General features: G+C 63.5%; 53 protein-coding genes and 2 tRNA genes (2 of these 55 cut by a window edge). 27 read left to right on the forward strand and 28 right to left on the reverse strand.

Annotated elements, in window-relative coordinates; translation table 11 throughout:
* The 5 genes from kynA to NA29_RS05785 all read right to left on the reverse strand — a co-directional run.
* A protein-coding gene (kynA, locus tag NA29_RS05765) for a tryptophan 2,3-dioxygenase (protein ID WP_039396685.1) crosses the window boundary here: on the reverse strand, positions 1-112 show its start. The gene continues 839 nt to the left of window position 1, outside the view; 112 of the gene's 951 nt are visible here — the first part of the coding sequence; the start codon lies at positions 110-112; the stop codon falls past the left edge of the window.
* A gap of 16 nt (positions 113-128) precedes the next feature.
* On the reverse strand, positions 129-1382 hold the full coding sequence (gene kynU, locus NA29_RS05770; protein WP_039396688.1) for a kynureninase: 1254 nt from the start codon (positions 1380-1382) through the stop codon (positions 129-131).
* A gap of 62 nt (positions 1383-1444) precedes the next feature.
* Positions 1445-2122, reverse strand: coding sequence for an arylformamidase (gene kynB / locus NA29_RS05775; protein ID WP_052252556.1), 678 nt, complete (start codon positions 2120-2122; stop codon positions 1445-1447).
* A gap of 301 nt (positions 2123-2423) precedes the next feature.
* The gene (locus tag NA29_RS05780) at positions 2424-2894 is read right to left on the reverse strand and encodes a MarR family winged helix-turn-helix transcriptional regulator (protein ID WP_039396691.1); all 471 of its coding nucleotides are present in this window, start codon (positions 2892-2894) and stop codon (positions 2424-2426) included.
* An 8-nt stretch (positions 2895-2902) separates the two neighbouring features.
* The gene (locus NA29_RS05785) at positions 2903-3421 is read right to left on the reverse strand and encodes a flavin reductase family protein (protein WP_039396694.1); all 519 of its coding nucleotides are present in this window, start codon (positions 3419-3421) and stop codon (positions 2903-2905) included.
* A gap of 145 nt (positions 3422-3566) precedes the next feature.
* Here NA29_RS05785 and NA29_RS05790 point away from each other — a divergent pair, with 145 nt between their 5' ends.
* From NA29_RS05790 to msrA, 10 genes are all read left to right on the forward strand, one after another.
* Positions 3567-4616 carry a 2,5-dihydroxypyridine 5,6-dioxygenase NicX family protein gene (locus NA29_RS05790; protein WP_039396697.1) on the forward strand — a complete coding sequence of 350 codons (1050 nt, stop codon included), beginning with the start codon at positions 3567-3569 and terminating at the stop codon, positions 4614-4616.
* A complete protein-coding gene (locus NA29_RS05795) occupies positions 4613-5449 on the forward strand; it encodes an alpha/beta fold hydrolase (RefSeq protein WP_052252557.1) in 837 nt (278 codons plus the stop codon). The genes NA29_RS05790 and NA29_RS05795 overlap by 4 nt, the downstream gene beginning before the upstream one ends.
* Before the next feature lie 21 nt (positions 5450-5470).
* Positions 5471-6715, forward strand: a complete 1245-nt coding sequence (locus NA29_RS05800) for an acyl-CoA dehydrogenase family protein (RefSeq protein ID WP_052252558.1) — start codon at positions 5471-5473, stop codon at positions 6713-6715.
* A gap of 113 nt (positions 6716-6828) precedes the next feature.
* The gene (locus NA29_RS05805) at positions 6829-8379 is read left to right on the forward strand and encodes a class I adenylate-forming enzyme family protein (RefSeq protein ID WP_039402496.1); all 1551 of its coding nucleotides are present in this window, start codon (positions 6829-6831) and stop codon (positions 8377-8379) included.
* 245 nt (positions 8380-8624) lie between these two features.
* Entirely contained in the window at positions 8625-9371 is a 747-nt protein-coding gene (locus tag NA29_RS05810) for an IclR family transcriptional regulator (RefSeq protein ID WP_039396700.1), read from the forward strand.
* A gap of 39 nt (positions 9372-9410) precedes the next feature.
* Positions 9411-10148, forward strand: a complete 738-nt coding sequence (locus tag NA29_RS05815; RefSeq protein ID WP_052252559.1) for a transporter substrate-binding domain-containing protein — start codon at positions 9411-9413, stop codon at positions 10146-10148.
* Between the two features lie 126 nt (positions 10149-10274).
* The gene (locus NA29_RS05820) at positions 10275-10943 is read left to right on the forward strand and encodes an amino acid ABC transporter permease (RefSeq protein WP_039396703.1); all 669 of its coding nucleotides are present in this window, start codon (positions 10275-10277) and stop codon (positions 10941-10943) included.
* Positions 10940-11722 carry an amino acid ABC transporter ATP-binding protein gene (locus tag NA29_RS05825; RefSeq protein WP_039396706.1) on the forward strand — a complete coding sequence of 261 codons (783 nt, stop codon included), beginning with the start codon at positions 10940-10942 and terminating at the stop codon, positions 11720-11722. Before NA29_RS05820 ends, NA29_RS05825 begins: the two co-directional genes overlap by 4 nt.
* A gap of 81 nt (positions 11723-11803) precedes the next feature.
* Entirely contained in the window at positions 11804-12760 is a 957-nt protein-coding gene (gene hutG, locus NA29_RS05830; protein WP_039396709.1) for a formimidoylglutamase, read from the forward strand.
* A 258-nt stretch (positions 12761-13018) separates the two neighbouring features.
* A complete protein-coding gene (msrA, locus tag NA29_RS05835; protein ID WP_052253202.1) occupies positions 13019-13591 on the forward strand; it encodes a peptide-methionine (S)-S-oxide reductase MsrA in 573 nt (190 codons plus the stop codon).
* Positions 13592-13614: 23 nt separating this feature from the next.
* Here the strand turns inward: msrA and NA29_RS05840 are convergent, their stop codons facing one another.
* Together NA29_RS05840 and NA29_RS05845 are read right to left on the reverse strand one after the other, a co-directional pair.
* Positions 13615-14667 carry a hypothetical protein gene (locus NA29_RS05840; RefSeq protein WP_039396712.1) on the reverse strand — a complete coding sequence of 351 codons (1053 nt, stop codon included), beginning with the start codon at positions 14665-14667 and terminating at the stop codon, positions 13615-13617.
* 108 nt (positions 14668-14775) lie between these two features.
* Entirely contained in the window at positions 14776-15126 is a 351-nt protein-coding gene (locus NA29_RS05845) for a hypothetical protein (protein WP_039396714.1), read from the reverse strand.
* A gap of 482 nt (positions 15127-15608) precedes the next feature.
* Here NA29_RS05845 and NA29_RS05850 point away from each other — a divergent pair, with 482 nt between their 5' ends.
* Entirely contained in the window at positions 15609-17147 is a 1539-nt protein-coding gene (locus NA29_RS05850; RefSeq protein WP_052253203.1) for an MFS transporter, read from the forward strand.
* Positions 17148-17347: 200 nt separating this feature from the next.
* Positions 17348-18541 carry an enoyl-ACP reductase FabV gene (fabV, locus tag NA29_RS05855; RefSeq protein WP_039396717.1) on the forward strand — a complete coding sequence of 398 codons (1194 nt, stop codon included), beginning with the start codon at positions 17348-17350 and terminating at the stop codon, positions 18539-18541.
* Positions 18542-18590: 49 nt separating this feature from the next.
* On the opposite strand, the gene NA29_RS05860 is transcribed toward fabV, so the two are convergent.
* From NA29_RS05860 to NA29_RS05875, 4 genes are all read right to left on the reverse strand, one after another.
* Positions 18591-19760: a DUF72 domain-containing protein gene (locus tag NA29_RS05860; RefSeq protein ID WP_039396720.1), complete on the reverse strand. Its 1170-nt coding sequence runs from the start codon at positions 19758-19760 to the stop codon at positions 18591-18593.
* Positions 19757-20977 carry a class I SAM-dependent methyltransferase gene (locus NA29_RS05865; RefSeq protein ID WP_039396723.1) on the reverse strand — a complete coding sequence of 407 codons (1221 nt, stop codon included), beginning with the start codon at positions 20975-20977 and terminating at the stop codon, positions 19757-19759. Before NA29_RS05865 ends, NA29_RS05860 begins: the two co-directional genes overlap by 4 nt.
* A 115-nt stretch (positions 20978-21092) precedes the next feature.
* Positions 21093-21740 carry a pyridoxamine 5'-phosphate oxidase gene (pdxH, locus tag NA29_RS05870; RefSeq protein WP_039396726.1) on the reverse strand — a complete coding sequence of 216 codons (648 nt, stop codon included), beginning with the start codon at positions 21738-21740 and terminating at the stop codon, positions 21093-21095.
* Between the two features lie 299 nt (positions 21741-22039).
* Positions 22040-24151 (reverse strand): AsmA family protein, encoded by a 2112-nt coding sequence (locus NA29_RS05875; protein ID WP_224786864.1) that lies wholly within the window; start codon positions 24149-24151, stop codon positions 22040-22042.
* On the opposite strand from NA29_RS05875, the gene tcdA reads away from it, so the two are divergent.
* A complete protein-coding gene (tcdA, locus tag NA29_RS05880; RefSeq protein WP_039396728.1) occupies positions 24150-24986 on the forward strand; it encodes a tRNA cyclic N6-threonylcarbamoyladenosine(37) synthase TcdA in 837 nt (278 codons plus the stop codon). The two genes, NA29_RS05875 and tcdA, sit on opposite strands and share 2 nt — an antisense overlap.
* 253 nt (positions 24987-25239) lie before the next feature.
* Here tcdA and NA29_RS05885 read toward each other — a convergent pair whose 3' ends face one another.
* Entirely contained in the window at positions 25240-26892 is a 1653-nt protein-coding gene (locus NA29_RS05885) for an AMP-binding protein (protein WP_039396731.1), read from the reverse strand.
* A 409-nt stretch (positions 26893-27301) separates the two neighbouring features.
* On the opposite strand from NA29_RS05885, the gene NA29_RS05890 reads away from it, so the two are divergent.
* Both NA29_RS05890 and NA29_RS05895 read left to right on the forward strand, forming a co-directional pair.
* Positions 27302-27378 (forward strand) — tRNA-Arg (locus NA29_RS05890).
* A 148-nt stretch (positions 27379-27526) separates the two neighbouring features.
* Positions 27527-27603: transfer RNA gene (locus NA29_RS05895), tRNA-Arg, on the forward strand.
* A 115-nt stretch (positions 27604-27718) separates the two neighbouring features.
* On the opposite strand, the gene NA29_RS05900 is transcribed toward NA29_RS05895, so the two are convergent.
* The 3 genes from NA29_RS05900 to NA29_RS05910 are packed head-to-tail and all read right to left on the reverse strand — an operon-like array spanning position 27719 to position 31988.
* Positions 27719-29167 carry an efflux transporter outer membrane subunit gene (locus tag NA29_RS05900; RefSeq protein ID WP_039396734.1) on the reverse strand — a complete coding sequence of 483 codons (1449 nt, stop codon included), beginning with the start codon at positions 29165-29167 and terminating at the stop codon, positions 27719-27721.
* 6 nt (positions 29168-29173) lie between these two features.
* Positions 29174-30760, reverse strand: a complete 1587-nt coding sequence (locus NA29_RS05905) for an MDR family MFS transporter (protein ID WP_039396737.1) — start codon at positions 30758-30760, stop codon at positions 29174-29176.
* Positions 30753-31988: an HlyD family secretion protein gene (locus NA29_RS05910; RefSeq protein ID WP_084104173.1), complete on the reverse strand. Its 1236-nt coding sequence runs from the start codon at positions 31986-31988 to the stop codon at positions 30753-30755. The genes NA29_RS05905 and NA29_RS05910 overlap by 8 nt, the downstream gene beginning before the upstream one ends.
* 147 nt (positions 31989-32135) lie before the next feature.
* Between NA29_RS05910 and NA29_RS05915 the strand changes: the two genes are divergently transcribed.
* Positions 32136-32897, forward strand: coding sequence for a CerR family C-terminal domain-containing protein (locus NA29_RS05915; RefSeq protein ID WP_224786865.1), 762 nt, complete (start codon positions 32136-32138; stop codon positions 32895-32897).
* A gap of 139 nt (positions 32898-33036) precedes the next feature.
* On the opposite strand, the gene NA29_RS05920 is transcribed toward NA29_RS05915, so the two are convergent.
* Both NA29_RS05920 and NA29_RS05925 read right to left on the reverse strand, forming a co-directional pair.
* On the reverse strand, positions 33037-34509 hold the full coding sequence (locus tag NA29_RS05920; RefSeq protein WP_052252560.1) for an amino acid permease: 1473 nt from the start codon (positions 34507-34509) through the stop codon (positions 33037-33039).
* A gap of 95 nt (positions 34510-34604) precedes the next feature.
* A complete protein-coding gene (locus tag NA29_RS05925) occupies positions 34605-35699 on the reverse strand; it encodes a porin (protein WP_039396745.1) in 1095 nt (364 codons plus the stop codon).
* Between the two features lie 269 nt (positions 35700-35968).
* On the opposite strand from NA29_RS05925, the gene NA29_RS05930 reads away from it, so the two are divergent.
* From NA29_RS05930 to NA29_RS05945, 4 genes are all read left to right on the forward strand, one after another.
* A complete protein-coding gene (locus NA29_RS05930; RefSeq protein ID WP_039396747.1) occupies positions 35969-36442 on the forward strand; it encodes an Lrp/AsnC family transcriptional regulator in 474 nt (157 codons plus the stop codon).
* Positions 36443-36508: 66 nt separating this feature from the next.
* The gene (locus tag NA29_RS05935) at positions 36509-37696 is read left to right on the forward strand and encodes an alpha-hydroxy acid oxidase (RefSeq protein ID WP_039396749.1); all 1188 of its coding nucleotides are present in this window, start codon (positions 36509-36511) and stop codon (positions 37694-37696) included.
* Between the two features lie 245 nt (positions 37697-37941).
* On the forward strand, positions 37942-38127 hold the full coding sequence (locus tag NA29_RS05940; RefSeq protein ID WP_039396751.1) for a type II toxin-antitoxin system HicA family toxin: 186 nt from the start codon (positions 37942-37944) through the stop codon (positions 38125-38127).
* A gap of 45 nt (positions 38128-38172) precedes the next feature.
* Positions 38173-38592, forward strand: a complete 420-nt coding sequence (locus NA29_RS05945) for a type II toxin-antitoxin system HicB family antitoxin (RefSeq protein WP_039396753.1) — start codon at positions 38173-38175, stop codon at positions 38590-38592.
* Positions 38593-38617: 25 nt separating this feature from the next.
* Here the strand turns inward: NA29_RS05945 and NA29_RS05950 are convergent, their stop codons facing one another.
* Positions 38618-39046 (reverse strand): hypothetical protein, encoded by a 429-nt coding sequence (locus NA29_RS05950; RefSeq protein ID WP_039396756.1) that lies wholly within the window; start codon positions 39044-39046, stop codon positions 38618-38620.
* A gap of 119 nt (positions 39047-39165) precedes the next feature.
* Positions 39166-40137, reverse strand: a complete 972-nt coding sequence (locus NA29_RS05955) for a LysR family transcriptional regulator (protein WP_039396759.1) — start codon at positions 40135-40137, stop codon at positions 39166-39168.
* Positions 40138-40451: 314 nt separating this feature from the next.
* Here NA29_RS05955 and NA29_RS05960 point away from each other — a divergent pair, with 314 nt between their 5' ends.
* The 3 genes from NA29_RS05960 to NA29_RS05970 all read left to right on the forward strand — a co-directional run bounded on the left by NA29_RS05960 (position 40452) and on the right by NA29_RS05970 (position 44348).
* Entirely contained in the window at positions 40452-41765 is a 1314-nt protein-coding gene (locus NA29_RS05960) for an MFS transporter (protein ID WP_039396762.1), read from the forward strand.
* Positions 41766-41843: 78 nt separating this feature from the next.
* Entirely contained in the window at positions 41844-42638 is a 795-nt protein-coding gene (locus NA29_RS05965; protein WP_039396765.1) for a substrate-binding domain-containing protein, read from the forward strand.
* A 249-nt stretch (positions 42639-42887) separates the two neighbouring features.
* Entirely contained in the window at positions 42888-44348 is a 1461-nt protein-coding gene (locus NA29_RS05970; RefSeq protein ID WP_039402508.1) for an amidase, read from the forward strand.
* 45 nt (positions 44349-44393) lie between these two features.
* Here NA29_RS05970 and NA29_RS05975 read toward each other — a convergent pair whose 3' ends face one another.
* The 9 genes from NA29_RS05975 to NA29_RS06015 form a co-directional block, all read right to left on the reverse strand.
* Positions 44394-44636 carry a DUF3820 family protein gene (locus NA29_RS05975; RefSeq protein WP_039396769.1) on the reverse strand — a complete coding sequence of 81 codons (243 nt, stop codon included), beginning with the start codon at positions 44634-44636 and terminating at the stop codon, positions 44394-44396.
* Positions 44629-45294, reverse strand: coding sequence for a LysE family translocator (locus tag NA29_RS05980; protein WP_039396772.1), 666 nt, complete (start codon positions 45292-45294; stop codon positions 44629-44631). The genes NA29_RS05975 and NA29_RS05980 overlap by 8 nt, the downstream gene beginning before the upstream one ends.
* 196 nt (positions 45295-45490) lie before the next feature.
* A complete protein-coding gene (locus tag NA29_RS05985) occupies positions 45491-46459 on the reverse strand; it encodes an ABC transporter substrate-binding protein (protein ID WP_039396776.1) in 969 nt (322 codons plus the stop codon).
* A gap of 57 nt (positions 46460-46516) precedes the next feature.
* On the reverse strand, positions 46517-47773 hold the full coding sequence (locus NA29_RS05990) for a c-type cytochrome (RefSeq protein WP_039402510.1): 1257 nt from the start codon (positions 47771-47773) through the stop codon (positions 46517-46519).
* 72 nt (positions 47774-47845) lie between these two features.
* A complete protein-coding gene (locus tag NA29_RS05995; protein ID WP_084103483.1) occupies positions 47846-48709 on the reverse strand; it encodes an ABC transporter ATP-binding protein in 864 nt (287 codons plus the stop codon).
* Positions 48703-49848: an ABC transporter permease gene (locus NA29_RS06000; RefSeq protein WP_167370886.1), complete on the reverse strand. Its 1146-nt coding sequence runs from the start codon at positions 49846-49848 to the stop codon at positions 48703-48705. The genes NA29_RS05995 and NA29_RS06000 overlap by 7 nt, the downstream gene beginning before the upstream one ends.
* Positions 49849-49871: 23 nt before the next feature.
* A complete protein-coding gene (locus tag NA29_RS06005) occupies positions 49872-50900 on the reverse strand; it encodes an ABC transporter substrate-binding protein (protein ID WP_039402513.1) in 1029 nt (342 codons plus the stop codon).
* A gap of 112 nt (positions 50901-51012) precedes the next feature.
* Positions 51013-51900, reverse strand: coding sequence for a class II aldolase/adducin family protein (locus tag NA29_RS06010; protein ID WP_039396781.1), 888 nt, complete (start codon positions 51898-51900; stop codon positions 51013-51015).
* Positions 51901-51942: 42 nt separating this feature from the next.
* Positions 51943-53040: an LLM class flavin-dependent oxidoreductase gene (locus tag NA29_RS06015; RefSeq protein WP_039396784.1), complete on the reverse strand. Its 1098-nt coding sequence runs from the start codon at positions 53038-53040 to the stop codon at positions 51943-51945.
* Positions 53041-53292: 252 nt separating this feature from the next.
* Here NA29_RS06015 and NA29_RS06020 point away from each other — a divergent pair, with 252 nt between their 5' ends.
* The 4 genes from NA29_RS06020 to NA29_RS06035 all read left to right on the forward strand — a co-directional run.
* A complete protein-coding gene (locus tag NA29_RS06020; RefSeq protein WP_084103485.1) occupies positions 53293-54582 on the forward strand; it encodes an acyl-CoA dehydrogenase family protein in 1290 nt (429 codons plus the stop codon).
* Positions 54579-55244: a cysteine dioxygenase family protein gene (locus tag NA29_RS06025; RefSeq protein WP_084103487.1), complete on the forward strand. Its 666-nt coding sequence runs from the start codon at positions 54579-54581 to the stop codon at positions 55242-55244. Before NA29_RS06020 ends, NA29_RS06025 begins: the two co-directional genes overlap by 4 nt.
* Positions 55245-55349: 105 nt before the next feature.
* Positions 55350-56972, forward strand: a complete 1623-nt coding sequence (locus NA29_RS06030; protein WP_039396787.1) for a rhodanese-related sulfurtransferase — start codon at positions 55350-55352, stop codon at positions 56970-56972.
* Positions 56973-57083: 111 nt separating this feature from the next.
* On the forward strand, positions 57084-57450 hold the 5' end (the start) of the coding sequence (locus NA29_RS06035; RefSeq protein ID WP_039396789.1) for a glycosyltransferase family 9 protein. Its footprint extends 764 nt past the window's final position; the window shows 367 of its 1131 coding nt (coding positions 1-367); it begins with the start codon at positions 57084-57086; its stop codon lies off the right edge, out of view.

Here is a 57450-nt window from a genome sequence, read left to right on the forward strand (position 1 = left end):
CGGGCGTCGACGACGCACCGCCACTCGCTTCGCTTCCATGCCCGAACGGGCACCCGCCCTGAGCGGGCGAGTCGGATGTCGGCGTCGTGGCCTTGGGGGACGGCTTGGTCATGCTGACGACTCCTCGCTCAGGTCACCGCGCCGCGGCGGTGGAACTCGGGCTTGTCCCACGAACCGGTGCTCAGCACGTCGCGCAGAATCTCGACCGAATCCCACACGTCGGCAAAGCTCGTGTACAGCGGCGTCATACCGAAACGCATGATGCGCGGCTCGCGATAGTCGCCGATCACGCCGCGCGCAATCAGTGCCTGAATCACTGCGAAACCTTCCGGATGCTCGAAGCTCACCTGCGAACCACGCGACGCGTGATCGCGCGGCGTCACCAGCTTCAGCGGGAACTCGGCGCAACGTTCTTCGACCAGCTTGATGAACAGATCCGTCAGCGCGAGCGACTTGCGACGCAACGCGTCCATCGACGTTTGCGCAAAAATGTCCAGACCACATTGCACCAGCGACAGCGAGACGATCGGCTGCGTGCCGCACAGGTAGCGGCCGATGCCGTCGTCCGGCGTGTACTCCGGCGTCATCGCGAACGGCGTGCGGTGGCCCCACCAGCCCGACAGCGGCTGCCAGAACGTGTCCTGATGCTTCTTGTTGACCCACACGAACGCAGGTGAGCCCGGGCCGCCGTTCAGATACTTGTACGTGCAACCCACGGCGTAATCGGCGTCAGCACCGTTCAGATCGACCGGCACAGCGCCCGCCGAGTGACACAGATCCCACACCGCCAGCGCGCCGCTCGCATGAATCTCGGCCGTGCGCGCTTTCATGTCGTACATCGCGCCCGTGCGGTAGTTCACGTGCGTGAGCAGCACCACGGCGACGTCGTCGCCCAGCGCGCTTTGCAGCTCGTCCGGCGAGTCGATCAGACGCAGCGAGTAACCGTCGTCGAGCAGACGCGTCAGCCCTTGCACGATGTAAAGATCGGTCGGGAAGTTGCTGCGCTCGGAGATCACGACCTTGCGCTTGGGCGAACGCTCACGCTGCGCGTCGAGTGCGGCGGCCATCACCTTGAAGAGGTTGCTCGACGTGGTGTCCGTCACCACGACTTCGCCTTTGCCCGCACCGATGATCGGGGCAAGGTTGTCGCCAAGTGTGCGCGGCAGTGCGAACCAGTCGGCTTCGTTCCAGCTACGGATAAGACCCACGCCCCATTCGCCAGTAATCACCTCCTGCGCGCGCTTGGCCGAAGCGATCGGACGCGCCCCCAGCGAGTTGCCGTCGAGGTAGATCACGTTCGGCGGCAGGTCGAACTGTGCGCGCAGCGGCGCAAGGGCATCGGCCGCGTCGAGGGCCAGACAATCGTTGCGAGAAGACGTCATGGTTTGCGTAGTTGAGTAAATGAGTTGAAGCGTTGGATAAAAAACGGTGTGTTCCGCGATGCTCAGAGTGCGCGAAGCACTGCGCGCACCGGACTCGCATCGAGCCGCATGAACTTCAGCGGCAGTGCGATGAGTTCGTAGTCGGCTGGCGTGATGGCATCGAGGACCAGCCCTTCGAGGATCGCCATGCGATGCGCACGAATGCGGTGATGGGCGTCCATCGTCTTGCTCTGCTGCGGATCGAGTGAGGGCGTATCGATGCCCACGAGCTTCACGCCGTGCGACGCCAGCAAATCAATCGTCTCCGGTGCGACAGCGCAAAACTCGCTGTCCCAGCGCGAGACCGGCGCTTGTGTGTACGTGCGCAACAGCACGCGCGGCGGAACGTTCGCGAGGTGCGGCGCGACCATCTCAGGCGTGACGACTGGCGACGCCCCGATGCAATGGATCACCCGGCACGGCCCCAGATACGTCTGAATGTCGACTTCGCCAATGCAAACGCCCGTGTCGTCGTAATGACGCGGCGCATCGGCATGCGCGCCGGTGTGCGGTGAGAGCGTGATGCGGCCCACGTTGACCGGGCAGCCGGGACCGATCTGCCACACAGCTTCCTCGGTCAGCGGCGTGTCGCCGGGCCATACGGGCGTGTCTGCGGACAACGGCGGGCTGATGTCCCACACACGGCGCTCGGTCGTGGTGGCTGCTGCATTCGGAGCTTCCGGAGCGTTTGAAACGTTCATACGCAAGCGCTTGATAAGGCGCGTTTTTTGAAAGGAGAAATCCCAGATAGTGTAGGAAATTCTTCGCCGCAGGTGCTTGCGTATTCGAATGGCCGCGCGGGCCGAATTGAAATCAGGCAAACATTTGTGCCGTCTTATCGGTGGATTATTTCAATTTTTGCGAATTTGATCGAATTCGATGCGATTTCGTCAGAATTCGTCGGTGGGGTAGTGCGGGGTGGTGCGGGGTAGTGCGAGGGGGAGGAGGGAAGGATGGAGGCGGCGGAAGGGACGAAAGGGACGAAAGGGGCGGGAAAGAAGACTAACGTCGATGCGCCATCTGGTGGATGAGCTCGCGCAGCGCTTCCTTGAGTTGTGCCGACTGCGTCTCGCCGAATCGCGCGAGCACACTCGCCTCGTGACGTCGCGCACCCGCCAGTAACGGGGTGACATGGGCGACGCCCGCATCGGTGAGTGAGACCAGCGATTGCCGACGGTCGGTGGCGCTCTCGCCCCGAACGACGTCGCCCGATGCTTCGAGCCGATCGATGACCTTGGTGACGGTCGGCTGCTTGGCGAGCACGATGTCGGCCAGTTGATTGATGGTGCGCGCCTGCCCGTCGGACAACGTGGCCAGCACGCGCCACTCCAGCACGCCCAGATCGGCGGCAGCCACTTCGCGGTGAAACTCGTCCGACACGAGCGCGCTCGCGCGGGCGAGCAGATACAGCAGATAGTCGTCGACGAACGGTGTGTCGGACGAAGCCGGAGAGGTCGGCCGCGTAGCGGACATGATGTGCCTCAGCCCAACGATTGCGGTTTGTGGAAGCCGCCTGCGTGGAAGATCAGGGGCATGCGCTCTGCAACATCCGTATGCACGCCGCAACGCTCCACCTCACCCACGAAGATGACGTGATCGCCTTCGTCGTAACGGCTGCGGTTGTGGCATTCGAACCAGGCAAGCGCGCCGTCCAGCACCGGCGTGCCCGATGCCGACAGCGTGTACGGCACGCCCGCGAACCGGTCGCCCTTCATCGTCGCGAAGCGCTTGCACAGATCGAGCTGATCGGCAGCGAGCACGTTCACGGCGTAATGTGTGTTCTCACGGAACACGGGCATGCTGCCCGCGCGTGTGGCAAGACTCCACAAGATGAGCGGCGGCGTGAGCGACACCGAGTTGAACGAACTGGCGGTGATGCCGATGAGCGAGCCGTCGTCGGCCCGCGTGGTGATCACGGTGACACCGGTCGCAAATTGACCGAGCGCACTGCGAAAAGCTGCACTGTCGAAATCAGGCGCCGAAGCGCGATTGGCGTTCACTTTCCCTGCACTCCCGTCCGGCTAATTTGATCGGGTTGATTTGTATGAATATTCATATACTATGGCACGAACAACAGATCGACAAGACGCGTGACGGCCAGTGTTGCCCGGCAAGGGCGCAAGGGTCAGACGCTCAGGAGACGATATGCTGATCGAGCGAATCGAGCATAAGTGGATCGACGTATTTGCCGAGACCTTGCGGCGCTGCGACATACGACCCGGTGATGTGGTGGCGATTGTAGCTGAAACGCAATCCCGGCCTGTCAACGTGGAATTGGCGCAGTTGGCCGCCGAGGCGCTTGGCGCAAGGCCGTTCCGGCTGGTCGTACCCAGTGCGCGTGTCAGTGCGCCGGTGCCTGTGCGCTCGACCGGGGCAAGCGACGCGCTGGGGCAACTGGCCCCTGTCGTGGCGGCCCTCAAGGCGGCGACGCTCGTCGTCGATTGCACCGTCGAAGGCCTGTTACACGCCCCCGAACTGCCCGAGATTCTGGGCGGTGGCGCGCGCGTGCTGATGGTGTCGAACGAACATCCCGAGATTCTGGAGCGCTGCGCCACCGACCCGGCGCTGGAGCCGAAAGTGCGCGCTGCGATCAAGCGTTTGCGCAGTGCAGCAGAAATGCACGTGACGTCTGCGGCCGGTACCGATTTGCGCATCGGACTTCGCGACGCGCGTGTGGGTGGCGTCTGGGGCTGGTGCGCCAAACCGGGGCAGGTCGCGCATTGGCCCGGTGGCCTCGCGCTGGCGTTTCCCGCCGCGCATAGTGTCAACGGCCAGCTCGTGCTCGCACCGGGCGACATCAATCTCACCTTCAAACAATACTTGCGCGATCGCATTGCGCTCACCGTCGAGGACGACTATGTCGTGGCCATCGACGGAGAGGGCGTGGACGTCGATCTGATGCGCGACTACTTCGCCGCGTGGGGCGACCGCGAGGCGTACGCCGTGTCGCACGTCGGCTTCGGCCTGAACCCGCGCGCCCGCTGGGATGCACTCGCCTGCTACGACAAGCGCGATTGCAACGGCACGGAGCAGCGCGCCTTCGCAGGCAACTTCCTTTATTCGACAGGGGCCAACGAGGTCGCGGGACGCCACACGTTGGGTCACTTCGATTTGCCGCTGCGCAAATGCACGGTCGCGCTCGACGGCGACGTCGTGGTGCGCGAAGGGCAACTGCAAGGCGAATTCGCATCATGACGTCGCCGACGATGGCCGTGCCTGCCTGTCCCGCCTATCGCGAGTCCGGCGACGGCCCACTCACGCTCGTGCTGCTGCATGGCATCGGCGGCAACCGTCACGTCTGGCCCGCGCAGTTCGACACGTTCGTCGCTGCCGGTTACCGCGTCGTAGCGTGGGACATGCCGGGCTACGGCGACAGCGCCATGCCAGCCGAACCGACGATGGAGGCGCTCGCCGATAGCCTTCTTGCGTTGCTCGATACGTTGCGTTCGACGTCGCCTGTATCCGATGCACCACGCTTTGTCCTTGTCGGACACAGCATGGGCGGCATGGTCGTGCAGGAGCTGATGGCGCGCGGCGCACCCGCGACTCGCGACGTCGCTGGCCTCGTGCTGTGCGGCACGTCACCGGCTTTCGGCAAGCCTGACGGCGACTTCCAGCGCGAGTTCGTGCGTCAGCGCACGGCGCCGCTCGACGCGGGCAAGACCCTGCGCGAGATGGCCGAAGCGATCGTGCCGGGCATGCTCGGCGAGCCTGATGACGTGACACGCGCGAGCGCACACACACTGGCCGTCGACGCGATGGGCGCGCTCACGCCGCCCGCCTATCGCGCTGCATTGCAGGCACTCGTCGGCTTCGAGCAGCGCGCGGCATTGGCGCGCCTGAGCGTGCCGGTGTTGCTGATCGCAGGTGAACACGACAGCAACGCGCCGCCGAAAGTGATGGCGCGCATGGCCGCGTCGATTCCCGACGCGCGCTACGTCTGCCTGCCCGGCGCAGGCCATCTTATGAATCTGACACACCCGGCCGCCTTCGACGCCGAGGTGCGCTCCTTCCTCGCAACGCTCTAGAACAAACATCAGGAGACAACCGTGGCCTATCAGCCTCCCTCGATCGTCGGCGAGCACTTCCCGCTCACGGACAAGCAGCGGCGCCTGCTGGCGCTGGCAGAACAGGTCGGCCGCGAGTCGCTCGCCCCGCGCGCCGCGCGGTGGGACCGCGAAGCGTCGTTCCCGTTCGAGAACTACGACGACATGCGCGCCGCAGGCCTGCTGAAGTTGTGCATTCCGGAAGAAGACGGCGGGCTGGGGGCCGACTTCGCCACGTACATGATGGTGTCCGCCGAGTTGGGCCGCCATTGCGGCGCGACCGCGCTCACGTTCAACATGCACACCTGCTCGATGATGTGGACCGGCATTCTGTCGGACGATCTCGACATGACGCCCGAGCAACGCGCTGAGCATGCGGGCTATCGCAAGCATCATTTCGAGCGTGTGATTCAGGACGGTGCGATCTACGCGCAACCGTTCTCCGAAGGCAGTGCGGCAGCCGCCGGTAAGGCCCCGTTCGGCACCACGGCGACGAAGGTCGATGGCGGCTGGATGATCAACGGCCGTAAGATCTTTGCGTCGCTCTCGGGCGCAGCCAACTACTACGGCGTACTGTGCACGGAAGACAAGCCCGAGCTGTCGATGAAGGACACGTTCTACATCGCCGTGCCGGGCGACGCCCCGGGCGTGACCGTCACCGGAGACTGGGATCCGCTCGGCATGCGTGGCACCGTCTCGCGTACGCTGCTCTTCAAGGACGTCTTCGTCCCGGACGAACTGCAACTGATGCCGCGCGGCGTCTACTATCAGGCGGCGAGCCGCTGGCCGCACATGTTCATGACGCTCGCGCCGACCTATATGGGGATCGCGCAGGCGGCGTACGACTTCACCGTCAAGTACTTGCGTGGCGAAGCCGAAGGCATGGGCGCGCCGGTCAAGCGGCGCATGTATCCGACCAAGCAGATCGCCGTCGCGCAAATGCACATCATGCTGGAGCAAACGCGGGCGCTGTTCCTGCGGGCTTTGCAGGACGGTCGAGCCGATCCGGGCAAGGAAGCCCGTTTGCGCGCGTATGCAGCGCAGTACACGATCATGGAAAATGCCAACGAGTTGTGCCGTCTCGCGATTCGCACGTGCGGCGGCCAGTCGATGCTCAAGACCTTGCCGCTCGAACGCATGTATCGCGATTCGCGTTGCGGCGCGCTGATGTTGCCGTGGACGGCCGAGCTGTGCCTCGACCGCATCGGCCGTGAGGCGTTGTACGAGCCGGGCGAGCGCGACGAGTAAGCCATCCCCGGGCGAGGTTTTCGCGTCGCCCATCCGGAGTGCCTTGGTTCAGCGAATCGGCGAGGTCGCGAGGTGGCGATTGCCTCGCCGTCTCTCTTGTGACGGAGAAGAAGTTGACGCCTTTTGTAGAAGCGCTTGCCCGTCATGCGCGCGCCACGCCCAAACGGCTGGCGCTACGCTGCGGTTTCGGTGACGAAGCCCTCACGACTGATTACGCCGCGTTGTGGCGCCGTGTCGAGCGTGTTGGCGGTCATCTTCGCGAGACGTGGCGCATTGCGCCAGGCGACCGCGTCGCCTGTCTCGGTCTGAACGACGAATTGCAACTGGCGCTGCTCTTTGCCTGCGCGCGCGCCGGTGCCATCTTTCTACCGTTGAACTTTCGGCTTGCCGTGCCGGAGCTGGCCGCCATCGTGCGTCATGCGGGCGTGCGCGTGCTGTGGTTCGACGCCACACATCGCGACGCAGCACGTCAGATTCGCGATCTGCTCGAACAGGACGCCATCACCGATTTGCCACCGCCAGCCATCGCGCCCATCGACGGCCTGATTGCGGTGCCGTCGGTCAAGCCGGTCGACTACCCGGACGTGCCGGCCGATGCCCCGGTGCTGCTCGCCTACACATCCGGCACGACCGGCGAACCCAAGGGCGCGTTGCATACGCAGGCCGGGCTGCTGGCCAATGCGCAGGCGAGCTGGTGGTCGCACGATATGCGGGCCGACGATCACATTCTTTCGACGCTGCCGATGTTTCACGTCGGCGGTCTGTGCATTCAGACGCTGCCCGCGCTGCTCTGCGGTGCGAGCGTCACCTTGCATCCGCGCTTCGACCCGGGGGCGTGGCTTGCCGACGTCGCACGGCATCGTCCGACACTCTCGCTGATGGTGCCCGCCACCATGCGTGCCGTGCAGACGCACCCCGCGTGGAGCGCGACCGATCTCTCCTCGCTGCGGGGGGTGATGGCGGGATCGAGCGTCGTGCCGATGTCCGCTATCGACGCCTTCCACGCGCGCGGTATTCCGCTCGGGCAGGTGTATGGCGCAACGGAGACGGGGCCGGTGTCCATCGCATTGCGCTTCGGCGAGGCGAAGGCGCATCCCGGTGCGGTGGGGCGTGCGTGCCCCGGCGTGGAAGTACGTTTGGTCGACCCGGCCGGGCAGGACGTGGCACCCGGCGACGTCGGCGAAATTCTCGTGCGGGCACCGAACGTGATGCGCGAATACTGGCGTGCGCCCGATCATGTGTCGTTCAACGACGGTTGGTTCCACTCCGGCGATCTGGCACGCCTGCGCGAAGACGGTTGCTTCGAAGTCGTCGGCCGCAGCAAGGACATGATCATCTCGGGCGGCGAGAACATCTATCCCGCCGAAATCGAGAACGCGCTGGTCGATTGCCCTGGCGTGCTCGAAGCGTCAGTCGTCGGCGTGCCGGACGAACGCTGGGGCGAAGTGCCCGTGGCCGTCGTCGTGGCAACACCACAAGCGGGTGCGACGCAGACCTCCGTACTCGACTTTCTCGGCACACGCATCGCGCGCTTCAAACTGCCGCGACGCGTCGTCATTTTTGAGAACCTGCCCAAGAGCGCACTTGGGAAAGTGCAAAAACCGATTCTCATCGAGTGGCTATCGGACGCTACGAATTCGCAAATGACTACCAAGAGTCGCTAATCAGAAGCTTTATTCAAATTTTGCTTAAAAGCGCCGGATGCCTTGTCACACAAAGGCTCCGGCGTTTTTTTATGTTGAACTTCCGCGATGCATAAGGGAAAGTCCCTATGCGTAATCTCCCAATTTGTTACCATCCCGTGAGAATCACATTTTTTACTTTGGGAATTGCATCGCAAGATAGCGCCCATGTCGTCATCGGCGGCACAGCCTGCTGATTTTTTTGCTTTCTTTGGTTTTTTAAGACGATGGACACCACCGAAGCTCATTCGGTCTCCGAGCGCGTACTGCAAGTCCTCGTGACTGTAGCGCGTCATGGACGCCCGATCGCGGCACGCGAGATCGCCGCGCAAACGAGCCTGCCGCTCTCTACGGTTTACCGCCACCTCGTTCCGCTCAAGAAGTGGGGGCTGGTACAAGAGCATGCCCATGAGGCGCTCTACGAACCGGGTCCGGTCGGCGTGCAATTGGCGTGGGGTTTCGACCACAACTCGCATCTTGTGACTCAGGCACGTGAAGAGATCGACGCTCTCGTGCAGCGCACCGGGGAGACGGTCGGTCTGCTCGTCGCCGCCAACGGTCAGGTCGTCTGCCTCGACATGCATGAGAGCGAGCAATCGCTGCGTTGCTCGTTCGCGAAAGGCCGCGCGCATCCGCTGGTGCATGGCGCTTCGGCCAAGGCCTTGCTCTCCTTCCTGCCCCAGACCACCCGCGAGAATCTGATTGGCCGTCAACTGGCCGGCCAGCCGGTCGCGCAGGAGCGTCTGGCCGCGCAGATCGAAGAGATTCGCAAGCAACGGTATGCCGTGTCGGAGAGCGAAGTGGATTTCGGCGTCTGGGGTGTGTCGGCCCCGGTCTTTGCCGCGAAGGAACGTCTGGAGGGCACCATCACGCTGATGGCGCCGGCCGTGCGTGTGGCGCAGCGCCACGAAGAGCTGATCCGCCTCACGGTGGCGGCAGCCGAGCGTATTTCGAATCGATTGCAGTACTTTTAACCGGTTTTTCCGAACCGAGACTACACGAAGGAGTACCAGATGAAATTGCGTCACATCCTGTTCACGATGGCGCTGGCCGTCACCTGCTCGAGCAAGGTCTTCGCTGCTGACGACGTGCTGCGTGTTGCCACCGACGCCACGTTCCCCCCGTTTGAATACGTGGATAACGGCAAGCGCACCGGCTTCGACGTCGAAATGATCGAAGCGCTGGGCAAGGCGATGGGCAAGAAGGTCGAGTGGACCGATATCGACTTCAAGGGGCTGATCCCGGCCGTGCTGTCCAAGCGTGTCGACGTGGCCGCTTCGGCCATCTACATCACCGACGAACGCCTCAAGGCCGTGAACTTCACGCACCCGTACTACACCGGCGGTCTGGCCATCATGGTCAAGGCTGATAACACCAGCATCAAGGAACCTGCCGATCTGAACGGCAAGAAGGTGTCGGTGCAGGTCGGTACGAAGTCGGTGCAGTTCCTGACGGAAAACTACCCGAAGGTCTCGCGCGTGGAAGTCGAGAAGAACGACCAGATGTTCGAACTCGTGAAGATCGGCCGTGCCGACGCCGCTGTGACGGGCAAGCCGGCGGCGCTGCTGTACGCAAAGGCCAACCCGAGCGTCAAGGTGCTCGACAAGACCCTGACCGTCGAGCGTTATGGCTTCGCACTGCGCAAGGAAGACAAGGCGCTGACCGAAGAAATGAACAAGGCGCTGGAAAAGGTGCGTGCTGACGGCACCTACGCCGCGCTGGTGACGAAGTACTTCGGCAGCTCGAAGTAAGTCGCGTCATTCGCATCACGTATTACCTAAGCAATACCGGGCGGGCTGGCCGTCACTCGTGTTGGCGTGACGTCGCCCGCCCAAGTAATAAAGCAATAGCGCAGTAGAGCAACTGACGGAGTACGCATGGAACTCGATTTTTCGCCGGTGTGGGCAAACTGGACGGACCTGGCGCGTGGCGCGCTGGTGACCGTCGAAGTCACCGCCTGCGCCCTGGCCCTGGGCTGTGTCCTGGGTTTGCTGGTCGGCATGGGCCGACTCAATCCGGCCAACCGCATTCGCTACGGCATCTGTACCGCTTACGTCACGTTCATTCGTGGCACGCCGCTGCTGGTGCAGCTCTTCATCCTGTTCTTTGGTCTGCCTCAGTTCAATATTCTGCTGCCGGCGTTTGTGTGCGGCGTGCTGGGTCTGGGCATCTACAGCGGAGCTTATGTCTCGGAAATCGTGCGTGGCGCCATCCAGTCGATCGAGCGCGGTCAGATGGAAGCCGCCCGCTCGCTCGGCATGCCTTACGGTCAGGCCATGCGCTCGGTGATTCTGCCGCAGGCAGTGGTGCGCATGATCCCGCCGCTGGGTAACGAATTCATTGCGCTGATCAAGAACTCCGCCCTTGTGTCGCTGCTCACAATTCATGACGTGATGCACGAAGGTCAGAAGATCATCAGCGTGTCGTATCGCTCGCTGGAAGTGTATCTGGCGATTGCATTTGTTTATCTGATTCTGACCGGTGTCACCACGCTGCTGCTGCAGCGCGCCGAGAAGTCCCTGCGTGCCGGAGGTGCCGTGCAATGAGCGAAGTGAAGACAACCAACGGCGCCCCGATCCTGAAGATCGAAGGGCTGGGCAAGGCTTACGGCAGCCATCAGGTGCTCAAGGGCATCGACTTCGAAGTGCAACCGCGTCAGGTCGTCGTGGTCATCGGCCCGAGCGGTTCGGGCAAGAGCACGTTCCTGCGTTGCTGCAACGGTCTGGAAACGGCCGAGCAAGGCACGATCGAGATCGTCGGCAAGAAGCTCGTCGATCACGGCAAGATGATGGGCGAGAACGCACTGAATCACCTGCGCACGGAAGTGGGCATGGTGTTCCAGTCGTTCAACCTGTTCCCTCATCTGACGGTGCTCGATAACGTGACGCTCGCACCGCGCAAGCTGCGCGGCATGAAGAGCGCCGACGCCGAAAAGCTCGCTCGCGAACTGCTCACCAAGGTGGGCCTCTCCGCGAAGGCGGACGTCTACCCGGGCACACTGTCGGGTGGTCAGAAACAGCGCGTGGCGATTGCTCGCGCGCTCGCTATGCAGCCGCAGGTCATGCTGTTCGACGAACCGACGTCGGCGCTCGATCCGGAACTGGTCGGCGAAGTGCTGCAAGTCATGAAAGCGCTCGCGAACGACGGGATGACGATGCTCGTCGTCACGCACGAAATGGGCTTCGCTCGCGAGGTCGCCGACGTGGTCGTCGTGATGGACCAGGGCCGCATCATCGAAGCCGGTTCGCCGGAGCAGATTTTCACTGCGCCGCGCGAAGCGCGTACGCGTGAATTCCTGCAAGCGGTCATTTCGCGTTCGGCATAACGGCCTGGCTGCGCCGGTGCAAGTCGGCGCAACACGCAAAGTAAAACGGTAACGAGCAGGTAAGGCAAGGCAGGAAAACGTATGACAATCGATCGAGCGGTCTGGCAAGGCCGTGTGGATACCGGCGAAACAGGCCACACGCTGCGTCTGCATCAGGTGCTGCGCGACTACGATGCTTGCGAAGCATCGGAAGTGGCGGGCGGCGCGGTGGTGCTGGGCTTTTGCAGTGACGAAGGCGTGCGCCGTAATCATGGACGTCAGGGCGCGGTGGCCGGACCCGACATGCTGCGCCGGGCATTGGCGAGTCTGCCCGTGCAGGGCACGCCGTCCGTGTTCGACGGTGGCAACGTCGTGTGTGCCGACGAACGGCTCGAAGCTGCGCAGGCGGCGCTGGGCCATCGCGTCGCCGAAGTCTTGGCGGCAGGGGCGCGTCCGGTGGTGCTGGGCGGCGGCCACGAGATCGCGTACGGCACGTTCCTTGGCGTGGCGGAACACTACGGTGACCGTCTGCGCGACGAGCCGATTCTGATTCTCAATTTTGACGCCCACTTCGATCTGCGCGCACAGCCCACGGCCAGCTCCGGCACGCCGTTCTGGCAGATCTCGCAGTTGCTGGCGGGGCGTCAGGCACCGTTCCACTACGCGTGTCTCGGTGTAAGCCGTTACAGCAACACCGACGCGCTGTTCGAGCGCGCTACCGCGCTGAACGTCGACTACTGGCTCGACTCGACGATGCTCGCGCACCGTCTGCCGGAAATGTGCGACCAGTTGGAGAAGAAGCTGGCGAAGGTGAGCCACGTCTATCTGACCATCGACATGGACGTGCTGCCCGGCGAGAAGGCCCCGGGCGTGTCGGCACCGGCAGCGCACGGCGTGGCGTTCGAAGTGGTGGAAGCGCTCATCGGCGTGGTGCGTCGTTCGGGCAAGCTGCGCGTGGCGGATATCGCAGAGTACAACCCGACATACGACCGCGACGGCCTCACGGCACGTGTCGGTGCACGTCTGCTGCATCCGCTGATCACCCAGTTGCCGGGCTGAGCGGCTGGGTTCAACGTGCGGTTGAACGCGCGGGGCTAAGCGAGCCTGGCACGCGAACGAATGAACGGCGTAGGTGCGGCGCTTCATGTACCCTCTGCGCCGCGCAATGCCTAAGGTTATTTGCGCCGTTCGCGGGACTTCTGCGCGACAATAGGGCGGGCGATCGAACTCTCGATCGCCCGCCCTATTTGTTTGGTGCACTGCGGCATGCCGATCCGTCGCACGTGCGCACAATCGCAGTCGACAAGCGAGGTCAAGATGACAGAGCAGACGAACTCCCCGAGCGATACCCGTACCGAAGTCGCCACGCTGGCCGGTGGCTGTTTCTGGTGTCTTGAAGCCTGCTATCAACAACTGGACGGCGTGAAGTCGGTCGTCTCGGGTTATGAAGGCGGCCATGTCGACAATCCCTCGTATGAGCAGGTCTGCGAGGGCGACACGGGCCACGCTGAAGTGGTCCAGGTGACCTACGACCCGGACGTCGTCACGTATGAAGAAATCCTGATCGTCTTCTTCCAGATCCACGATCCGACCACGCTCAACCGTCAGGGCAACGATGTCGGCACGCAATATCGCTCGGCGATCTTCTATCACAACGACGCCCAGAAGACGGCGGCCGAACATCTCATTGCGGAGCTGATGGCGGAGATGACGTATCAGCATCCCATCGTCACGCAGGTCGTCGCGACGCAGACGTTCTGGCCTGCCGAGGCGTACCACCAAAACTACTTCCGCCAGCATCCCGACCAGGGCTACTGCGCTTATGTCGTTGCGCCGAAACTCAAGAAATTTCGCGAGAAGTTCGCCCGTCGGTTGAAGTCGGCGGCATAAGTCACGGCGCAACGCGAAGGCGCTCACAGGAGCGTGCAGTTGTAGAGCGGGTCGTACTCACGCGATAGCGGATAAGGTGGGGACGGTGGATGTGGTGGCGAACCACCGTCCGCTGCCTTTCGGCGCGCACGCTGCGTGTCCGGCTCCGCCGAAACCGGAATCCTTCCCCACGCGTTGCTGCTAAGGCTTCGTATCGGCGGTGCGTCGGCGCGCTGCCGACACCGTTCGAGATGCCCGATGAAGGCGGCGATACGGCGTTGCTCGTGCCTCGCAATTCGCAGATGTCGATCGAATGGCACATCAGGCCTGGCCACGGTGGCGGCGATTGCTGCTGCCTCGGAATTGAGGCGGGCCATGCGTGGTACCGATGACGGGAAGGCAGTGTGGCTCATGGCTTCATGCGCCTGAAGGGCTTCGTGCGCTTCAAACGAGTTCACCCCCGCAGCACCGTAATGGAAGTCGAGAATGCGTTTGTGGTCGCGCAGGACTTCAGCCGCGTGTGGGCTGTCGCTGTCGAGGTAAGCGAGTTCGCGCGCGCCAGCCTCGTGTAGCGCGCCGTCTCCCGGTGCATCGACGTCGGCAAGATCGGGTAGCTCGCTCCGACCGATGGCCACGATCCGTGCGCCCACGTCGTATCGCAGCGCCTCCAATGTTCCCGGCAGATATTGCGGCTCGTCACGGAGCAGCGAAGGCAGTCCCAGCGATTTCAACCTCGCTTCGAGTAACGCCGTGCCGCCCTCCGGATGCAACGCCAGCGCGGTCGCGACCGAATGCCTAAGCTCAGCATTGCGCGTATAGCGTCGCGACGGGCACCCTTCTTTGGGCGTGACCAACGCAGCGAGCACGTTGTGCATGTAGTCGTTCAAATGCACGGCTCGACACGGCGTTTCCGTAGGGACCGCCTGACTCTTCTTCGCCAGCGACGCCGTGCGCACAGCGTGGCCTTCAGGCAGACGATTTCTGATGCTGGTGAACTGCGTCGCCGGACGCGCGTTGTCGGGGGCTTCGCCCGTTTTGACTTGCCAGTTCGACAATTGCGGCCAGTAACCTGGAAGCGGCTGTGACGGTACGGGCATAAGGTCCTCTCTCAAAGTCTGTCGTTGCTGTTCTCTCGCAGTTGCCCCGGCGAGGGGGAGTGCGAAACCCCACGGTCCGCCGCATCCGTGCGCGGACACCGACACGGTCTACCCGACGACGCTTGCCGTGCCACCCGTCACCGAAGCGAACAGGATCAGGCACGGTTCACCCACGTCTGCCGCATGTCCATAGGCGGCGTCGAAGTGATCGAAGTAGAACGCTTCTGCCGCGCTTGGCACTTGCTGCGTGACGATGGCGAATTGGTGGTGATCGAAACGAATGTCGAGATACGTGAGGCTCGTGTAAAGCCAGACGACATACCCGGCATACGGCAATGTCTCGGGAAGTTCCGGGCATGTGGCCATTGTCTGAGCCGCGTTCCGCGCATCAGCCAATGCCTCGCCGCCTTGTGCGTTCAGCCAGCGTCGGTAGTCTTCGCGCGCAGGGCGATGTTTCATGGGCGTATCTCCAGGGAAGTGACGACGACGCTTTCCGAAGCGTCGAGCGATGGTGTGGCCGTTGTTAAAGCGCGGTTTTGGCGAATGCGCCGGGAATTGACGCATTTGCTGCGATGCACGCTCGGCCAGGACACATCGATGATGCCCGCCACCCGGTGGCGTGGGGTTGTGGAGCGTCCGAAAGGGGTATCGGACAACACCCCGACTTGAGGGGGCGGGCGGCAAGGCGAGACGTGAAACGGATGTTTGTTGAATTTTTTATCGATATTCGTTGAATTTTCTCTGGTGGCGACTTCGCAACACGGCAAGAGGAGGGGGATCGGCGCAGAACGAGGCATACCGAGGGCTTTCGGCCGGAAATGCGCGCAGCGCATAACCGTTCATATATTCATTATTTTTCGCATAAAATGGCGGCTCCCCTCCATGAAGTCTTCAGGTAGTTTGCCGTGCGCCCCCTGCCTTTCCGCGATGCATTGATGGCCATGATCGGCATCGCGCTCGTCAACATGCTGGTCGCCCTCGACCAGACCGTCGTAAGTACAGCACTTCCCTCCATCGTCGCCGAGCTCAAGGGTTTCGAGTACTACGCCTGGATTGCGAGCATTTACTTGCTGGCTTCCGTCGTGACCGTGCCGGTATTTGGGCGGCTTGGCGATTACTTCGGTCGACGCAAGTTCGTCATCGCGTCGGTGCTGACGTTTACGTTCGCCTCGCTGCTGTGCGGCCTCGCCCCCAACATGCCGTTTCTCGTGTTCGCGCGCGGCCTGCAAGGCATTGGCGGCGGGATGATGGTCGGCACGGCGTTCGCGTCCGTCCCGGACCTCTTTCCGGACGCCCGTTCGCGCGTGCGCTGGCAGGTGGTGATCACCACGGCTTACGGTATCGGTACGGCGGCTGGCCCGTCGCTGGGCGGTCTGCTCTCCGAGCATTTCGGCTGGCGGTCCACCTTCTTCGTTAACCTGCCGGTCGGACTGGCGGCGCTCTACTTCGTATGGCGTTATCTGCCGAAATTTCCCCCGGCCCATAAGGGTGACGTTCGCGTCGACTGGCGTGGCGCGCTCTGGATCGCTGTAGTGCTGGGTGGTTTTCAGGTGTTTATCGAGAGCGTGCCCGAGCACGGCGCGTCTCTGGTCAACCTCGCGTTGATCGCGGCTGTTGCCATCGGTTTTTGGGCGTTGCTGCGCACCGAACGGCGCGCGACGCATCCGATCGTGCCGCTCGACATGTTCCGGCACCCGCAACTCGTGGTGCTGTTCACGCTCTCCGTGCTGATCGGCTTTGTGATGTATTCGCTGATCTTCTTCGCGCCGCTGCTGTTGCAGGGCGGCTTCGGCCTCAGCCCGCAGGCCGCCGGGCTGATCGCGACGCCGATTGCGGCGTGCATCGCACTGGGCAGCTTTATCAACACACCAGTGGTCGTGCGTCTCGCGCGCCCGACGAACATGCTGGTCATCGGCTTTTGCCTGCTGGCGGTCGCTGCGGCGGGCGTGGGGCTGGCGCACAACACCACGCCGCACGGCTTGCTCGCGTTGGCGATGGCCTGCGCGGGCATCGGTATCGGCTTCATCCTGAATAACATGAACGTGTTCGGGCAGGAGATCGCCGGGCGTGAGCGCTTCGGTATCACGACCGCGCTGCTGCAATCGACACGCATGGTCGGCGGCATGCTGGGCACGACCATCGTCGGTACGCTGGTCAATCACTGGTACGCGCGCGGTGTGGCGGGGGCTGTGACGAGCTACGACGGCACGCCCGCAGCCCACGCTGTAGCGCGCGCCCTCGATCCGCGCATCCTGATCGATCCGGCGTTGCGCGCCGACTTGCTGACGGACCTTCGTGCCATGGGCATCGACGGCCTGCCGCTGGTCGAAACGGCACGGCAGACGCTGGTGAGCGCTGTGCACGCCGGTGTGCTGCTCACGGGCGTGGCCGCTATCGTGGCGGCCTTACTGGTGCGCCGCATTCGTCAGATCCAGTTCCCCAAGCGGGTCGACCGTACGGTCGTCGTTGCCCCGGAATAGCCCTGGAATAGCTCCGGAATCGTCCGAATATCGTTCGGCGCTGTCCGACCGGACGTTGCCGAACGGCGCAAAATGGCCGGAAATCAGGGGGCAGGCTGGGCAATACGGTCTCAAACTGCCGGGCCCGGCCCGACCTCGTTTACAATGCGCGGTGTTTGCCGGGTGAGCCGGCATCACCGAATTTTGTGAACGAGGTTTCCATGATCATCAAGCCACGCGTGCGCGGCTTCATCTGCGTCACCACCCATCCCGTCGGCTGCGAAGCCAACGTCAAGCAACAGATCGAGTATGTGAAGGCGCAAGGACCGATCGCGAACGGCCCGAAGAAGGTGCTCGTGATCGGCGCGTCGACCGGCTACGGTCTGGCCGCACGGATTACCGCCGCCTTCGGCAGTAACGCCGACACGCTGGGCGTGTTCTTCGAGCGCGCGGGCAGCGAGACCAAGCCGGCCACGCCGGGCTGGTACAACACTGCGGCCTTCGACAAGTTCGCCACCGAACAGGGCCTCTACGCGAAGAGCATCAACGGCGACGCCTTTTCCAAGGAAATCAAGGCCAAGACCATCGAGACGATCAAGAACGATCTCGGTCAGGTCGATCTGGTCGTGTATAGCCTGGCTGCGCCGCGCCGTACGCATCCGGAAACGGGGCAGGTGTTCAACTCGGTGCTCAAGCCTGTGGGCAAGTCGGTGACGCTGCGCGGCATCGACACGGACAAGGAAGTTGTGAAGGAGTCCGTGTTCGAACCGGCCTCGCAGGAAGAGATCGAGAACACGGTCGCCGTCATGGGCGGTGAAGACTGGCAGATGTGGATGGACGCGCTGGCTGACGCCGGTGTGCTCGCCCCGGGCGCCAAGACGACCGCATTCACGTATCTCGGCGAGAAGATCACGCACGACATCTACTGGAACGGCTCCATTGGCGCGGCCAAGAAGGATCTGGACGAGAAGGTGCTGGGCATTCGTGCGAAGCTTGCTCCGAGCGGCGGCGATGCGCGCGTTGCCGTGCTCAAGGCGCTCGTCACGCAGGCCAGTTCGGCGATCCCGATGATGCCGCTGTATCTGTCGCTGCTGTTCAAGGTCATGAAGGCCAAGGGCACCCACGAAGGTTGCATCGAACAGATCTACGGTCTGTACAAGGACAGCCTGTACAACGCTTCGCCGCTGCTCGACGAAGAGGGCCGCGTGCGCACCGACCAGAAGGAACTGTCGCCGGAAGTGCAGGGCGAAGTCTCGGCGCTGTGGGATAAGGTGACGAACGAGAACCTGTACGAGCTGACGGACTTCGCGGGTTACAAGCACGAGTTCCTGCGTCTGTTCGGCTTCGAGATCGAGGGCGTGGACTACGACGCCGACGTGAATCCGGACGTCGCGATTGCGCACCTCGTCGCGTAAGCATTTCGCGTTCGAATGACGATGGCCTGAGCCCGGCGTCACTGCCGGGTCAGGCCATTGTTGTTTCTGACGTCTGCGACAATTCGGAAATGCGCTCGGCCAGCGCGTTGCACGACAACGGCGACGAGCCTTCGGCCTTGTTGTTGACGATGACGTAGACGGGATGCCCGGCCATTGCATAGTGCGTGGCCAATGCGGCGAGCACGTCGCGTGTGGTCGGATCGGGATCGACGATCTTGTCGAACGGCGCGTACTTCGCTTTCGCCTGCTCGTACTTATGGCCGCTGTTCAGATTCCAGCGCACGACGAGCGGCCCCGCGCCCGTCTCGTCGAGCAATGCCAGTGCGGCGGCCTGACGCTCCACATGTGGCATGCGCGCGTGCAGACCGATGCAGTAACGCACACCCAGTTGCCCCAGCGTGCGCATGAGACGCGGCGTCAGCAGAGCGCCATCGCGAATCTCCAGCGCGTAGCATGGTCCAGGCGCAGTCGTCCCGTCGGGCAGCGCCTCGCCTTGCGGCAATGGCGGGAGGGCAGAGAAAAACGCCTCGATGCGTTGAATCAATGTGGGGACGTCGCGAAGCAGCTCGGTCGGCAGCGGCGAGACCTGGAACACCAGCACACCGGCCTTCGGCCCTAGCCCGGCGAGACACGGCGCGACGAACTGCTCGGTGGCGATGCGCGCGTCGAGAAAACACGGATTCGCGCTGAGACCTTCGCCTTTCTCGCCGCGCACGACGGCATCTGTCACGACACTCGGCGCTTTCACCAGAAAGCGAAAATCCCTCGGAACCTGCTCGGCGTACTTCTGGTACTCGACGATCGACATCGGCTTGTAAAACGACCGGTCGATGCCGACGCAACGCAGCACGGGATGGCGGGCGTAGGCGGTGAGTCCCTGACGCGAGAGTTTGGTGTCGCTGTAATCGTCGTCCCAGACGATGCCTTTCCAGCCCGGGAACGACCACGACGAGGTGCCAAGACGGATGTTGCCGGGCAGCCGTTCGCCCAGCGTTTGCACGTCAGACGGAAGATCGGCTGCGCCGACGCCGCTGCGTGATGTAGATTGACCCGACGATTGCCCCGAAGATCGACCCGGACGTCGCCCCTCGGAGACGGGGGCGGCGGCAGTAGAAACGGACTTGCCGTCGACCTGCCCGGCACGTCCGCCTGGCGGCGGATCGTCAGGCGGCGTGCCGAACAGATCGATCTGGCTCATGGATTGTTGCGATTCTCGTACATGTAACGGCGGGACCACGGAAGCTGCTTTGCCGATTGTCCTGCCTTGCGGCATACGATCTGATAGATCGAGACGTGATCGTGCTCGAACGCATAGGCGCATCCCGCAAGATACACGCGCCAGACACGGAAGCGTTCTTCTCCGGCCAGCTCGCGCAGACGCGGCGCGTTCGCTTCGAAGCGCTCCGACCACAGCGTAAGCGTGTGGGCGTAGTGACGGCGCAGACTTTCCACGTCGCTCGCCTCCAGTCCGCCGCGCTGCATCGACTCCAGCGCCAGGCTGATGTGCGGCAGCTCGCCGTTCGGGAACACGTACTTGTCGATGAACTCGCCGCCACCCATCGCCGTCTCGCCGCTGTCGGGATCCGTCGACGTGATGCCGTGGTTCATGGCGACGCCGTCGTCCTTGAGCAGCGCAGCCATTTTCGCAAAGTAGTCCTTCAGGTTCTTGCGCCCGACGTGCTCGAACATGCCCACGCTCGTGATCCGATCGAACTGACCTTCCACGTCGCGGTAATCCTGAATGCGGATTTCGATCTTGTCTTCCAGGCCGAGCTTTTTGACGCGTTCGGTTGCCAGTGCGAACTGATTCTCCGAGAGCGTCACGCCGACACACTTCGCCCCGAACTTCTGCGCGGCGCGAATCACCAGCGCGCCCCAGCCGCAACCGATATCGAGCAGCGTCTGGCCGGGTTGCAGTCCGATCTTCGTAAGGATGTGATCGATCTTCTTCTCTTGCGCCGTGTCGAGGTCTTCGTCGCCATTTTCGAAATAGGCACACGAATAGACCATGTTCTTGTCCAGCCAGAGCTGGTAGAACTCGTTCGAAACGTCGTAGTGGAACTCGATCGAGCGCTTGTCGGACTTCTTGGTGTGATTGAAGTGACGCACGGCACGCTCAAGCGGACCGATGGTCGTCAGACTGCTGCCCGCAAGCGCGTAGCTCATGTCGATGACGTCGGCCAGTCGGCCTTCGACATCGATTTCACCCTTCACATACGCCTCACCGAGATTGTCGAGGCTTGGACTCAGTAGACGCGTCATGGCCGCAGGGCCATTGATGCGCAACGTTACGCTGGGGTTGTCGAAGGCACCAAAATCGTATTGCTGACCGTTCCAAAGCGCGAGGCGAATGGGCAGGTTCGAAGAGGTCTTGACGCCGCTGACCCAGTTTTCGAGTTTTTTCTCCCACAACATGGATGTGCTCCAAGTGTCACCAAAAAAACTTTCATCCGTACCGTCGGCACGGTGACGTCTCCTCGTCAATCGGGCGGGCAGGCGTACCGCGTCGGCGTAGCCGACACAACAACGTTCAGGGGGACAGGCGCGCGACGCGCCACGCTCCATCGGCAAGCCGGAAAAATTTGATGCGATCGTGCAGGCGCGATTCGCGACCCTGCCAGAACTCGATGGTTTCCGGCACGAGCCGGTAACCACCCCAGTGCGGCGGGCGCGGCGGGGCGTCGCCGAACTGGCGCCGGAACTCCGCTTCGCGTTGCTCGATGATCGTGCGATCGGCCACTTCGGCGCTTTGCACCGAGGCCCACGCGCCAAGACGGGAACCCACCGGGCGCGAGTGGTAATAAGCGTCGCTTTCTTCTGCGCTCACCTTCTCGACACGTCCCTCGATACGCACCTGGCGCTCAAGTTCGATCCAGTGAAACAGCAGGCAACCGTACGGCGTGGCCGCCAACTCCTGACCCTTGCGCGAATCGTAATTCGTGAAGAACGTGAACCCGCGTTCGTCGGCGCCCTTGATCAGCACGATCCGTGCATCGGGGCGGCCATCCGGCGTGACGGTGGCGAGCGTCATGGCATTCGGCTCGGGCAACTGGGCGGCGAGCGCTTGCTCAAACCAGAGTCGGAATTGGTCGAACGGGCTGGACGCGACGTCGGTCTCCGAAAGTGAGCCGAGGGCGTAATTTTTGCGCAGGTCCGCGAGAGAAAGCGTCTGGGTCACGACGATCGTAATCGGTCTGGTGCGTTGGGGGTTGCGACACAGTATAGCGAAGAGTTAGGGAAATTGCGCACGTGGCGATTTGCCGCATCGTTCGCGCAACGATCCGCCAAACGCCCCGTGTGATGGGCATCTAGCGCTATGTGCTTGATATTTAATGAGTGAAGTATTTCCGTCCGGGGCCGCTGGCTGTCCCGAAACGCACCCCCGAAAGCGACGGCAAATCCATCACGTTGGCATGGGCATTGCTTGGCATTTTGTGTGCCGTTGGCCGTGCCGTGCCCATGCAACGCGAATCGGTCTCAGGGCTTCTCGCTCCCGGAGCCGACGGCAGCCGCCGACGGTGAGGACTGCGGGGCGCGCCCCCGGCCACCGGGCTTACTGCCAGGCGCGTTACCCGACCCGGTGCCGGTGCCGTTGGCGTCGGGCACCGATTTGACGTTCGCAGGGTTGCGGCTCGGTGGGTGTTGCAGCTTGGCCAGCAATTCGCCGCAGGGGCTGTCCTTGCCGGGGCCGAGTTCGAGCAGCGGAATGAGCGCGGTATACGGGGCGAGCACGCCCAGGGCGATCGCGCCGCCTGCGCGGGCCACCAGCGTTGGCACGTTCACGCCCACGTCCGGATGCTTGAAGGTGCCGCGCACATATAGCGGCGAGCGCAACGACAGCAGGCCGAAGTGCTTGGGCTCGGGGCGGATCGTCAGATTGAAGTGCTCACGCTTGAGGTCGACCTGACCCGTCACCCCAATGCTTGTGTCGTCGGTGTCGATCACGAAGGTGCGGGCGTCCATCAGGCCGTCGCGCACGGCAAAGTCGGCGGCGGCGCAGCGCATCTCGATCTGCTTGTCGCCGAAGAGCTTCGTCAGCACGATGTTGCCGACGTTAAGCCCCATGTATTGCAGCAGCAGTTTGCTGACCGAGCCACGGTCGATGAGCGTCTTGATCTCGCCGTTCGACGAACCTGCCAGCGCTGCAATCGAGTTGCCGGTGGCGGTCAGTGCCGCGTCGCCGTTCACTTCACCGACACTCGTCTTCATCAGATCAACGTCGGGCAGCAACTGCTTCATCTTCAGATGGCGCAGGGAGACCTGAGAATCCACCTTCATCGGCTCGACCTGTCCGTTGAGGACGAGCGTCGACGTAATGCGCCCGCCTGCCACACCGAATTCCAGCGGACGCAGCGAGAGCACGCCGTCGTCCAGCACGAGATGCGTGACGAGATTGTCGATCGGCAGGCTCTTGTCCTTGATGATCTTGCGGCCGGTGAATTGCACGTCCGCATCGATGGCGCGCCAGCGGTCCGTCTTGAACGGATCGACCGGCAGCACCTTGTCGGACGGCGGCGCTTTCGGCTTGCCCGACAGATCGCTGCCGCCCGACGGATTCTGTCCGCCGATCGCTGGTCCCAGATCGACCAGACGCAATTGATTCGAGACGACCGCACCTTGCAGAATGTTGCGCGGCTGGCGTTGACGGAATACGAGCGTGCCCGAGAGATCGCTCTGGCCGACCTTGCCCTGGAAGCGCTCATATCGCCAGACACCAGCCGTGTGCAGCAGGTGCCCGTTGGTTTCATAAGACGGCGTTTCCGGCAGCAGTACGCCGGTGATCGGATAAAGGTCGGCCATGGTCGGCCCAGCCAGACGCAGGTGCATGTCGAGTGCCGACAGGGTGGCCGGATTCGTGAACGTGCCCTTGGCGGCGATCTGCGTGCGGCCGATGCGCACGCTCGCGTCGAGCGGATAGGGCTCGCCCGAGTCTTCGAGCGAGAGGACGTCGCCGCCACGCCCCTTGCCGGTGACGGCGACCTTGCGGAACGTCCCTTTCAGGGAGACGCCGATGCCGTACGGTGCCTGACCGTCAATGGTCGCGATGTTGGCCGTCAGATCGAGTTGCTGCGGCACGAGGTTGGCGCGTACTACGCCGTCTTCGAGGATCAGGCGTCCGATGCGGAATTTCCATGGCGACGGCTGGCCGTCGCCCTTCGTGAAGGTCCAGTTGTTGCGCCCATCCGCCTGCTGCTCGATGACGACCTTCGGTGCGGACAGCGCGACTTCGGGGAGGACGACGCGCTTGTCGAGCAGCGGAAGCCATTCGAGGGAGAACGTGAGTCGGCCGACGGAGACCATGTTCGGCTCCTGACTCCACGCAACGTTGCCTAACACGATATCATTCGCGATCAGGCGAGGCCGCGGCAGCCAGCGCCCCAGACCCGGGGCCTGCGCATTCGGGGCCAGCCAGTGCAGCGAGAGGTCGCCCCGGATGGCAAACGGGCGGCCCGTCGCGGTGCTCACCTCCCGGTTGATAAAGGGCCGGGCGTAGTTCCAGTCAAACCACGTGATGAACGCCGCGAATGCCAGCACGATGGCGACTATCGTGATCGCCAGCCATTTCAAGGACGTTACCCATCGCATCATGAACAGTACCCCGTCGATCGTTGTAGCTCCGGTGCCTGCCACGCCATCGGAGAAGGATTATGACGCGAACCGCCGTTTCGGCGGCCTCGCGCGCTTGTACGGTGACGACGGTCTCGCGCGTCTGCGTGAAGCCCACGTGGCCGTCATCGGCATCGGCGGCGTTGGCTCGTGGGTGGCCGAAGCGCTGGCGCGCAGCGCCGTGGGCCGACTCACGCTTATCGATCTCGATAACGTCGCCGAAAGCAATACCAATCGTCAGGTGCACGCACTCGACGGCAACTACGGCAAACCGAAAGTTGCCGCGATGGCCGAACGGATCATGGCCATCAATCCTGGTTGTCAGCTTACGCTCGTCGAGGACTTCGTCGAACTGGAAAATCTCGACGCCATGTTGGGCGGCGGCTTCGACTGGGTGGTCGACGCCATCGACAGCGTTCGGGTGAAGACGGCGCTCATCGCATGGTGCGTGGCGCATAAGCAGCGTCTGATCACCGTAGGCGGTGCAGGCGGTCAGATCGATCCGACACGGATTCGTATCGACGACCTCGCCCGCACGATCCAGGATCCGCTGCTTGCGAAAGTGCGTGCGCAATTACGCAAGCAACATGGATTTGTCCGTGGTCCGAAAGCCAAGTTCAACGTGCCGGCGGTGTACTCGGACGAGCCGTTGCAATATCCGGAGGCCGTGTGCGCGCCGGGCGAAACGCCCGATGCGGCTGTGGGTCCGCAGGGCCTGAATTGCGCCGGTTTCGGTTCGAGCATGTGTGTCACAGCGACGTTTGGCATGGCCGCCGCAGCTCACGTTTTAAAGCAGGTGACGAAGGTCGGACGTTGAAATCGGCTCGGTGCGGGCACTCACGTGCCCGAGATTTTCCCAAGCCTCGCGCGTGGCGTCTGTAACCAAAAGTTACGAAACGGTGGCGGGCCGCTTTGCCGCGAGCGGGGAAGACCTCTCGATCAGTCTCTCGATATCCAAAACAACAACGGCCGGAGATTCTCCGGCCGTTGTTGTTTGTGGCGTGTTGTTTCGTTATGCATAACGTCACAGCGTCGCCACGATAATGCGGCAGTGCCGCAATGAAAGCTTCTTAACGCAGCTCGCGACGCAGGACCTTGCCGACGGGCGTCTTCGGCAGTTCGGTGCGGAACTCGATGACATGCGGCACCTTGTAGTTCGTCAGATGCTGACGGCAGAAGTCGATGATGGCTTTCTCCGACAGGTCCTGCGACTTCTTGACGATCACCGCCTTGACCGCCTCACCGGTGCGCTCGCTCGGCACCCCCACGACTGCCGATTCCAGCACGCCCGGGCACATCGCGAGCACGCTTTCGACTTCGTTCGGATAGACGTTGAAGCCCGACACGATGATCATGTCCTTCTTGCGATCGGTAATGCGCACGTAGCCTTGTTCGTCGATCGTACCGATGTCGCCAGTGCGCAGCCAGCCGTCCGATGTAATGGTCTTGGCCGTTTCGTCGGGGCGATGCCAGTAGCCCTTCATGACTTGCGGGCCGCGCACGCAGATCTCGCCTTCCTGGCCGAAGCCCAGCGCTTCGTTGGCGTCGTTGCGAATGCTGACTTCGGTCGACGAAATCGGCAGGCCGATGGAGCCGTTGAACTCGCTGCCCAGCGGGTTGATACACACGGCGGGTGAAGTCTCCGTCAAACCGTATGCCTCGATCAGCGGGTGCCCCGTGACCTTCTGCCAACGTTCGGCCACCGCGCGCTGCACGGCTGCGCCACCGCCGAGTGCGCATTTAAGGGCTGTGAAGTCGAGCTGATCGAACCCCGGCGTGTTGAGCAAACCGTTGAAGAGCGTATTCACGCCCGTCATGAACGTGAACTTCCACTTGCCCAATTCCTTCACGAAGCCGGGCATGTCGCGCGGATTGGTGATGAGCAGGTTGAGTGCGCCGAGCTGGAGGAACACAAGACAGTTCGCCGTCAGACAGAAGATGTGATAGAGGGGCAACGCCGTGACGATGATCTCTTTGCCTTCTTCGAGACCCGAGCCGATCCACGCGCGTGCCTGCAACATGTTGGCGATCATGTTGTAGTGCGTGAGCATCGCGCCCTTGGCCACGCCGGTCGTGCCGCCGGTGTACTGGAGGAAGGCGATGTCGTCGTGACCGAGCTGCGCTTCTTCCAACTTGGCACGTGCGCCTTTTGCCATGGCAGTGCGGAAGGGCACCGCGTGTGGAATGTTCCACTCGGGCACCATCTTCTTCACGTGACGCACGACGTAGTTCACGATCCAGCGCTTCGGTGCGGGCACCATATCGCCGATGGCCGTGGTAATGACGTGCTTGACCGGCGTGTTCGGCAACGCTTTTTGCAACGTCGCGGCGAAGTTCTCGATCACGAGGATCGCGCCGCAATCCGCGTCCTTCAATTGATGTTCGAGTTCACCCGCCGTGTAGAGCGGGTTGACGTTCACGACGACCATGCCCGCGCGCAGGATGCCGAAGACGGCCACCGGATACTGGAGCAGGTTGGGCGACATGATGGCCACGCGCGAACCGCGTTGCAATCCGGGCAGGCTTTGCAGATATGCGGCGAAGTCGCGCGACTTGCGCTCGAGGTCGGCGAACGTCAGCGTGACACCGAGATTGGTGAACGACGGACGATTCGCGAACTTCTGGCAGCTTTGCAGGAACACATCGTTCAGCGAACGATACGTGTTGACGTCGATCTCGGCCGGTACGCCGGGCGGATAGCTTTTGAGCCAGACTTTATCCATGAGCGCCTCCTTGGACTGGTTTTTATCGCATCTGGCGCGCCGGGGGAAGTACCAGTGAAAAAGTACAGGGCGACCGATGCATCGTTTCATCGCATGTCGTGTGGGGGTGCGAGCGGGGCGTCTCCTTGCCCGATTCTGCCTCGCGTGCGCAGCGGGTGCGCCATTCGATGCGTTGCAAAAAGCCGTAGCATACCGTGCCGTCTCCGGCGCGAGCACATGGAAAGCCCTGATTTGATGCGGGTTTGCGTGGAGTAATTGTTCTAGCGGCAAAGGCTTGCCAGTGAGGGGGATTCCGCGCTAATCCCGCATGAATTGCCCGATGCGGCGAGAAAACTCGGGATATGACAAAAGAATTGCAAAAAACACTTGCGTGGTGAGTTGGTTTCTTACATAATTCTGTTCTCACAGCGCGGCTGTAGCTCAGTTGGATAGAGTACTTGGCTACGAACCAAGGGGTCGTGGGTTCGAATCCTGCCAGCCGCGCCATTTATTTCGAGGGTCTCCTCACGGGGAGACCCTTAGTTTTTCGGGAGAGCCCTTCCGTTGATGCACCGAGTGCCATGCGCCGGTGAGTGTCGATGAAAGGCAAGCCGACAGCAGCAGGATCGTCTGATCGGTGTCTCGTGCAGTAAGTGCGGCTGTAGCTCAGTTGGATAGAGTACTTGGCTACGAACCAAGGGGTCGTGGGTTCGAATCCTGCCAGCCGCGCCAACTCAGTTGGCAAAAACGCTCCAGAGGCGAAAGCTTCTGGAGCGTTTTTCGTTTACGTTTCGTTTTCCGCATCGCGACGGCATCCGCATCGCGAATGCCGTCGCTGCAACGACAATCAGCTCGTCGTCTGTCCCACCTGCCAACCCAATCCCAACGCCTTTTGCAACGTCACGAACGACTTGAGCAATTGTGCGTCGCCCGCAATCCGGTCCTGCTCGGCAGAAAAGCGTGTGCGTTCGGCGTCGAGCCAGTCGAGCGTGCTTGCTGTGCCCGCGCGGTAGCGCTGGCGTGTGAGCGTTGCTGCACGCGTAGCCGATGCTTCCACACTGCGCAAACGGTAGACGTTCTCACGCTGATGACCGTAGCGCGCGAGCGCGACGTCGGCGTCGCGCAATGCCGTGAGCACGGCGCTTTCATACTTGGCCTGCGCCTGATCGCGCCCCGCCTTTGCACCGTCCACGCCTGCTTGCACGCGTCCGAAGTCGAGTACGTTCCATTGCAGGCGCGGCAGCGTCATCCAACTGAAGTTGTCCTTGCGCACGAGATGTCCCGGATCGAGCGCGGAATATCCGAGTTCGCCCATGATCGAGAGCTTTGGAAACCAGTTGGCGGTTTGCACGCCGATCTGCGCGTTCTGTGAGGCCAGACGCCGCTCGGCCGCACGAATGTCCGGACGCGCCTGCAACAACGCCGACGGATCGCCGATGGCGACCTTCGCGGGAACACTGGGCAACGCCTTGGGCGACTTGAGCGTGTCGTCCAGCGAGCCCGGTGCGCGCCCCGTCAGAAGCGCCAGTTGATCGAGCGATTCGATGACGTCGGCTTCCAGCGGTAACACGCGCGATTGCGTCTGCTCGACCTGCGTGAAAAGTCGTTCAACGTCCAACTCCGAGGCGACGCCGCCTGCACGACGCTGACGCGTGAGTTCGAGCATTTCGCCTTCGAGCTGGGCCGAATCGCGCACCAGCGCAAGCCGGGCCTGCTGATCGCGCAGCGCGACGTAGTTCTGCGCGACTTCCGCCGCCAGTTGCACGTGCGCGTCGGCGAGGTCTTCCGAAGCGGCGTCGGCATCGGCGCTTGCAGCTTCCACTGCACGTCGCGTGCCGCCGAACAGATCGATCTCCCAACTGGCATCGAAACCGGCGACATAAAGGTCGAGCGGTCCGCGTCCGCTGCCACCGCCATTGCCGGTCAGCATGCCGAGATCCGGCGAGCGCGTGCGCAGCATGGCGGCATCGACGGTGGCCTTCGGCAGCAAGTCCGCCTGATGGCTGCGCAGACTGGCGCGAGACTGACGCACCTTCGCCTGTGCCGCGCGGATATCGGGGCTATGGGCGATGGCGTCGTCGACCAGCGCGGTGAGTTGCGGATCGTCAAGCGCCGTCCACCAACGCGCTACGCCGGGTGCGTGCGCTTCGACACCTTCGCCCGCGTGAGCGAATGTCGCACCGGTGCGCAGCGCGTCGCCTGCCACTTCGGGTGCGCCGCGATAGTCGGGGCCGACGGTACAGCCTGCGACGAGAAAGGCGGCCGCCACGGCCAGCGTTCTGAGATGAAAAGTCATGATCGTTCAATGCCCGCCGGAGCTGAAACCGGCCGGTTGCTTGAGCATCAGGGCGAGCGGCACGCAGAGCAGCAGCGCGATCCCCAACGCATAAAAAGTCTCGGAAAACGTGATGACGCTGGCTTGTCTGGCGATCTCGGCAGCAAGCTGCGCCGTCGCCTGCAATTGCGCGTGCACCATGTCGCCCGTCTGCGCAAAAAAGCCCGCTGCATTGGCCGAGAGATGTTCCTGTCCCATCGGATTGTTGGCAGTGAGCGACTCGCGCAGTATGGCGTCGTGATAGTCCGTGCGACGATCGATCAGCGTACCCAGCAGTGCGAGGCCGACCGAGCCGCCGAGGTTGCGGGCCATGTTGTAGAGGCCTGCCGCGTCGCCGGCATCCTGCGCGTCGACGGCGGCCATCGACGCCTGATTGAGCGGCATCATCGCGAGCATCTGCCCGACGCCGCGCAGCAATTGCGACAACGTGAAATCGTGCCCCACGCTTTGCGCAGTCAGATCGATGTCGAGCATGCAGCTCGCGAAGAAGCAGAGCAGGCCGAGAATCACCAGCAGACGAATATCCACACGACTGATCAGGCGAGGCAAGAACGGCATCATCAAGAACGCGGGCAGCCCGGAGAGCAGCATGATGTTCCCGGACTGCTGCGCGTTGTATCCCGCAATCGTGGCGAGGAACTGCGGCAACAGATACGACACGCCATAAAGCCCTGCGCCGACGGTGAATACGATGTAGATCACGCTCGCGTAGTTCTTGTTACGCAGCAGAGCTAGTTTGACGATGGGCTTCTCGGCGGTGAACTGCGCCACGAGCATCATGCCGATACCGATGACGGAAAAGACCGACAGCCAGATGATCATGTGCGAATCGAACCAGCGCTCACGCTGTCCTTCTTCGAGCACGACGGTGAGCGTACTCAGCCCGATCGTCAGACCCACGATACCGAGCCAGTCCGCCTTGAGGAACGCCTGCAAGTTGGTCGGTTCACGCTTAAGACCCAGGCCGAGCAACGTCACGATGGCGGCGGAGAGCGGCAGGTTAAGAAAGAAGCACCAACGCCAGTTCGCATTCTCGGTGAGCCAGCCGCCCACCACTGGGCCGAGCAGCGGGCCGAGCAACACGATCAGGCCGAACATCGCCATGCCCACGCCCATCTGATGCCGGGGCAGACGCGTGCGAATGATCATTTGCGCCGTCGGAATCATCGCGCCACCTGCGAAGCCCTGACCGATACGGCCGACCACCATCTCGGTCAGGCTGCTCGACGCACCGCACATCATGGAGAACAGCGTGAAGAAGACGGCGTTGAGCATCAGAAAGCGACGCAATCCGAGCACACGTGTGAGCCACGCGGCGAGCGGAATCATGACGATTTCGGACATCAGATAGCCCGTGGAAATCCACGTGCCCTCGGTGCCCGACGCCCCGATCTGCCCCTGAATCTGCGGCAGCGCCGAGTTGGTAATCGAAATGTCGAGCGTGGCGAGCAGCGCACCAAGCGCTCCGGCGGCGACGGCGATCCAGTCCGACGCGCTCGCGTTGGCCGGTCTGGCTGCTGCGCTGGCGACGCCAGCGGCACCGGTGTTAGCCACGTTGGACTCCGTTGGCCGGTGCCGTACTGGCGTTCGACGGCATGTTCATCGCGGGGCCAACGCCCGAGCCGAGCGGCGCGCTGAGCGACACCTTGGTCGGCGTCGCCGCAGTCTTTTGGGTCGTGGCGTGCGTGTCGACATCTGCCGTCACCGACAGCCCCGGCAGCAGCACGGCGCGCAGCGATTCCGGTGCATCAAGTCGGATACGTACCGGCACGCGCTGCACGATCTTCGTGAAGTTACCCGTCGCGTTCTGAGCGGGCAGGAGCGCGAACTGCGAGCCGGTGCCCGGGGAGACGGAATCGACCACGCCGTGGATCGGCTCGCCAGGCAGCGCGTCGACGTGAATCGTCACGGGCTGGCCGGGGTGCATATGACCGACCTGCGTTTCCTTGAAGTTCGCCGTCAGATAGACGTTCTGCACCGGTACCACGGTCAGCAGACGGGTGCCGGGCTGTGCGAACTGCCCCACACGAACGGCGCGGTCGCCGACGCGTCCGGCCAGCGTGCTCTTGACAACGGTATCGGCGAGATCGAGTTCGGCTTTGCGTGCGCTCGCCTGTGCCACGGCCAGTTGAGCCTTGGCCTGCGCCAGCGCAGCGCTCAGCGTATCGGTTTGACGTTCGGTCGACTGAAGGCTGGCTTCGTTGCTCTTGAGCGAGGCATCGGCGCGGGTGCTGGTGTTGCGCAGCTCGGCCAGACGTTCGTCCGTCTCCGCACCGGTCGCCACGAGCGGGGCGTAGCGCTTGACCTGACCTGCGGAGTACGCAGCGTTCGCCTTTGCGCTATCGAGTTCGGCGCGGGCCTGCGCAATGGTCGCAGCGTGTTGCGAAAGTTCGGCCTGCGCGCGGGCGACGTCCGCCTCACGCGCCACGACGGTTGCCGCCGCTTCGTCGTAAGCGGCCTGATACTGACGCCCGTCCAGCCTTACCAGCGGTTGTCCGACCGTCACCGTTTCGTTGTCGCGCACCAGCACTTCGGTGACGTAGCCGCCCACCTTCGGCGCGACGGTCATGCTATCGGCTTGCAGATAGGCGTCATCGGTAGATTCAATGAAGCGACCCACCAGCCACCAGTGCGCGCCCCAGCCCAGCCCCGCAACGACGCCCAGCGCAAGCGCGCCCAGCAGCAGCTTCTTGCGGCGCGGATTGGCTGGCGCCTTCGTCTGGCCGGGCTTTCCGGCGCTTTCCATCGCTTTGGCGGCAGGGGCGTCTGCCGGACGCTCCATCGTATGGACCGGGTCCGAGGGTTTGACCTGTGTTGCCGTATTCATGGGAAATTCCCAAAATTATTCCAATTGGCAGAATTATTCCAGTTGATCGATTTATGTCAAGTGTTATATTTTTGACGAAAGTTTTGGGAAGCAAGGAGAGTCATGACAGGGACATCACGTGCGGGGCGCGTTCGCATGCAGAGCACAGCCACGCGCCCGCGGCATGCGGTCGACACCGGCTATCAGCGTGGCGAAGAAACGCGTGCGCGCATCATCCTCGCTGCGATCAAGTGTTTCGGCGAGTTCGGCTTTGCCGGGGCGTCCACGCGCGACATTGCGAACGAGGCGGGCGTCAACGCGCCTGCGCTTCAGTACTACTTCGACAACAAGGAAGGGGTGTACAAGGCGTGTGTCGAGTACATCCTGGGATTGGTGCTCGGGCAGATGGGCGGGGCGATCGAGTCTGCCGAACAGGTGATGGCCGATCCCGACGCCACCGACAAGCAACTCATCGACGCCTTCTGCGAGCTACAGAATCGCAAGGCGGGTTTCATGGAGGAAGTGCCGGAGATCGAGGGCTGGCACATGTTCATGGCGCGCGAGCAGGCAGGGCTCGGGCCGGAAGCGGGATTCAAGGTGTTTCACGACCGCTTTTCGAGCCGACTGGCGTCCGTTGGCGCGAACATCGTGACGCGGCTCGCGGGCGTTGCGCCCGACGACGAGGCCATGCGGGTGCGCGCCGTGTGCATCAGCACGCTCGGGATGGCGTTTCGCGTGATGCGACGTTCCGTCGACAGCTCGATGGGTTGGGGCTCGGAGCCGAATCCGGAGCGCAACCGGATGGTGCGCGAAGCCGTGCTGGAGCAGACGCGTTACTTGCTCGAGCGCACGGTGAGACAGCGTAAGGCAGCCGCGAAGTCGTGAGGGGATAAACGACGCGTCACGCGCCGATGCGGGAATCGAAAAAGAGACGGGGCATCCATCGGTGCCCCGTCTCTTTTCATCTCTGCGTGCGGCGACCGCTTACGACCGCTTACGACCGCTTAGGGCCGCTTACGACCGCTTACGACTGTGTCGCCGTGCGCGCCTGCGGCTCCCCGTCGCGCTTGCGATACCACAGGAAGTAGATCAGCAGCACGGCGGCTACGAACGGCACGCCGAAGATCATCGTCATGCGGAACACGCCGGTCAGGAGCGTCGTGAGCATGATGGCCGCCATAAGTGCGGCCCCCAGCAGCGTGAGCCACGGAAAGCCCCACATGCGAAACGCCAGCGGCGGGTGGTTCTCGCGTCGCCATGCGCGACGGAAGAAGAAGTGCGTGACGAAGATCATCATCCACGTGAGCATCGCGCCGAACATCGAGATCGCCATCATGAACGTGAACGACGACTCGGGGTACAGGAAGTTCACGAGCGTCGCGAGCGCAATGCCGACCGTCGAGAGCAGCAGGGCGGCCAGCGGCACGCCGCGCTTGTTCACTTCGCCGAAGCGGGCCGGGGCATAACCGGCACGCGAGAGCGAGAACATCATGCGAGTCGTGATGTAGAGCTGGCTGTTCATCGACGAGAGCGCCGCGATCAGCACCACGAAGTTGATCACGCCTGCCGCCCCAGGAATGTTGATGGCCTGCATCACCTTCACGAACGGGCTTTCGTCTTGCCCGGCGGCGGTCCACGGCACGATGGCGAGCATCAGCGCGAGCGTGAGCAGATAGAACAGCACGAGGCGCACGACCGTCGAGCGGAAAGCGCGCGTCACGGCGCGCTCCGGGTTCTCGGCTTCACCGGCGGCCACGGCGATCATCTCGATGGACAGGTAGCTGAAGATCGAAATGATGACGGCCACCCACATGCCCCAGAGTCCCTTCGGGAAGAACCCACCGTGCGCGGTGTAGTTCGCGAACCCGGCTGGCGAGTGCGCTCCGTCGGCCACCGAACCCGGTGCAATGAACACCACGTAAGCGCCGATCAGAATGAACACGACGATGGCCGTGATCTTGATGAGCGAGAAGCCATATTCGATCGCGCCGAACAGATTCACCGACATGGCGTTCACGAGTACGAGTGCGGCCGAAAACCCCGCGACCCAGTACCAGCCCGGCACCTGCGGGAACCAGTACTTCATGTAGACGGCGATGGCGCTGACCTCGGTGCCCACGGCCAGCACGATGCACGACCAGTAGGCATAACGCACGAGAAAACCCGCCCACGGTCCGATGTAATGCTCCGCGTACGCGCCGAACGAGCCCGACGTCGGATGCGCGACGGTCATCTCGGCCAGGCATCCCATGAGCATGAGCGCGATGAGCGCCCCGATGGCATAGGAGATCAGCACGCTCGGCCCGGCGAAGCCGATGGCGAAACCGCTGCCGAGAAAGAGTCCGGTGCCGATGGCGCCGCCAATGGCGATCATGGCCATCTGGCTGGCAGTGAGGGAGCGTCGCAAGCCTTGTTCGCGGCGCGTGATGTGCGAGAAATCGCGCTTGCCGGACGAAGATGGCGTTGAAGACGAGGGGGGCTGGGGAGTACGCGTCATGACACACCTTTCACTACAAAAGTTGAAGCGTGCTGCGGCGAGCGGGGGAGGGAGCGCGAGCCCGTCCAAAACAGAACGACGCTCGCGCCTGCCGCTTAGAAGATGTGGCGGATACCCGTGCCCACACCGACTTGCGTCGAGTTACCCGGCAGTTCGACGCGTGCTGCGCCGCTGACCTTGTTGTAATCGACCGTGCCGTAGAGTTGCGTACGCTTGGACAGCGCGTATTCGGCGAGCAGCACGTACGTATAGCGACGACCCGAACCGGCATCGCCCGCCTGCGCGTTGATGTTCTTGATGTCGTCGAAGTACGCGGCGCCGGTGATCGCGAGGTTCGGCATAGCCTGAATGGTCGTGCCGAGGTAGAACGTCGTGTCCTTGCGCGGATTGTCGTTCAGGTTGCCCGTCGTGACCGTGTGCGCCGGATCGTTGAGCGTGCCGTCGAGCCAGCCGCTGCGATCGCGTCCGCCCATGTAGCCCACGAACACCTTGGCGATGGAGACGCTGTAAATACCGCCCAGGCCCCACATCTGCTGCACGCGCTTGGCTGCGTCGCGCGCTTGCTGGTACACACCGGCAACCTGGAACGGGCCCATCGCATACGCGGCGCGAGCCCCCCAGTAGTTGCTGGCGGCCATCGTGCCCGCAGTGTTGCCGAAGCCGTAGGTTGCGCCGACCGACAGGCCGCCGAATGTGCCGGCGTAGCTCACGGCGTTATCCACACGACCGCGCGTGATGTTGTACATCCACGAGTTGTTCGCGTAGTTGCCGATGGTGAGCGGATCGAAGTCGCCGTAGACGTTGAACGCCTCGGTGGCCTGACGCCCGATCTTGATCGTGCCGTACTGATTTTGCAGGCCGACGAACGCGTAACGATCGAACAGACGCGGGCCGTTGGCGAGCGTGCCGTTTTGCGGGTTGATACCCGACTCCAGCTGGAAGATCGCCTTCATGCCGCCGCCGAGGTCTTCCGTGCCTTTGAAGCCGAAGCGGCTGTTGGTCACGGCACCGTTGGCGACTTGCCAGAGCGCGTCGTTATTGGCGTTCGAGTTGGTCTGGTAGCGCACGCTCTGGTCGACGATCCCGTACAGGGTGACGTTGCCCGTGCTTTGTGCCGCGGCGGTGGTGCTTAAGGCCAGGCCGCAAGCGGCCGAGAGGATGGCCAGACTGGCCGGAATTGCAGACTTCATGGGTCTCCTGGTGACGCCTTGTAGACGTTTTATGAATGCTCTTTAAAAACGATCCGCCGTTCCTTCCGATATAGGAGACAGCGGATTCTTCTCGGCACGACGACTGCAATATCTGAAGGCACCCGATAGGAAATGTCTCACCCTTCCGGCGCGGGGCCGAGGGTTATCATATCAACGCAAAAATTGAATTTGCTTGCTATTTCTATCAAGCAACTGGCGGTAAATCGAAGGATCTGCCAGAATCCCGGGAAACTTGATGGATTCTGCCGATGAACCTCGACCTTGCCGATCTGCGCATCCTCCGCCATCTCGAACTCAATGGCCGCATTTCCAACCAGGAACTGGCGGATGCCGTCGGCCTGTCGCCGTCGGCATGCCTGCGCCGGGTGAAATTGCTGGAGGATCGGGGAGTGATTTCCGGATACCGCTGCATCGTGGACGCACAGCATATCGGGCTGGAGTTCGAAGCGCTAGTGCAAATCACGCTGCGTCCGGACGTCGATCAGTGGCACGAAAAGTTTCTGGCGGCTGTGCAGAACTGGCCCGAAGTGGTCACCGCGCGCATCGTCACCGGATCGGCAAATTACATCTTGACGGTAAGAGCGCGCAACCTCGCGCATTACTCCGACTTTATCGTCAATGAGCTGTATCGAGCACCGGCCGTTATGTCGATTCAATCGAACATTGTCCTAAAGACAATCAAGAATACGCAGTCGCTTGTCGACCTCGTGAAGCAGAAATAAAAAAATCTAGAATATATTAACTATTCTCAAAGTACGAGAGAGAATTCTTAAAAGAAGAGACGCAGCATGGCAGTGATCACCACCATCGAGGACTTGCGAGTTCTCGCGCAACGGCGCGTACCGCGCATGTTTTACGAGTATGTCGATTCCGGCTCGTGGACCGAGTCCACGTACAGGGCCAACGCCGACGATTTCGGTGGTATCGGTTTCCGTCAGCGGGTGGCGGTCAATATCGAGCATCGCAGCACGCGCACGACGATGCTCGGCCAGCCGGTGGCGATGCCCGTCGCGCTGGCGCCCACGGGCATGACGGGGATGCAGCATGCCGACGGGGAGATTCTGGCGGCCCGCGCGGCGGAGGCCTTCGGTGTGCCGTTTACGCTGTCGACCGTATCGATCTGTTCCATCGAGGACGTGGCGGCGCACACGAAAGCGCCGTTCTGGTTTCAGCTATATGTCATGCGTGATCGGGACTTCATCGAGCGTCTGATCGACCGGGCGAAAGCGGCCGGGTGTTCGGCGCTGATGGTGACGATGGATCTGCAAATCAGCGGCCAGCGTCACAAGGACATCAAGAATGGGCTGTCGGCACCGCCGAAGCTCACGCTGCCGAACATCGCGAATATGATGACCAAGCCGCGCTGGTGCATGGGCATGTTGGGTACGCGTCGTCGCACGTTCGGCAATATCGTCGGGCACGCGAAGGGGGTTGACGACATCGGTTCGCTGGCTGCGTGGTCGGCGGCGCAGTTCGATCCGCGTCTGTCGTGGGACGACGTCGAGTGGATCAAGAAGCGCTGGGGCGGCAAGCTGGTGCTCAAGGGCGTGCTCGATCCGGAGGATGCGCGCGCTGCACGCGACACCGGGGCGGACGCCATTGTGGTGAGCAATCACGGCGGGCGCCAACTGGACGGTGCAATCTCGTCGATCCGCGCGTTGCCGGACATCGTAGCGGCGGTCGGCCGCGACACGGAAGTCTGGCTCGACGGCGGTATTCGGTCGGGGCAGGACGTGATCAAGGCGATGGCGCTGGGCGCGAAGGGCACGCTGATCGGGCGTCCGTTCCTGTATGGTCTGGGGGCGATGGGCGAGGTGGGTGTGCGTCGCGCGCTGGAGGTAATTGCTAAGGAGATGGACGTGACGATGGCGCTCACAGGCCGCACGACCGTCGACCGTCTGGACCCGTCGATGCTGATCCCGGGCAGCTACCCCACGGGCATCGGCCCATACCTGCCGGAGCCGGGCGGCCGCTAACGTCGCCGACGCCCGCGTCAATCAGAAAAGCCGCAGCTAGCCGCTGCGGCTTTTTCGTTTCCGTAGGGCCATTCCGATAAATCGACGACCACGCACCCTAGCAACCGACGGTCGGGGATGATGTCACCGACCTGTCTCAGCGGGAAGGAGCGGCGCTCTACGGATTTACAACAAATGTGTTGCTTTTTTTATGGAAAAAATTGCAACAAATCTGTTGTATTATTCAAATCCATCGCGGGTGACTTATGAAGTACAGCGAGTTCAGAAGGTGGCTTCGTCGGCATGGGGCCACTTTTGAACAGCATCGAGCCGGTTCCAGCCATTTTCGCGTGACGCTCAATGGACGTTCCACGGTCTTTCCCGATCATGGCGCGAAGGAAATAGGGCAGGGTCTCGTGGAAGCCATCAAGAAGCAGTTGGGGCTGAAGTGAGTCCGGCAGACACCCTAATGGCCCAACAAACATTCGAGGTGCACGATGTTGACCTATCCCATCACGCTCAAGCGGGATACCAATGGCACGTTGCTGGTAACGTTCCCGGACGTGCCTGAAGCGATCACGGTCGGCGAGAACGAAGAGGACGCGCGTGAACAGGCGCTAGAAGCGCTTGAGGCGGCGTTGGAGTTCTACTTCGCGCAGAAGACACCGATTCCGTGGCCGTCGCGTCCGAAGCGGGGGCAGGCAACGATTACGCTGCCGATCATGGCGTCGATCAAAGTCCTGCTCGCCAACGAGATGATTGCCCAGAATGTGCGCAAGGCCGAGCTAGCGAGGCGCATGCACGTAAATCAGGTGCAAGTGGATCGCCTGTTGAAGCTCGGATATGCATCGCGACTCGATGCCGTGGAGTCCGCGTTCGCAGTACTAGGAAAGCGCCTCGAGGTTCGGGCGGTCTGAGGTCCGACACGCCCGACCGCCTGCATCAATGATGGTGCTTGCGATGACCGCGACGCTTGCCGCGATAGTGATCGTCGTCGTACGAGCTGGAGCGGGACATGTTGCCGCCGAGGGCCGCACCGGCACCGCCGCCGACGGCCGCGCCGATCAGGCCGCCCGAGCGTCCGCCCATGGCATTGCCTGCGGCCGTGCCCGCGCCGCCACCCAGGGCGCCGCCGAGGATTGCGCCCGTGCGCTCGCGGCGGTTCGACGTGATCGCGCCGCCGGCGCCACCGCCGACCGCACCGCCCAGCACCGCACCGGTGCTACCACCCAGCGCGCCGCCCACGGCCGCGCCTGCCACACCGCCCAGCGCACCGCCGAGGGCATTGTTCATATCGCTGGCGCTCGCCGTCAGAGACGTCGTTGCTGCCAGGGTGGCCATCGCCACGATCGGAAAAATTCGCTTGAACATGAGTCTTGATGAGAATTCGGATTAACGCGACGCAAGTATAAAGAGACCCCGCCGCGCCGCCGTCTCCCCAATGTTTCACTTCTCGTAAGACGGGTAACAAAGTGTATCGGTGCGTGCAATCACGACAAATCGTCGCTACCGACATTTCCGGTGCCGTCGACATCGGGCGTCTCGGTTCCACCCGCGCGCCGTCGCGACGCCACCTTCATCTCTGCCACGAAGCGGTACAACTGCGCGGCAGCGGGCGAGAGCGGACGCGCCTTGCTGCGAATCATGCCCATACGACGCGTGACCACCGGATCGACCAGCGGCACACTCGTGAGCAGCGGATGACCGCCGCCCGGCATCGCCATCGTCGGCACCGCCGCGACGCCGAGGCCCGCTTCCACCAGCCCGATCATTGTCGTGACGTGCTGCGTCTCGCAAATACTTGCCGGACGTTGCGGCAAGCCGGTCAGCGCCTGATCGAGCAACAGCCGGTTGCCCGAAGCCTTGCCGACGGTGATGTAGTCGTACTCGTATAACTCGCGCCACGTCACCCGCTTCTTGCCCGCGAGCGGATGATCGCGACGGCACGCCGCCACGTACCGCTCCTGTAACAGCAGCTTGAACTCGATGTTCGGCTCCTGGCTGCCGATGAAATTCAGCCCGAAATCGGCATCGCCGTTCACCACGGCCGCCAGCACTTCGTTGGCGCTCGCGTCGAGCACCGAAACGCGAATGCGAGGGAACGCCCGGTGATAGCGCGAGATCACTTGCGGCATGAAGTAGTAGGCGGCCGAAGGCACGCAAGCAATCGTCACGTGCCCGAGGCTCGACGACGCAACGTCGCGGATGCCCAGCAGCGCATTGTCGAGGTCGTCGAGAATCCGCTCGGCATCGCGCGCGAAGGCCCGCCCGACGTTGGTCAGCGCCACGCGACGCGTGCTGCGCTCGAAAAGTTTGACGCCCAACGCGTCTTCCAATTTGTCGATGCGACGCGACAACGCTGGCTGGGAGAGATGGATCGACTCGGCCGCGCGACGAAAGCTCGCGAGTTGCGCGACCGCGCGGAAGGCCTGCAGATCGTTCAGATCGAAGTTGATCGCCATGACATGGGGGAATGAATGCCGTACAAGCACACGGCGGATCCTGAAACCCTTGATGGCAAGGGGCGGCGGGCAGCGACCGGTGCGGCGCAGAGTGTAACGTGTTACCGCTCGGTAGGTGCATAAGCATCCTGCCATTGATAGCGTATGCGCATCAATATTTCCAAAAAATGCAATTCACAAGCGCGGAACTTCCGGCGCACCATTAGCGGCTTCATCAAGCGTCCGTGACGGCTCGACACGTCCCTGGCAGAGACGCAGTGCGACGATTAATCTCGGCCCGACCCCCCGGGCCGCAGGCAACACGGAGACAGCGCATGTCACAGCGCCCCCAAGACGCGGTTTCGCGTCAACCCTCGAAATTCGGCGCGGTCATTCGCGTCACCGCCGGTAACTTCCTCGAACAATTCGATTTCTTCCTGTTCGGTTTCTACGCCACACAGATTTCGCGCGTCTTCTTCCCGACGGACAGCGAGTTTGCGTCGCTTATGCTGACCTTCGCCGTCTTCGGCGCAGGCTTCCTGATGCGTCCGCTGGGCGCCATCGTGCTCGGTGCTTACATCGATAACGTCGGCCGCCGCAAAGGACTGGTCACGACGCTGGCGATCATGGCGAGCGGCACGATCCTCATTGCCTTCGTACCCGGCTACGAAACCATCGGTCTCGCGGCGCCCGTACTGGTGCTGATCGGCCGGTTGTTGCAAGGCTTCTCGGCCGGTGCCGAACTCGGCGGTGTGTCCGTGTATCTCGCGGAAATCGCCACGCCGGGCCGCAAGGGCTTCTACACGAGCTGGCAGTCGGCCAGCCAGCAGGTCGCTATCGTCGTCTCGGCGGCGCTTGGCTTCACGTTGTCGCTCACGCTCACCGCGCAGCAGATCGCGGCATGGGGCTGGCGTCTGCCGTTCCTCGTCGGTTGCATGATCGTGCCGGTGATCTTTGTGTTGCGTCGTTCCCTTCAGGAAAGCGACGAATTCAAGGCACGTAAGCGTCACCCTTCCGTCAGCGAAGTGTTCCGCTCGATGGCAGCGAACCTCGGTGTCGTGATCGGCGGCACCATGCTCGTGGCGCTGACCACAACGGCGTTCTACCTCATCACCGTCTACGCCCCGACGTTCGGCAAGAGCGTGTTGCACCTGTCGAGCGCCGACGCACTGCTCGTCACGCTGTGCGTGGGTGTGTCGAACTTCATCTGGCTGCCGATCGGCGGCACGCTGTCGGACCGTATCGGCCGTCGTCCGGTGTTGCTTCTGTTCGCCGGTCTCACGCTGCTGACGGCTTATCCGGTGCTGTCGTTCCTCGTGCAGGCCCCGAGCTTCACCCGCATGCTGGTCGCGCTGCTGTGGCTCTCGTTCCTGTACGGCATGTACAACGGGGCGATGATCCCGGCGTTGACCGAAGTCATGCCGCCGGATGTGCGTGTCGCTGGCTTCTCGCTCGCGTATAGCCTCGCGACGGCGCTTTTCGGCGGCTTTACGCCTGCCCTGTCGACGTATCTGATTCACGCGACGGGAGACAAGGCCGCGCCGGGCTACTGGATGAGTTTCGCTGCGCTGTGCGCCATCTGCGCGACGCTCGCGCTCTATCGCGGCCGCCGTGGCGGTGAGAACCCCGCCGGACTCGCGGCGGGCTGACATCACCGGATACCGGACGTCGCAAAACGACGGCGTCCACTTCATCCCAATTCACAATAACGAGAGACAGGTCACACCATGAAAGCCATATCGACGCGACGTCTGCTGCGCGCACTGGGCGCGGGCATCGTCCTGACGGCGACGCTCGCCGCTGCACCGGCAAGCGCTGAGAATCTGAACGTAATGAACTCCGGCGGATTCACGGCGGCGTACAAGCTGCTGCTGCCGAAGTTTGAAGCTGCCAGTGGCGATCACGTCGACACGGCGTGGGGGCCGTCGATGGGCCGCGCGCCCGAAGCGATCCCGAACCGTCTGGCGCGCGGCGAATCGGCCGACGTCGTCATCATGGTCGGTTACGCGCTCGACGACTTGATCAAGGCTGGCAAGGTGCGTGCTGACTCGCGCGTCGATCTGGCCGACTCGCGCATCGGCGTCGTGGTCAAAGCCGGTGACACGGTGCCCGACGTCAGCACACCGGAGAAGCTCAAGGCAGCGCTGCTGGCGGCCAAATCGGTCGCGTACTCGGACAGCGCGAGCGGTGTGTACGTCGAGCGCGAACTGTTCAAGAAACTGGGCATTACCGAGCAGATGCAAGGCAAGGCGGTGATGGTGCAGAAGACGCCAGTGGCTGAAAAGGTTGCAGCGGGCGATTACGCATTGGGTCTGCAACAGGTCAGCGAATTGCTGCCGGTCAAGGGCATCGCCTTCGCGGGCAAGATCCCCGAGTCGCTGCAATCGGTCACGCGCTTCGCCGGTGGTGTGCCCGTGAGCGCATCGCATCCGGAAGAAGGCGCGAAACTGCTGAAGTATATGGCGGCACCGTCCGTGGCCAAAGATGTTGAATCGACCGGTCTCGATCCGCTGACGCACTGATTCGGCGGTTGCTTAGCAGGAACGCCAACGCGGCCCGATGAACGTCGGGCCGCGTTTTTTTCTGCCTCCGACGTCGCTGTGGAGTCGCTGTGGAGTCGCTGTGGATGAGCGATTCCCGATGCCGAATATGTGAAATAATTTTTCCGCTTCGGTATCGGGCCGGGATTGGCCGACAATGACGCATCAGATCGAGACGTCGCACCGGACGACGTCGATACCATCGATAACATCAATCGCGAGGAGAGAGACATGGCCGCCGTGCCGAACCTGAACGACATCGTCGCGCTCGACGCGCTGGCGCTGTCCGACGCCATTCACCGTCGTCGCGTGTCCTGCCGCGAGGTCATGCAGGCGTATCTCGCGCACATCGCGCAGTACAACCCCGAGGTCAACGCCATCGTGTCGCTGCGCGACGCGCAGACGTTGCTGGCCGAAGCCGATGCGCGCGACCGTCAACTGGCCAGTGGCGAATCGCTCGGCTGGATGCACGGTATGCCGCATGCGGTGAAGGACATCGCGTCGTGCGCCGGATTGCCCACGCGAAAGGGGTCGCCGTTGACATCCGAGGCTCCGGACACGCAGGACAGCATCAGCGTGTCGCGCATTCGCGCGGCCGGGGCCATCTTCATCGGCAAGACGAACGTCTCCGAGTTCGGACTCGGTTCGCACAGCTACAACCCTGTTTTCGGCACCACGGGCAACGCTTACGACCCCACGCGCATTGCCGGTGGCAGCAGCGGCGGCGCAGGCAGCGCACTGGCGCTGCGCCTGTTGCCGGTGGCCGACGGGAGCGACTTCATGGGCTCGCTACGCAATCCGGCGGCGTTCGGCAACGTCTACGGCTTCCGGCCGTCGCAAGGCCGTGTGCCGTACGGTCCGGCACCTGAAGTCTTTGTGCAGCAAATGAGCACCGAAGGACCGATGGGACGCACGGTCGCCGACGTCGCGAAACTACTCGACACGCAGTCCGGCTACGACAAGCGCAGCCCGCTGTCGATTGCGAACGGTGCGTCCCACTTCGCCGGTGCCTTGCAGCGTGATGTCAAGGGACTGAAGCTCGGCTGGCTCGGTGACTACGGTGGCTATCTGCCGATGGAAGACGGCGTGATGGCGCTGTGCGAGGCGTCGCTTAAGGATTTCAGCGCGATGGGATGCGAGGTCGAGGCGTGCGCGCCAGACTTTGCGCCCGACCGGCTTTGGCAGACGTGGCTCACGCTGCGTCACTGGATGGTGAACGGCTCGCTCGGTGAGATGTACGCGGATCCGGCGCGTCGCGAGAAGCTCAAGCCGGAAGCGCGATGGGAAGTGGAAGGTGGAGAAACGTTGCGTGCGGCCGACGTGTTTCGCGCGTCCATCGATCGCAGCGAATGGTACCGGTCGCTGGCGCGTCTGTTCGAGCGTTACGACTTTCTGCTGTTGCCGTCGGCGCAGGTGTTCCCGTTCGACGCGAAAACGCACTGGCCTTCCGAGGTCGCAGGCAAGCCGATGGACACCTATCACCGCTGGATGGAAGTCGTGATCGGGCCGACGCTGGCAGGCTTGCCTGCGATCAGCGTGCCGGTCGGGTTCGACGCACGTGGGCTGCCGATGGGCTTGCAGATTATCGGCCCGGCGCAGGCCGATCTTGCGGTGCTCCAACTCGCGCATGCACACGAGCAGCAGACGCAGTGGGTGCAGCGTCGTTTGCCGCCGATGCTGGCGGGGCGCTGACACGTCGCGCAGCGCCGATCTGCGCAACACCGCGCAGGCAACGTCTTATCTCGGACGCGACGCCTGCGCGCGCGCCCGCAGCGGCTTGAGCAAGTCGCCGAGCGCGTTATGGTCGATTTCGTGCATCAGCGCGAGCAGACGGCCGATCTCATTGGGGGGAAAGCCTTCGCGGGCGAACCAACTGAGGTAGTTGCCCGGCAGGTCGGCGATCATCGTGCCCTTGTGCTTGCCGTAGGGCATGGGCGTGGTTGCGAGGCGCATCAGCGCGTCGGCATCGAAATTAAGCATGAGCGCAGGTATAGCTCAAACCCGCGACGTCAGCAACTGCCACCCCCCCCGCACCGAAGACGACCGCCAGACAGCCGTCGAGCCAGCGGCGGATTCTGAGGTACACACGCCGCGCGGTTTGCGTCGAGAACAGCATCGCGTAGCCGCAGAAGATCATCAGTCCGAGCGCCGCGCAGCCGGGCACGACGGCCACCGGCATGCTCCCGTCCGGCCCCGACGACAGCGCGACCACGGACATCCACCCCAGCACCGCCTTCGGATTGGTGAGATGCAGCAGCGTGCCGCGCACATAGAGGCGCTTGAGGGACAACACCCCATTGCCGTCCGTCGGCACGAACGTCGCAGTCTTTGACGGACGCAGCGCTGCACGCCCCGACTTGAACGCCAGCCATAGCAGATACGCACCGCCGAAGAGCTTGAGCGCGACGAGGAACTGCGCGTAGGCAAGCAGCGTCGCCGAGATCCCGAGCATGGCGACCGTGGCCCAGAACAACGAGCCTGACATGACGCCCAGTGCGAACGTGAGCGCCGGACGGCGTCCATGGTTGGCGGCGATGGACATGATCGCGAGATCGCTCGGGCCGGGACTCGCGGCGTTGACGAAGTACGCCGTGAAGGCCACCAGAAGATGGGCGGAGAGCGCGGTGCTGACGATCATGGCGGACCTTGGGCCCGCTGACCGATACCCCGGTGAGGGGCAAGCCGACGGGCAATCTGACGGGGAATCGTCAGAGTGTCGCGGCGCACCTCGCCTCGCGCCATAGACAGTTCGCGTGATTTCTACCGAGCCAGTTGCCGATGGGGCCGCCCGACGCCCATCCGCTTAAGCGTTGCGCCTCATCACGCCTCACACGTCACACCTTGATGGGGAAGCGCCGGTCGAAGGTCGGCCGGACGTCGAGCGGCTGACGCAGCAACCCGACCTGCGCGTAGAAGTCTGCCGTGCGTTGCTGCTCGGCGACGAGCGCGTCGTCGATGTTGCGCCACTTCGTTGCGCGCCGCGAGAACTGGAGCTTGGCCGCTTCGACGGGAATGCCGATGATGCGCGCCATTGCGGCCGAGAACGCGTCGACATGCTGGTACGACCAGACTTGCGCACGCACCACGCGGGCCAGAAAGTCGCGCAGTACTTCCTGTTTAGCCGCGATGGCGGCGTCAGTTGCGGCGAGATAGCTCAGCCCCGACCAGAGTCCCCGACCGTTCACCAGCACCCGTGCCCGACCGGTCGTCTCGGCGACGGCCGTATAGGGCTCCCACGTGGCCCAGGCGTCGACCGAGCCGCTCGCGAGTGCGGTGATCGTATCGGCCGGGGGGAGGAAGCGGAAGTTGACGTCGCCCGGCGCGAGCCCCGCCGCCGTGATCGCCTTGAGCGTGACGAAGTGCCCGATGGAGCCGCGCGTCGTGCCGATGTTCTTGCCTTTGAGGTCGGCGGCGGTGCGCAGCGTCGCGTCGGGGCGCACGAGTACGGCGGTGCCGAAAGCGTCCGAACGATTCGCGCCGATGATCTTGATGGCCGCACCGGCGGACAGCGCGAAGATCACCGGAGCGTCGCCGATCGGTCCGCAATCGACTGCACCGGCGTTGAGCGCTTCGGCCAGCGGCGCAGCGGCGGGGAATTCCGTCCACTGGATGTCATACGGCAACTGCTTCAGTTCGTCGGCTGCTTCGAGCAGCGCGCGCAGTCCACCTTTCTGGTCGCCCGCCTTGAGGACAGGGCGTCCCGATTGAGCGAACGAGGTGCCCGGGAGCGCGAGCGTGGTCAGCGCACCGGCGGCGCTGGAAGTCGTGACGTACTGAAGGAAACGGCGTCGGGAAATCGTCATGATGAAAGCCTGAGGTGGATCGGAAGGGTCTTGAGGTTGAGGTGTTGTGATCGTGTGTCAGTGCACGAAGCCGCCTTTGACGAAGCGCACCGGGTCGTCGTCCATCTCGCGGAGCGTGGCGGTGAGCGGGTCGCGTGCAGACGATTTTTCGCCGTCCTGCAGCGAGGTCGACGTTGTGCACATCAGGCCGCCGTCTGCCCAGCCGCGACGTCCTGCCGGGGCGAGCGCGCGCAGCCAGCCATCGCGATCCACCAGCCACTCGGTGCCCGCAAGACCGGAGGCCGACGCACCTGCGATCTGCGCGAAGACTTGCCACGCTTCGCGCGCATCGGCAACACAGTCCGCACGGGGGCCGAACAGCGGCGTGACGTCGCCCGGGGTGCGCTGCGTCGTCACTGTGGCCACGGTAGCCACCTTGCGCACGGGCGCAGCCGCCGGTCCCGCCGCCGAAGCATCGTCGCGCCGGATCAGTAGCGTGAGGAATCGTGGGTCTTCGAATGGCGGGGGATGGGCTGCGTCGACCGCCACTACGCGAACGCGCTGATTGCCACGCCATGCGTCCAGCGCACGGTCGGGACGACCCGTGCATTTCACGGCGACCGACGGCAGCGCAATCGGCACGGGCCAGCTACCCCCGGCGGCCATGCCTGCCGACGCAGACAACACGCGCATGTAATCGAGGGCGGCCCATACTTCGCGGTCGCTCAGGCGGCCGAGGAAGCCGGGCATGGTGACGCCCTGATCGTCGCGCATGCCGTACAGCACGTGCCAGAACAGTTCTCCGTCGGCGCGACGGCTCAGCAACGCACTCGCCATCGTGGGCGGCCAGCGCCTGAGCGTGGCGGCGAGCGGCCCCTCGCCGCGTCCATCCGTGCCGTGGCAGGCGGCGCATTGCACCGCATAGATACGTGCGCCGCGCGCGATGCTCTCGACGGTGAAGCCCGTCGGACTCGTATGAAAGCTGGTCGGCACGGCAGCGGTCAGCCACAACTGAGGCGATGGCCACGGCGCGAGGACGAGCGCACCGATGGCCGCCGCCGTCAGCCAACGCCACGCACGTCGCCAGCACACGGCGAGCAACAGGCAGACGATGGCGAACGCGATTGCCGCGAGCATCCATGCGAACTGTCGGGCGAGTGCGACGTCGATGACGAGGTTCTCACCCGCGATGCGCTGCGCCCACGGCCACGCGGGTGCGCCGTGCGAATCGTCGGTGATGCCGAGCGCATAGAGCGCGCTCAGCCACGTCGATTGCACGAACTGCAAGGCTTGCAGCAATGCATTGAGCCAGAGATGGGAAGGCGGCGAGGTCATCGGTGCAGAGGCGACTTCAACGACATCGCAGTACGGCGAGCCCATCGGCGAACGACAGCACCCAATTCAGAATTACCAGCTTGCATCGAGCCCCAGATGTCGGAGCGCTTCGTGGCGCAGTTCGGTGATTCGTGCATCGCCGCGATGACGCGGATAGGGCAGATCCACATGCAGCTCCGCCACGATCTTTGCCGGGCGCGGGCTGAACACGATCACGCGTTGCGCGAGGAACAGTGCCTCCTCTACGTCGTGCGTGACGAGTAGCGCAGAGAACCCTGCGCGCTGCCACAACTCGACGAGTTCGCTCTGCATCGCCAGCCGCGTGAGCGAGTCGAGCTTGCCGAGCGGTTCGTCGAGCACGAGCAGACGCGGGTCGTTCACGAGCGCACGGGCGAGCGCGACCCGTTGCGCCATGCCTCCGGAGAGTTGGTGCGGGAAGGCGTTGGCGAACTCGGAGAGGCCCACGCGCGCGAGCGCCGCATCGACACGATGACGTTCCTTCCCGAGGACACCGCGCGCCTGAAGACCGAGCGCGACGTTGTCGCGCACAGTTCGCCAGGGGTAGAGCGTCGGATCCTGAAACACCACGATGCGCGACGGATCGGGGCGTGTGATGGCTGTGCCGTCCTGCGTGATGGTGCCGCGTGTGGCCGTCTCCAGACCCGCGACAAGGCGCAGCAATGTGGACTTGCCGCACCCGCTCGGGCCGAGCAGCGCGACGAACTCACCGGGCGCGACTTTCAGATCGACGCCATCGAGCACTTGCAATGGCGACTGACGTGAGCCGAACCAGTGACTCACGCCCTGAATGTCGATCTGTGCGCCGGTGTCGTTGGCCGGGGGAGCGCCGTCGTGAATCGACGGCGACGCCAATGCGGCATCCGCACCTGCGAACGTGGGGGAAGAAGTTGGAGAAGAAGCGGCGGCGCTTACCATTTGACGGTTCCTTTCTGCCAGGCGAGTGCACGGTCGCGCACGGTGAAGAGCAGCGTGATGACGCCGGAGAAGAGCAGGGCCATGACGATCAGCGCGGCGTACATGTTCACGTAGGATGCCCAGCCTTGTGCCCACGTGAGATACCAGCCGAGACCGGATTTCACGCCCATCATTTCGGCCGTCACCAACACCGAGAACGAGGCGCCCAGCCCCATGAACAGGCCGACGAAGACATTCGGCAGCGCGGCGGGAATTGCCACGCGCAGCACCAGAAACGCTTCCGATGCCCCCAGCGTGCGCGCCACGTCGTAGTAGCTCTTGTTGACGCCAGCGACGCCGGACCATGTGAGCACGGCCACGGGAAAGGCTGTCGACAACGCGATGAGGAAAGCTGCTGCCGAATAGCTCGACGGGAAAAAGTAGAACGTGAGCGGCAGGAGTGCCGTGGCTGGCACGGGGCCCAGCACGCGAAGCACCGGATGTACCCAGTAGCCGATGGCGCGCGACCAGCCGATCGAGACACCGATCAGAAAGCCCGCAATCGCTCCGAAGCCGAAGCCCAGTCCGAGCAGCTTGAGCGTGTTTGCGGCGCTGTCACCGAGACGTCGCCAGTCTTCCGTGTAGACCTCGATGAGCGCCTGCGGCGGTGCGAAGAACGGCGTGGGCAGCGAGCCGGTCTTCGCGGTGAGGATTTCCCAGGCGGAGAGCGCCACCGCGATGGCCACAAGCCACGGTCCCGCACCCGTCAGGGCTTCACGCAAGCGAAGCAGCGGGGGTGTCGCGCGACCGGCGACGGATAACACCGCAAGCAAGGCGGCCACAGCCAGCGCAAACACGCCCAACTCGTCGGTGAAGGCCCAGTCGGAGAAGCCGACGGCCTTGTTCGGCCAGCGCAGCGTGAGCGCACCGAAGGCGGCCCACGCCAGCGCGGCGGCAAAGCCCACGCCCCACAGCGCAGACGTACGCGGGGCGGCGAACAACTGGTCGATCTCGGTTTCGTCGAAGGCCGGCACGCGCGGCAAGGAAGCTGCGCTCGCCGCACTTGTCCGCAGCGCGGACCCTTCGGTCTGTTCCGTCAGCTCAAGCGCACTGGCGGGCGATGCACCGCGCAGTGCGGCGTTGTCGAGAATGGCACTCATGATCACTTGTCCGGGAGGTGCGCTCAGCCCAGCACGTTGGCGTAGACGTGTTGCGCGAGTTTCTGCGGATCGGTTGTCTTCTTGAGCACACCGATGCGGCGGAAGTCGTCGGCGAAGTACGCGATTTCGTCGCGCAGGTCCACGCCGGTCGGGTGATGGGAATAGGTGAGCGTGGCGTAAAGCTTGCGCAGATCCTCGGGACTGATCTTCGGCGAATACTTCGCAAAGATCTTCGCGGCCTCGTTCGGGTTCTCGTTGACGAACTCGGTGGCCTGCACGATGGAGCGTGCCAGTGCACTCGCGGCCGCACGGTCGTTGCGCACCAGATCGCCGCGCGCGCCGATCACGCAGCACACCTTGCGGGCATACTCGCCGGTGAGGTTCGTCGCCAGTTCCACGTACGCACCGTTGGTGCGTTTCTCCAGCAGATAGAGGTTCGGATCGCCGTCGGCAATCGCCTGAATTTCCCCCTTGTCCACGGCCACGCCGAGCAGGTCGGCCGGGTACTGACGCCAGGTGATGTCGCGCTCGGCGTCGATGCCGTTCTTTGCCAGCAGAATCTGGAAGAAGTGCTTGCCCGGTGCCGCCAGATCCGACACGCCGACCGTCTTGCCTTTGAGGGCGGCGAGCGACGTAATGCCCGCTGCCTTCGAGCCGAGCAGGCGCACGCAGCCGCCATGCGAGCTACCGATGATCTTCACGTCGAAGCCCGACTCGAGCGGCTTGAGCCAGCGGTGAATCATGCCCACGGCCGCGTCTGCCTTGCCGGTGGCAATGGATTCGAGCAGCTGGTCCGTCGAACCGCTGTAGTTGATCAGGTCGACTTGCAGGCCGTTCTTCTCGAAGAAACCACGCTCCTGTGCGGCAACGATGGGCGTCAGGCAGAACGAGTTCTGGTTCCACGCGAAGGTGAGCTTCTTCGGCTGCGACCAGGCCTGACGGCCGAGCAGCAGGGCGGGTGCGGCAAGCGCGACAGCGGTGCCCGCGCGCAGCACCTTGCGGCGACCGGCGTGCACATCGGTTTGCGTGGCGCTGCTGCTGATACCTGTCATGCCAGCGGTCTTGTCGGTGTGGCGGAACTTCATGGGTACGACTCCCCTGTTGATTTCTGATGTTTGTGTGTCTGGCGCTTCAGTCGATCACCTCGGCCGATCACCGATCACGTCAGTCGAGCAGATCGGGCTCGGCCTCGACGAGACCTTCGTAAAGGCTCTCGAACGAATACAGCGCGCCTTCCGGACCGCCGACCTGACTGTGCGTGTGGCGTGCCGTCGCTTCGTCGATGGGTTGCGGCGTGCCTGCCGCTTCGGCGAGCAATTGCGTGTGCGCCACGTTCTCCAGCGCGATGTACCACCACGCGGCGGCTTCGACGCTCGGACCGGCGGTGAGAATGCCGTGGTTTTTCAGGATCACACCCTTGACCGTTCCGCTGCCGTCGGGCTTGTTCAGTGCATGCGCGATGCGATCGCCTTCGCTGCCGTCGACCACCATGCCGGTGAAGTCGTCGAACAGTGCGTGGTCTTCGAAGAAGCCGCACGAATCCTGCGTGAGCGGATCGAGCGGGCGGCCCAGCGTCGACCATGCTTTGCCGTAGGTCGAGTGCGTGTGCGCGGCAGCGACCAGATGCGGATGCGCTTCGTGGATGGCCGCGTGAATGGCAAACGCCGCCTTGTTCAGGGGGCGGTCGCCGACCACGGTCTCGCCTTTGCTGTTCACCAGCAGCAGATCGGAGACCTTGATGCGCGAGAAGTGAACGCCCAGCGGATTGACCCAGAAGTGATCGGGCAACTCTGGGTCTCGTGCGGTGATGTGACCGGCTAGCCCAAGATCGAAGCCGTGGCGCGCGAAAATGCGGAACGCGGCGGCGAGCCGTGTCTGACGATGACGGCGCTCGGCGAGGATGTCGCTGCGCACCGGCGGTGCGTCGAACCAGAAGCGCTGCTGCGGTGCGGCGTTGAGCACGAGGCCGGTCGGCGTGGTCCTGGTCTGGGCGGGTGGGGTGGACGTGGTGCGTCCGAAACTATGTGTGTCGACGGGCAGAACGGCTGCCATGAGGTTTCTCCTGGACGTCGGATAGTGGTTTGGGGACGCCGCTCAGGCGGCGCGTCGCGTGGCGTCGTTCTGACGGTCGCGCTCGGCGACCAGCGTGCGCAGACGCGGAATCAGCTCGCGGCCGTAGTCGATGGCGTCGCCCAGCGGATCGAAGCCGCGAATGAGGAACGTCGTCACGCCGAGGTCGTAGTAATCGAGCAGGGCGTCGGCGACTTGCTCCGGCGTGCCGACGAGGGCCGTCGAGTTCGAGCGTCCGCCGATAAGCTTGGCGATCTCCGTCCACAACACTTTGTCCAGACGCGCGCCCTTGTCGGCCGCCGCGAGCAGGCGTCGTGCGCCTTCGCTTTGCAGCGCCGAGCCTTGCGGCACACCGGCGGCGTCTCGGATCGCCCTGGCCTGCGCCAGAATCTTGTCGGCACGTTCCCACGCCTTTGCTTCGGTCTCGGCCAGCACCGGGCGGAAGGACACCGAGAAGCGCGGCGTGCGACCATGCACGGCGGCGGCTGCGCGCACACGGGTGGTGATCTCGCGCACCTGATCGAGCGATTCGCCCCACAGCGCGTAGATGTCGGCATGTTTGGCCGCGACTTCCAATGCGGCGTCGGACGCGCCACCGAAGAAAATCGGCACATGCGGTTGCTGCACGGGCTTGACCTCGGAGAAGCCCTGTTTGAAGCGGTAGTACTTGCCGTCGTGATCGAACGGCGTGTCTTCCGTCCAGATGCGGCGCAGGATGCTCAGGTATTCGTCGGTGCGCGCATAGCGCTCGTCATGCAGCAGGAAGTCGCCGTCGCGCTGCTGTTCTTCGTCCGAGCCGCCAGAGATGAAGTGAACGCCGAGGCGGCCGCCGCTGAACTGATCGAGCGTGGCGATCTGACGTGCGGCCAGCGTCGGCGCAACAAAGCCGGGACGATGGGCGAGCATGAAGTGGATGTTCTCGGTCACGGTCGCCGCATAGGCGATCGTAAGCGTGGCCGACGGGCTCGTGGAGTGATGGGGCACGAGAATGCGGTCGAAACCGGATTGCTCGTGAGCGCGCGCAAAGTTGCGCACATAGTCGCGGTCGACGGCAGCACCCTGCTTGGGATGAATTTCGGACTGCTTACTGCTCTGAATCATGCCGATGATTTCTACGCTCATGACGACGTTCTCCTTGTGGGGTGGGGGACGCGTGCACGGCGACGTGGGTCGGTTTGCGCTACACGCCCATCGATCGGAACAGACGGTGAATGGGAGTGAGCCTACGCAAACAATCATCGAGCGTTAAATAATCATTTACGCAAAGATTATTCGATATGGATGGTTGGGCGCGGCACCGCCGAGCCTTACGCTAGGGGCACTGCGTAGCGCGGCGCATTGTGCGTCGAACGCGTATTTGCTTATTCCAGAATCATGACTTCTTCAGGTCTCGCACCTTCCGGCGTGGTGCTGCCGCTGCCGCCCCAGCCACGTGGAGACGGCCCCGCACGTCACGCGCAACTCGATGCGCTCCTGCCCCCGATCACGCGCGCGCTGGCCGAGAGCGCGGCGGCGCTCGATCGCGATGCACATTTCCCGTTCGACAACTTCGCGCTGCTGCATCGTCACGGGCTGATTGCGGAAGTGGTGCCGCGTGCTGCGGGCGGCGGCGGTGGCGGTCTCGCGACAGCGCGTCGCATCGTCGGTGCCGTTGCCAAGGGGGAATCGGCCACCGCACTGGTGCTGACGATGACGTATCTCCAGCACCGCTCCCTCGTGCGGGAAAGCACGCGCTGGCCGCAGGCACAGCGTCACGCGGTGTTCGAGAGTGCGGTGCGCGACGGCGCGCTGATCAACGCGCTGCGTGTGGAGCCGGATCTGGGCACGCCTGCCCGGGGTGGGCTGCCGTCGACGATTGCGCGGCGCACGCAGACAGGCTGGCGGTTGTCCGGCCGCAAGCTCTATTGCACGGGCATTCCCGCGTTGCGCTGGCTGAATGTGTGGGCACGCACGGACGAAGCGGAGCCCCGCGTCGGGGTGTTTTTGGTGCCACGTCCGGATGGTTCGACGGATTCGACGGATTCGCCGGACCGCCCGGGCATTCGCGTCGTGCAGAACTGGGATCACCTCGGGCTGCGCGCGTCTGCCAGCCATGAGGTCGTGCTGGAAGACATCGATCTGCCGTTCGGCAATGCCGTCGATATTCGTCCACCGAACGAGTGGGCACCGGCGGGCATCGGTCAACGCGACAACGATGCACACATCGAACAACAGGCGTGGATGAGCGTGCTGCTAGGCACGCTTTACGATGCGGTCGCGCGCGCTGGCGTCGACTGGCTCGTGACGTTCCTGAACACCCGCGTGCCGGGCAATCTCGGTGCGCCGCTCGCCACAGTGCCGCGCATTCAGGAGACGGTCGGTGAGATTGCCGCGTTGCTGCATGTCAACCAGCGTTTGCTGGACGCAGCGGCGCAGGCGGCCGATGCGGGAGAACCCGATGACGATATCGCCAGCGGTGCGCTAAAGTTCACGGTGACGGGCAATGCGATCCGGGTTCTCGAACTGGCCTTGCAGCTTTCGGGCAATCACGGGCTTTCGCGCAACAACCCGCTTGAGCGCTATCATCGCGACGTGCTGTGCAGCCGTATCCACACGCCGCAAAACGACACCATTCTGGGCGCCGCCGGTCGGCAGACGCTCGCTTCTTTCCGGGAATTCGCATGACGGGTACGACCGAAGTGCTGGATGGCATCGCCTTGTCGCGCGATCTGCCAGCTCACGATTACGACGCGCTCGATCCCTTGCGCACTTTCGTCGCCGGGTTTTCGCGATTGTTGGATCGGCGTCCGCATGAAACCACACTGCTCGAAGAGGGCGCGGGCCTGCTCGCGCAACTGGTGGCGCGCGACGACTGGCTGCCCGACGCGTTCGCCACGCCGCATCCCGACCATTACCAGCAGTTCCTGTTGCACTGCGATTCGGCGCAGCGATTCTCCATCGTGAGCTTCGTCTGGGGCCCGGGGCAGCGCACGCCGATTCACGATCACACCGTATGGGGGCTGATCGGCATGCTGCGTGGCTCGGAAGACTCGCAGCCGTATGTGCTCGACGCGAAGGGCATTCCCGTCGTGGCAGGAGAGGCGGTGCGGCTCCTGCCGGGTGACGTAGAGGTGTTGTCGCCGCGTCTGGGCGACATTCACCGCGTGAGCAACGCCTATGCGGATCGCGTGTCGGTGAGCATCCACGTGTATGGCGCGAACATCGGCGCGGTGCATCGCAGTGTCTTCACCGAGACGGGCGAGCGCAAGGGCTTCGTGTCCGGCTACGCCAACGCGCAGTTGCCCAATCCCTGGGGTAAGGCTGCGCCGCCCGCCGACAAGCAATAACAAGCAATAACCAGCAATAACCAGCAATAGCCAGGAAGCACCAGGCAGCAACGTTTCGACTTCTGACGAATTCAAGGAATCACCGTGTCCGAGCATCCGAACCACATGACCCCCGATGCGCCGTCGCAGGCTGCAGACTTTCCCGAACTGACCTACGCCGATGTGCGCGCCGCGCTGCTCGCGCGTGAGGAAATCGCACTGCTCGACGTACGTGAAGAAGACCCCTTCGCGCAGACGCACCCGCTGTGGGCCGCGAACCTGCCGCTTTCGCGCGTGGAGATCGACGCCTGGGCGCGTATCCCGCGTCGCGACACGCGCATCGTCGTCTATGGCGTGCACGACGGCGAAGATCTCGCGCCGCGTGCTGCCACCGTGCTGCGCAAGCTCGGCTACACGGACGTCAATCTGCTCGCGGGCGGTCTGGACAGCTGGATTGCCGCTGGCGGCGAAGTTTTCCGCGACGTGAACGTGCCAAGCAAGGCGTTTGGCGAGTGGGTCGAAGGACTGCGTCATACACCGTCGCTCTCGGCGCAGGAAGTGCAGGCGCTGCTCGACGCGGATGCCGATGTCGTGGTCGTCGACGCCCGTCGGTTCGACGAATATCAGACGATGAACATTCCCGGTTCGACGAGCGTGCCCGGTGCCGAACTGGTGCTGCGGGTTCGCGAGCTTGCGCCGGACCCGGCCACGCGCGTGATCGTCAATTGCGCGGGGCGCACGCGCAGCATCATCGGTACGCAATCGCTCGTGAACGCCGGGCTGCCGAATCCGGTCGCAGCGCTGCGCAATGGCACCATCGGCTGGACGCTGGCGGGGCAGTCGCTGGAGCGCGGCGCAGACCGTCGTCATCCGGCCACCGTGCGCGAGGCCACGCTGGCCGTTGCCCGCGAAGGGGCGCGCGCTGTGGCGGATCGTGCCGGCGTGCGTCGCGTAGCGCTTGAGGACGTGCCGTCGCTGAATGCGCCGGGACGCACCGTGTACCGCTTCGACGTGCGCACGCCGGAAGAGTATGCGGCGGGGCATCTGCCGGAGTTCGCTAACGCACAAGGCGGTCAGCTGGTGCAGGAGACGGACCATCAGGCACCGGTGCGCGGCGCATGGATCGTGCTGGCGGACGACGACGGCGTACGCGCCGATATGACCGGCTCGTGGCTCGCGCAGATGGGCTGGACGGTGTACGTCGTGGAGCCGCACAGCGCCCACGCCCGCAGCGCGCAAGGTGGCTGGCCGCTGCACACGCCGAGCGCACCGGAAGTCGCCACCGTCACGCCCGCGTTGCTCGCGCGCTGGCTCGACGAAGCCGCGCGGGGGCAGATCGCGGTGCTGGACTTCACGTCAGGCGTCAATTACGTCAAACGGCATATTCCGGGCGCATGGTTCGTGATTCGTGCGCGTCTGGCCGAGGCGCTGCGCACCATCGGGCCGGTGCAACGCTATGTGCTGACGTGCGGATCCAGCCTGCTGGCGCGCTTCGCGGCGGCCGACCTGCGTCGTCTGACCGATGCCGAGATCGTGGTGCTCGACGGCGGCACGCAAGCATGGATCAACGCCGGGTTGCCCCTGGCGTCCGGCGAAACGCATCTGGCCAGTGCGCGCGACGATCGTTATCGCCGTCCGTACGAAGGCACCGATAATGCGGCCGAGGCCATGCAGGCCTATCTCGACTGGGAGTTCGGTCTCGTCGAACAGTTGCATCGCGACGGCACGCATCATTTCCAGGTGGTGTAAGCCGTCAACGTCGAGGGCATTCGGCCGAATCTGCCGGGGCGCGTGCCGTCCCGGCGGTGCGCCCGTGGCATACTCCGGAACTTCCGGCGCTGCCCTGCTTTCGATCCGATCATGCCACTTCCGCGTTTCATCACCCGCCGACTGGAGGCGCTCACCGAACCGAGCACGCGTATTCCGTACGCGTGGGTGTATCACGAGCCCGACGTCTTCATGCAACGCACGTCGGCGTTCACCGTCGCCAAAAAATATCTCCACCGCCGTCTGCGTCTCGCGATGAGCGGACAACTGCGCCATGAGGTGCGCCACGTCGCACCGCAAGCGCGTGTGTTGTGGATTTACGGTGGAAAGCACTCGGTGGGCGACGCCGTGATGGATCTGTCGGGCCGCGCGCTGCTGCGCTCACGCGAAGGCCCCATCGATTTGCTCATCAGCCCAGGACTCAAGGCGGTCTTCGAGGGCGACGACATCTTCCGAAATG

The organism is Pandoraea sputorum (assembly GCF_000814845.2).
Lineage (GTDB): Bacteria > Pseudomonadota > Gammaproteobacteria > Burkholderiales > Burkholderiaceae > Pandoraea > Pandoraea sputorum.

Coding starts and splice junctions, on each gene's coding strand:
- NA29_RS06020 (WP_084103485.1), top strand. CDS start 53,293: ATGACTTCTTCAGGTCTCGCACCTTCCGGCGTGGTGCTGCCGCTGCCG.
- NA29_RS05815 (WP_052252559.1), top strand. CDS start 9,411: ATGAAATTGCGTCACATCCTGTTCACGATGGCGCTGGCCGTCACCTGC.
- NA29_RS05780 (WP_039396691.1), bottom strand. CDS start 2,894: ATGTCCGCTACGCGGCCGACCTCTCCGGCTTCGTCCGACACACCGTTC.
- NA29_RS06030 (WP_039396787.1), top strand. CDS start 55,350: ATGACCCCCGATGCGCCGTCGCAGGCTGCAGACTTTCCCGAACTGACC.
- NA29_RS05980 (WP_039396772.1), bottom strand. CDS start 45,294: ATGATCGTCAGCACCGCGCTCTCCGCCCATCTTCTGGTGGCCTTCACG.
- NA29_RS06005 (WP_039402513.1), bottom strand. CDS start 50,900: ATGACAGGTATCAGCAGCAGCGCCACGCAAACCGATGTGCACGCCGGT.
- NA29_RS05975 (WP_039396769.1), bottom strand. CDS start 44,636: ATGCTTAATTTCGATGCCGACGCGCTGATGCGCCTCGCAACCACGCCC.
- NA29_RS05985 (WP_039396776.1), bottom strand. CDS start 46,459: ATGACGATTTCCCGACGCCGTTTCCTTCAGTACGTCACGACTTCCAGC.
- NA29_RS05810 (WP_039396700.1), top strand. CDS start 8,625: ATGGACACCACCGAAGCTCATTCGGTCTCCGAGCGCGTACTGCAAGTC.
- NA29_RS05955 (WP_039396759.1), bottom strand. CDS start 40,137: ATGGCGATCAACTTCGATCTGAACGATCTGCAGGCCTTCCGCGCGGTC.
- NA29_RS05885 (WP_039396731.1), bottom strand. CDS start 26,892: ATGGATAAAGTCTGGCTCAAAAGCTATCCGCCCGGCGTACCGGCCGAG.
- NA29_RS05820 (WP_039396703.1), top strand. CDS start 10,275: ATGGAACTCGATTTTTCGCCGGTGTGGGCAAACTGGACGGACCTGGCG.
- NA29_RS05845 (WP_039396714.1), bottom strand. CDS start 15,126: ATGAAACATCGCCCTGCGCGCGAAGACTACCGACGCTGGCTGAACGCA.
- NA29_RS06025 (WP_084103487.1), top strand. CDS start 54,579: ATGACGGGTACGACCGAAGTGCTGGATGGCATCGCCTTGTCGCGCGAT.
- kynB (WP_052252556.1), bottom strand. CDS start 2,122: ATGAACGTTTCAAACGCTCCGGAAGCTCCGAATGCAGCAGCCACCACG.
- NA29_RS05990 (WP_039402510.1), bottom strand. CDS start 47,773: ATGACCTCGCCGCCTTCCCATCTCTGGCTCAATGCATTGCTGCAAGCC.
- NA29_RS05915 (WP_224786865.1), top strand. CDS start 32,136: ATGACAGGGACATCACGTGCGGGGCGCGTTCGCATGCAGAGCACAGCC.
- NA29_RS05925 (WP_039396745.1), bottom strand. CDS start 35,699: ATGAAGTCTGCAATTCCGGCCAGTCTGGCCATCCTCTCGGCCGCTTGC.
- NA29_RS05865 (WP_039396723.1), bottom strand. CDS start 20,977: ATGTTGTGGGAGAAAAAACTCGAAAACTGGGTCAGCGGCGTCAAGACC.
- NA29_RS05860 (WP_039396720.1), bottom strand. CDS start 19,760: ATGAGCCAGATCGATCTGTTCGGCACGCCGCCTGACGATCCGCCGCCA.
- NA29_RS05940 (WP_039396751.1), top strand. CDS start 37,942: ATGAAGTACAGCGAGTTCAGAAGGTGGCTTCGTCGGCATGGGGCCACT.
- NA29_RS05875 (WP_224786864.1), bottom strand. CDS start 24,151: ATGATGCGATGGGTAACGTCCTTGAAATGGCTGGCGATCACGATAGTC.
- NA29_RS06010 (WP_039396781.1), bottom strand. CDS start 51,900: ATGGCAGCCGTTCTGCCCGTCGACACACATAGTTTCGGACGCACCACG.
- NA29_RS05935 (WP_039396749.1), top strand. CDS start 36,509: ATGGCAGTGATCACCACCATCGAGGACTTGCGAGTTCTCGCGCAACGG.
- fabV (WP_039396717.1), top strand. CDS start 17,348: ATGATCATCAAGCCACGCGTGCGCGGCTTCATCTGCGTCACCACCCAT.
- NA29_RS05950 (WP_039396756.1), bottom strand. CDS start 39,046: ATGTTCAAGCGAATTTTTCCGATCGTGGCGATGGCCACCCTGGCAGCA.
- NA29_RS05960 (WP_039396762.1), top strand. CDS start 40,452: ATGTCACAGCGCCCCCAAGACGCGGTTTCGCGTCAACCCTCGAAATTC.
- NA29_RS06000 (WP_167370886.1), bottom strand. CDS start 49,848: ATGAGTGCCATTCTCGACAACGCCGCACTGCGCGGTGCATCGCCCGCC.
- NA29_RS05900 (WP_039396734.1), bottom strand. CDS start 29,167: ATGACTTTTCATCTCAGAACGCTGGCCGTGGCGGCCGCCTTTCTCGTC.
- NA29_RS05795 (WP_052252557.1), top strand. CDS start 4,613: ATGACGTCGCCGACGATGGCCGTGCCTGCCTGTCCCGCCTATCGCGAG.
- tcdA (WP_039396728.1), top strand. CDS start 24,150: ATGAACAGTACCCCGTCGATCGTTGTAGCTCCGGTGCCTGCCACGCCA.
- NA29_RS05910 (WP_084104173.1), bottom strand. CDS start 31,988: ATGGAGCGTCCGGCAGACGCCCCTGCCGCCAAAGCGATGGAAAGCGCC.
- NA29_RS05790 (WP_039396697.1), top strand. CDS start 3,567: ATGCTGATCGAGCGAATCGAGCATAAGTGGATCGACGTATTTGCCGAG.
- NA29_RS05965 (WP_039396765.1), top strand. CDS start 41,844: ATGAAAGCCATATCGACGCGACGTCTGCTGCGCGCACTGGGCGCGGGC.
- NA29_RS05970 (WP_039402508.1), top strand. CDS start 42,888: ATGGCCGCCGTGCCGAACCTGAACGACATCGTCGCGCTCGACGCGCTG.
- NA29_RS05840 (WP_039396712.1), bottom strand. CDS start 14,667: ATGCCCGTACCGTCACAGCCGCTTCCAGGTTACTGGCCGCAATTGTCG.
- msrA (WP_052253202.1), top strand. CDS start 13,019: ATGACAGAGCAGACGAACTCCCCGAGCGATACCCGTACCGAAGTCGCC.
- NA29_RS06015 (WP_039396784.1), bottom strand. CDS start 53,040: ATGAGCGTAGAAATCATCGGCATGATTCAGAGCAGTAAGCAGTCCGAA.
- NA29_RS05920 (WP_052252560.1), bottom strand. CDS start 34,509: ATGACGCGTACTCCCCAGCCCCCCTCGTCTTCAACGCCATCTTCGTCC.
- NA29_RS05850 (WP_052253203.1), top strand. CDS start 15,609: ATGATCGGCATCGCGCTCGTCAACATGCTGGTCGCCCTCGACCAGACC.
- hutG (WP_039396709.1), top strand. CDS start 11,804: ATGACAATCGATCGAGCGGTCTGGCAAGGCCGTGTGGATACCGGCGAA.
- NA29_RS05825 (WP_039396706.1), top strand. CDS start 10,940: ATGAGCGAAGTGAAGACAACCAACGGCGCCCCGATCCTGAAGATCGAA.
- NA29_RS05995 (WP_084103483.1), bottom strand. CDS start 48,709: ATGGTAAGCGCCGCCGCTTCTTCTCCAACTTCTTCCCCCACGTTCGCA.
- kynU (WP_039396688.1), bottom strand. CDS start 1,382: ATGACGTCTTCTCGCAACGATTGTCTGGCCCTCGACGCGGCCGATGCC.
- NA29_RS05930 (WP_039396747.1), top strand. CDS start 35,969: ATGAACCTCGACCTTGCCGATCTGCGCATCCTCCGCCATCTCGAACTC.
- NA29_RS05945 (WP_039396753.1), top strand. CDS start 38,173: ATGTTGACCTATCCCATCACGCTCAAGCGGGATACCAATGGCACGTTG.